Source organism: Geobacter sulfurreducens PCA, assembly GCF_000007985.2.
Lineage (GTDB): Bacteria > Desulfobacterota > Desulfuromonadia > Geobacterales > Geobacteraceae > Geobacter > Geobacter sulfurreducens.
The window spans coordinates 3,649,886-3,707,556 of the sequence record NC_002939.5 but is presented as its reverse complement, the minus strand read 5'-3'; the positions used below and the strand labels follow the sequence as shown (position 1 = coordinate 3,707,556).

Sequence of the window (57,671 nt, the reverse complement as noted above, 5' to 3'; positions counted from 1 at the left end):
GCCCCAGACGGAGCAGGATCAGCACTGATCGCTCCAGCTTGGCGGCGCGAGTGGCGCAGAACAGGTCCACCAGGTAGTCGAGGGTCGCTGTTCGACGCAGCACCCCATAGACGAGCTCGGTCAGGAGCCCCCGGTCTGGTCCCTTCAGGGCGCCACCGGACAATTCCCTGTCGATGAGCGGTTCGGCGAAGGTTCGCTCCCGTTCAATGCGGACGAGGATATCAAAAGCCGAACGGCGCGGGTCGGCAGTGGATTGGTTCACGGATGCTCCCGGAGTCCAAGCTGGATTTCGCGCCGGTGTGCTGCGAAGCGCGGGTGAGGATTCATTATAGTCCAGCCGGCAACCCATCCGCAAGGAAACCGGTGGCCGAAGGCTGCCGGCGGGGCTCTGTTGCTAGCGGGCTGTTTTTACGGTACAAAGTAAAGGGTCGGCAGGCATGCCGCAATGGGGCGGCTGTACACTGCCAGGCCGGAGCCCGCGTGCGACGAGGTTTTCGCACCGCCGCCGAGGGATGGGGCGTGATTTCATACTTGGATGACGTATTTTTATTTGTGTGCGCAGGAATCGCGATTGCCCTTTCGGTGGGCTCTGCCGGTCATGCCCTTGTCATGAAGCGAGACCCCCGGTCAGCACTCGGGTGGATCGTTGTCTGCCTCACGGTCCCGCTGTTCGGTCCCATTTTCTACTGGAGCATGGGGGTAAACCGCATCTTCCGCCGGGCCCGCAAGTGGCAGGAAACAGGGCGCCGTCTGGCTGGGGGAGAGCACTTCCGCTCAGCCCAGGAGCATGAAAGTGCGCCGACTCCTCCGGCGGGGGCCGAATACCTCTCCGAGCTGCGCCATCTGGCCGATCGGGTGGTGGGAGCCCCTCTGGTCCAGGGAAACCGTATAATCCCCCTGGATGGTGGCGAAGGGGCGTACCCCGCCATGCTGGAAGCCATCGCCCATGCCCGATCCTCGGTCCACCTTTCTACCTATATCTTCGATTCCGACAGCACCGGCCGCCGGTTCATCACTACGCTGGCCGCCGCCGCGGCGCGTGGTGTCATCGTGCGGGTGATCGTCGACGGCGTCGGTGAAAAGTATTCATGGCCCCGTGCCAGGACTCTCATGGAGGGGACGGGAATCAGGGTTGAGCGGTTCCTGCCGTTGCGACAGGGGATCTACATGAATCTGCGCAACCACCGCAAAGTCTTGGTGGTGGACGGCCAGCTGGCATTTACGGGGGGGATGAATATCGGGGACCGGCATGTGGCTGAAAAGGCGGGTGACGCCGTGTCGCGGGATGTTCACTTCTCGGTGGCGGGTCCGGTGGTGGCGGGGCTTCAGCAGGTCTTCCTTGAGGATTGGCACTTCGTCACCGGCGAACTTCTTGATGACACCCGGTATTTCCCTCCGATCCAGCCGGCCGGTCATGCCCTGGCCCGTCCCATCGGCGACGGGCCCGACAAGGAATACCATACGCTCCATTGGATCATCATGGGAGCCCTGTCGTGCGCCACTCGGACGGTTCAGATCATGACACCGTACTTCATCCCCGACCGCTCACTTGTTTCGGCCCTGGTCACTACGGCGTTGCGGGGGGTGGAGGTCACCCTCGTTTTGCCTGAGAAGAACAATCTTCCCTTTGTCCACTGGGCCACCAGGGCCTATCTCTGGGAGCTTATCCAGCAGGGAATCAGAGTGTTTTACCAGCCGCCCCCTTTTGCCCACACCAAGCTTTTCATCGTCGACGGCCTCTGGAGCATGATCGGCTCGGCCAACCTGGATCCCCGCAGCCTTCGGCTCAACTTCGAGCTCAATCTGGAGGTTTACGATCGGGAGTTGGCCGGAACCCTTTCCCGTCACTTCGCCGTAACCGTTGCCCGCTCGCGACAGGTGAGCCTGACCGAGATGGACGGCCGCCCACTCCCTGAAAAAGTGCGGGACGCCACGGCCAAGCTCTTTTCTCCCTATCTGTAGTCCTGGCTACAACGGCTCGCGGTATCGGGTCGCTGTCATTTCCGGTAGCGCTCGATGGCAACGAGTGCCCTGTCCAGAGCTGCCGGGCAGTGGGCCTCGATGGTCCAGACGGCCTGGGGGGCGTGCCGGGCCATGAGGGAAAAGAAGAGATCAAAATCGATGGCCCCTTCGCCCAGCGGCAGATGGTCATCGCGGGTGCCGAAATTGTCGTGGATGTGGGCCTCCGCCACGAAGCGTCCCATGGCATCGAACCATTCCTCCATCCCCACCGTGTGAAACAGATTCCAGTGCCCCACGTCGAAGCAGTGGCAGAAGCGGGGATGGTCGATCTCTTCCAGCAGGGCTCGCAGGGTTGAAGGCTCCTCCTCGAAGATGTTTTCCACTGCGACTGTACAGCCAATGGGTTCGGTCCGCTCCAGCACTCTCCGCCACGTCTCAATACTGTGGGCGAGCCAGATATCCTGGTTCTCGCCGTAGCGCCAGCGGTCATAGCCGGGATGGAAGACGATCACGTCGGGCCTGAGGATTGCCGCGGCGTCAATCACCTGGTTGAGCCGATGACGGGTAGCCTCGCGGATGAGGCGTTCGGCCGAGCCTGGGTTCAGGTCCACGAAGGGAGCATGAATGGTGGAGCGCAGCCCGGTGGCGTTCAGGGTGTCGGCAACGGCTATCAGTTTTTCCGGGACAAGGGAGTCCAGGGCCTCACCCGAAAAGTGGACTTCGGGATTGATCCCACGGGCGGCGACGGCCGTCAGGTTGTCGGCCAGCATCGGGTAGGGGACATGGGCGTGGATGCGATCGGACATGGTCAGAGAGCTCTTTCTTTGAGTTTATTATGAGTGGTGTCGGCGCAGGAGTCACAAGCCGCCAGGAGATCCAGCGCGGCAATTGCCTCCGGCTTCCCCGGCCGATGACGCTGAGGTTAAGGTTCTTTGCGCCAAAGGATACTATCCGGTGTCGTAAATGGCAAGGGCGTAAGGGTGCTTTGTAACAGACCTTTCTTTTTTAAAACATGCTAACTCCTGCTTGACAATCCCTGTATACTGTATACAATAAGTCAGCCCCCGCCGGAGTGGACTTATGAAAAAACCGATGGAGAAGCACCTCACCCTCAGGGAAAAGATCCTCGAAACCATTCGCGATGCCATCATGACCGGCGCCCTCAAGCCGGGAGAAAAAGTGGCCGAGCCTGATCTCGCCGAACGGTTCGGCATCAGCCGCACACCGATCCGGGAGGCGTTCCGCCAGCTGGAGTCGGAGGGATATCTGACCGTGATCCCGCGCAAAGGAGCGGTTGTCACGTTTTTCTCTCCCCGTGATGTGGAGGAATTTTACGCCATCAAGAGCATTCTTGAGGGGTATGCGGCCCGCCGCGCCTGTGAGAAGCTCACGGACAAGGAAATCGAGAAGCTTCGAACCATCAACGAGAAATTGCGCCACCTGGCGGATGAGGGTGACGTACGCCACTTTTTCCGGATTCACAACGATTTTCATGAGCTGTTCCTTCGGGCGGCCGATAACGAGAAGCTCTCGGAGCTCGTCACCAACCTTGTCCGGAAGTTTCAGCGGCTTCGCTACGCCTCCCTCAGCCTGCCCGGTCGGATGCATATTTCCGTGAAGGAGCACGAACGGATCATTGAGGCATTTCAGTCCCGCAATGCCGACATGGCCGAAACCCTTGTCCGCAAGAACGCTGAGTACGGAGGCCGGGTCCTCATGCAGGAAACCGACGGCGCACCTCCTCTCAAACCTGCCGAACAGGCTGCTGCCCTGCAACTTGATATCTAGTGTCCCGCTTGGTTAGTTTCTTCTCGCACTCGAGGTCCTTTTAGCCGCAGCCGGCGCTGCGGCTCCTTGGCGTGGCCGGACTGGGTCTGTGTCGCCGCCACAATCACAATACCTCACAATTTTCCCCAAGGATTTACCAACCGAGACACCGGACGGGTTGACGATACCCCGTTCACCTTCCCTTCACCCGCCTTGACAGCCCTGAGTCAATCTGGTACTGAGGTCTAAGCTGGCTTTGCGCCGCCATTTTTGTGCCCGGGGAGACTACCGTGACCATCTTTAGCCGCATTCCCAAGGTTGACCGCATCCTTGAACAGGACGAAGTCAGGCGGTTGCTGGCAGACCATCCTCGACCCACGGTTCTCGCCGCCGTTCGCACCGCGCTCGATGCCTTGCGCGCCGAGGCCCGCGCAGGATCGCTACGTGAGCAAGACCTGGCAGACGGTGCGGTTGCCGGCCGAGTCGGTCGCGAGGTGGCCCGCAGCACGGCGTGCAGTCTTCGCCGGGTGGTGAACGGCACCGGCGTCGTCATTCACACGAACCTGGGGCGTTCTCCCCTGGCAGAGCGGGTGCGGCAACGTGTCGACGACACCGCCTACGGCTACTCCAACCTGGAATTCGATCTGGAGCGGGGCGAGAGGGGGAGCCGATACTCCCATGTGGAGAAGCTTCTTTGTGAACTGACCGGCGCAGAGGCCGCGCTCGTGGTCAACAACAACGCAGCGGCGGTCCTCCTGGCTCTGTCCGCCCTGGCCGGCGGAAAAGAGGTCATTGTCTCCCGGGGAGAACTGGTGGAGATCGGCGGGTCGTTCCGGATCCCGGACGTCATGCAGCAGGGCGGGGCCGTTCTCCGCGAGGTGGGAACCACCAACCGGACCCACTCACGCGACTACCGCCAGGCGGTAACTTCCGAGACGGGACTCTTGCTCAAGGTTCACTCCAGCAATTTCGCGGTGGTCGGTTTTACCGCAGAGGTGACGGCCCCGGAGATGGTCGCCATCGGCCGCGAATTGGGCCTGCCGGTCATGGCCGACATCGGCAGCGGCTGTCTCATTGATCTCTCCCGTTTCGGTATCCGGGGGGAGCCCACGGTGCAGGAATTCGTCTCCGTCGGGGTGGATGTGGTCACCTTCAGCGGCGATAAACTCCTGGGCGGTCCCCAGGCCGGGATCATCGTGGGGCGCAAGGCGTATGTGGATCCCTTGAAAAAGCATCCCCTGCTCCGGGCCATTCGTATCGACAAGCTGACCCTGGCGGCCCTTGAGGGAACCCTGCGCCTCTACCGGGATGAACGCCAGGCCCTGGCGGAGGTTCCAACCCTCCGGATGCTGACCGCCTCGGCCGAGGAACTGCGGCTCCGCGCCCGGCAGTTCATGCGCCGTCTGCGCCGCGGCGTCCCTTCTTCCGTGCGGCTTGCTTCCCTTGACGGCGTTTCCCAGGTGGGTGGGGGTGCCTATCCCCTCCTGGAGTTGCCCACGACCCTCATCGCTGTAGACGTGGACGGGGTGTCTCCCCAGGAGATGGAGGCGCGGCTCCGGCGCATGACCGTGCCGGTGGTCGGGCGCATCAACCGGGGACGTTTCCTGCTCGATGCGCGGACCCTCCTGGACGACGATGCCCCGGCGGTTATCTCCGCCCTGCGGGAACTGGCCAGCTGACGGGGCCGGGGGCAATCCTTCGCACTACTTTTGGCTGGTCTTTTAGCGATCCTTCGGTATAATCAGCTCATTCCGGCCCGACCGGCGCCGTTTTCCGCGCAGGCCGGGCCGTATTTGTGGCGACGTTCAGCACGGCGCCAAGAGGAGAAACCATGGCCGTTTTCGCCCTGGTCCCGGCCGCCGGCATGGGTAAGCGGATGGGGGCCTCCATCAACAAACAGTACCTCATCCTGGCGGGGAGACCGATCCTCGCCCATACCCTGAGTGTTTTCGAGGGGGCGTCCTTTGTTGACGGCATATTTGTCATCACTCCCGAGGACGAGATTCCCTTCTGCCGTGACCACGTGGTTGAGCGCTACGGCTTCACCAAGGTTCGCGGCATCGTTGCCGGCGGTGCGGAGCGCCAACATTCGGTCCTGAACGGGTTGCGGGCCATGGAGGGAACTGTGGCGGACGACGACGTGATCCTTATCCATGATGGGGTCCGCCCCTTTGTCAGTACGGACGTGCTGGCCCGGGCAACCGCGGTGGCCCGGGAGGACGACGGAGCCCTTGTTGCCGTGCCGGCCAAAGACACGGTGAAGACGGTTGAAGACGGCATCATCACCGGTACCCCTCCCCGGGAGACCCTCTGGCTCGCCCAGACGCCCCAGGCGTTTCGCTACGCCGTCATCCGCGCGGCTCACGAAATTGCCGACGCGGAACGCTTTCTCGGCACCGACGATGCCATGCTCGTGGAGCGCCTGGGCCGCAGCGTGCGGATCGTCGTGGGAGATTACCGCAACATCAAGATCACGACGCCCGAGGACATGGTCCTGGCCGAGGCGTTTCTGAAGGAGCTCGCGGCGTGAGCGGGCGACCGGCTCCGCGCGTTGCTAAAGAGAGGTGCATACCATGAGGATCGGCCACGGCTATGACGTCCACCGCCTGGTGGCGGGACGGAAACTGATCGTCGGCGGCGTCGACATTCCCCACGAACTGGGCCTGCTGGGGCATTCGGATGCCGATGTGCTGCTCCACGCCATCTCCGACGCCATTCTCGGTGCCCTGGCCCTGGGAGATATCGGCAAGCATTTTCCCGACACCGATCCCCGGTACAAGGGCGCCGACAGCCGGGCACTGCTCCGCCATGTCATGGAGCTGGCAACCCGGAAGGGATTCCACCTCGGCAACTTGGATGCCACGATCGTGGCCCAGCGTCCCAAGATGGCCCCCCATATCCCCCTCATGCGAGAACATATTGCCGCTGACCTGATGGCGGACCCCGATCGGGTGAACGTCAAGGCGACCACCACCGAAGAACTTGGGTTCGCGGGGCGTGGCGAGGGGATCGCCGCCTATGCGGTGGTGCTCATGGAAGAGAAATAGCAGCCCAAAGAATTGCGCGAGGACAGCCTAATGTCGACCACCGAACCAGCCCACGTCACCAACTTCCTGCGAACCATCGTCGAGGATGATCTCAAAAGCGGCAAGCACCGGACTATCGTCACCCGTTTCCCGCCCGAGCCCAATGGCTATCTCCACATCGGCCACGCCAAATCCATCTGCCTTAACTTCGGGCTGGCGCGGGATTTCGGCGGACGCTGCCATCTCCGCTTCGACGACACCAACCCGGTGAAAGAGGAGACCGAGTACATCGAGTCGATCAAGGAGAGCGTCCGCTGGCTCGGCTTCGAGTGGGGGGAGCATTGCTATTACGCCTCCGACTACTTCGAGCAGCTCTACCAGTGGGCCGAATCCCTCATCATACAGGGCAAGGCCTACGTAGACGACCTGACGGCCGATGAGATCCGCTCCTACCGCGGCACCCTCACCGAACCGGGCAAGGAGAGTCCCTCCCGCAGCCGCACTGCAGAGGAAAACCTTGATCTGTTCCGCCGGATGCGGGCCGGCGAGTTCCCGGATGGGGCAAAGGTGTTAAGGGCCAGGATCGACATGGCCTCTCCCAACATCAACCTGCGGGATCCGGTCATGTACCGGATTCTCCATGCCCCGCACCCCCATGCCGGCGACAAGTGGTGTATCTACCCGATGTATGACTACGCCCATGGCCAGTCGGACGCCATTGAGGGGATCACCCACTCTATCTGCACCCTGGAGTTCGAAGATCATAAGCCGCTTTACGAGTGGTTTCTGGACAACCTGCCGGTGCCGAACCGGCCGCGCCAGTACGAGTTCGCCCGCCTGAATCTCACCTATGCGGTCATGAGCAAGCGCAAGCTCCTCCAGTTGGTTAAGGACGGCGATGTGACCGGCTGGGATGACCCGCGCATGCCGACCATCATGGGCATCCGCCGCCGGGGCTTCACGCCCGAGGCGATTCGGAATTTCTGCGACACCATCGGCGTGGGACGCAGCGACAGCTGGATCGACATGAGCATTCTGGAAGAGAGCGTACGCCAGGATCTGAACGAGCGCGCGCCCCGGGTCATGGCGGTCTTGCGGCCCCTTCGGCTGGTGATCGAAAACTATCCCGAGGGGGCGACGGAGGATCTCACCATTGCCTATCACCCCCAGCGTCCCGACCTGGGGAGCCGGTCGGTCCCCTTTGGCCGGGAGCTTTTCATCGAGCGCGACGATTTCATGGAGGTCCCTCCCAAGGGGTTCAAGCGTCTTTCGCCGGGCGAAGAAATCCGCCTGCGGGGCGCGTACATCGTGAAATGCACCGGGGTGGAGCGTGATGGCGAGGGGAACGTGACCACGGTACGCTGCACCTATGATCCGGAGACCCGCAGCGGCCTTCCCGGCTCGGAGCGTAAGGTCAAGGGGGTCATTCACTGGGTCTCGGCGACCCATGCCGTGACTGCCGAGGTCAGGCTTTACGACCGGCTCTTCACCGTTCCCAACCCCTCGGGCGACGACTGGAAGGAGCTTCTCAATCCCCTGTCGGTGGAAATCGTTCGGGATTGCCGGCTGGAGCCCTCCCTGGCTCTGGCCCGACCTGAGGATCGCTTCCAGTTCGAGCGTCAGGGATACTTCTGCGCTGACCGCGTCGATTCGCAGCCCGGCGCGCCGGTCTTCAACCGGACCGTGACGCTGCGGGATTCGTGGGCCAAGAAGTAATACGTAGAATTAAGAATCTGAAAGGGCTTTCCATGGCATTGCGCGTCTACAACACGCTTTCGGGCACAAAGGAAGATTTCGTCACACTTGAGCCGGGCCGGGTGAAGATGTATGTCTGCGGCGTCACGGTCTACGATCATTGCCACATCGGCCACGCCCGGGCCAACGTGGTCTTCGACATGATCTACCGCTACCTCCGCCATGCAGGCTACGAGGTGACCTATGTCCGCAACTATACCGACGTAGACGACAAGATCATCAATCGGGCCAACAAGGAAGGGGTGCCGTTCAACGTCATCTCCGAGCGTTTCATTGCCGAGTTCGACCGGGATATGGCGGCTCTGGGGCTCGATCTGCCGACCTATCAACCCAAGGCCACCGAGCACATCGCCGAGATGATCCAGGTCATCGAGCGTTTGGTGGCAAAGGGTTTTGCCTATGCCGCCGACGGAGACGTCTACTTCAGCGTTGAGGCCTTCGATCAGTACCTGAAGCTCTCCAAGCGCAATCTTGAGGAAATGCAGGCCGGCGCACGCATCGAGGTGGGAGAGAAAAAGCGTCACCCCATGGACTTTGCCCTCTGGAAAGGGTCGAAGCCGGGTGAGCCCTACTGGGATTCCCCCTGGGGCCAGGGACGTCCCGGCTGGCACATCGAGTGTTCAGCCATGAGCATGAAGTACCTGGGCGAGACGTTCGATATTCACGGCGGCGGCAAGGATCTGGTATTTCCTCACCACGAGAACGAGATCGCCCAGTCCGAGGCGGCCAACGGCAAGCCCTTTGCCCGCTACTGGATTCACAACGGCTTCGTGAACATCAATGCCGAGAAGATGAGCAAGTCCCTCGGCAACTTCTTCACCATCAAGGAAGTGCTGGAGAGCTATGACGCCGAGGTGCTCCGGTTCTTCCTCCTGTCGGCCCACTACCGTTCCCCCATTGATTTTTCGGATCAGAACCTGAAGGAGGCCGCAGCTGGTCTGGAACGGATCTACAATGCCCTGGCCGGCATCGACGAGGCAGTGGCCGCAGACGGCACGGGGGCGGGGCGGATCGACGAGGAGCTGGCCGAAAAGGCGGCCGGACTACCGACACGCTTCCGTGAGGCCATGGACGATGATTTTAACACAGCCCAGGCGTTGGGTTATGTCTTTGATCTGGTGCGGGCGGTCAACCGGGTGCTCGCAGAGGGTGAGATCGACCGGGCCGTACTTGCGAGCGCGCGGGAGGCAATCGATCGGGTGGGAGCGGTGCTTGGCCTGTTCACCTCGGAGCCGGGCGCATTCGTGGAACGGCTCAAAAGCCGCAAGGCGGCGGCTCTACCCATTGAAGCCGCTGAGATCGAGCGCCTGATCGAGGAGCGAAATGCAGCCCGCAAGGCCCGGGATTTTCGTCGTGCCGACGAGATTCGCGATACCTTGGCGGCCCAGGGGATTTTGCTCCTCGACTCAGCCCAGGGAACAACCTGGAAGGTGAAATAGATGAGCTGAAACAAAAAAGCGAATCGCCGCGGATTGATTCCGCCCGGTTCGCTTCATGTGCCGACGATGTGCGGGGCACCCCTGGTGAGGGGTGCCCCATTTTTTTGTGAAAATCAGGCGGCCTTCTGGTCTCCGGGTTGAGACTGTTCGAGTTGGACGGAGAAAAGCTCCATAGCCTCCCTCATGATGTCCGACACGCTCTTGTGAGTGGCTTCCATGATTGCCTGCAGGCGATCACGCTCTTCGTCGCTGATCCTCATGGAGATAACGTTGTACCGCGGATTTTCTCTCATTCTTCCCATGTCTGGTATCCTCCGTGTATTGATTGGCATCGTTGATATCGATTTTGCGTAGTTACTATGCCATATACATGCCAGATCCGAAGGATGGAGAAAAAAATTATAACCTGTCGAAATCATTATTAAGTTAAATATAAAAATTATCTAATAAAAATCTTCGTATACATCCTTGTGTCACGGTTGGCACAGGCTTGGCCAAAAGTGCACACTATTGTCTGTCCCCCTGCGGCATATCCCGCACCTCTTTGTCTTTGAGGCGATACTTGTCGAGCAGGCGGTAAAAGGTTCGGCGGGGAATGTTGGCGAGCCGCGCGGCACGGCTCACATTGCCGTTTGCCTCGGCCAGATAGCGCTGGATCAGCTTCTTCTCGAGCTTGACCACATGCCTTTCGCGCTCCGCGCGGAAGGAAGCCCGGATATCCAGGTCGGCGGTCGGGCTTCCTGCCAGATTTTCCGAAAGGGCCAGGGGGAGGTTCTCCAGGTGGATAACATCGTCGTGGGCAAGAACCGCAGCCCGTTCGATGACGTTCTGCATCTCGCGGATATTGCCGGGCCAAGGGTACTTGGTGAGGGCGATGACGGCCCGCTCTTCGATGGCTGAGAGCCGTTTGTTCAGTTTGGTGCTGGCTTTTTCCATGAAGTGGTGCGCCAGGATCGGAATCGACTCCACCCGGTTGCGCAGAGGCGGCATGGTAATGGTGAAAACGTTGAGGCGATAATACAGATCCTCGCGGAACCAGCCCTCCCGTACTCCTTCTTCGAGGTTCCGGTTGGTTGCGGCAATGAGGCGTACGTCGACCTTGCGGGCGGTCGTACCCCCAACGGGACGCACCTCGCCCATGTCGAGGACACGCAGGAGCTCTGCCTGCAATTTCGGCGTGATATCGCCGATTTCATCCAGGAAAATGGTGCCGCCGTCGGCGGCCTCGAACAGCCCCTTTTTCTCGGCGATGGCACCGGTGAAGGCCCCCCGCTTGTGTCCGAAGAGTTCGCTCTCCAGAAGGGAGTCGGTGATAGTGGTGCAGTTCACGGTCACCAGGGGCTTATCGTTGCGCTTGCTGAAGCGATGAATGGCTCGGGCGGTGAGTTCCTTGCCGGTTCCCGACTCGCCCCGGATCAGAACCGTCGTCGGCGTCGGCCCCACTTGCTTGATGAGATCAAGTACTTCCAAGGTCTTGCGGTCGTTGCCGACGATGAACTCGTCAGTATACTCGCGGTCGAGTTCTCGACGGGCGAGCTCGTACTTCTGGATCAGGCGACCACGATCCTCTTCCAGTTGCTGGAGGTTGTAGGGAAGGCACATCTCGATCTCGGCCAAGCCCTGGTAGACCGCCACGGCATACTCGCGGCAGGTGCGATAGCCGCAGGCGCGGCAATTGAGTTCGTCCTTGACCGAGTACTTGCTGGTGGCTTGCAGTATTTTCTTGATATCATTTGTTTTTGGCGACTCGAGGCGCGCGTGCTTGCTGGCAAAAGAGCGGTCCAGGCCGGTCTGCTCACGGGAGGAGAGATAGTGCGGAGCCGTCTCGTAGGGGATGTCCTGCTTGTAATGGTTAATGATCAGGTTGCGGCGGTAGAATTCGGTCAGTTCGCTATTGCGGCCGGGACCGCCGATGCACCCGTCATAGCAGAAGCGCAGATCGGCAAAGCGGGGGGCGATCCTGCCTGCAGCCAAGTCTCTGATGATGCCCATGACGTTTACTTCGCCGCAGGCGGAGACTATTTCAGTGTCAAGGGGGTCCGCCGACATGGAGAACGACCGGAAGGTTCCCTCGTTGATGGGGAAAAGTCGTCCCACCGTGGGCGCAAGCCCGTCGAAGGGAAGCGCATCGAGGGCCGGGAGGGAAATCTGCCGGCTGCGGAAGATGCCCTCCAGTTCCCGATAGGTGAGAACAATGTCGATGGCTCCCCGCGTTTCGGTCATCTGGGTTTCGAACTTTGCGGCAATGCAGGAGCTGATGTAGACCACCTTGGTCTTGGGGCCCAGAACTTCCTTGAGATAGCGGCCCATGGCGATCATGGGAGAAACGACGGGCACCAGGTTTCTGAGCAGTTTCGGGTAGTGTCGCTCGATCAGGTCAACGATGGCCGGGCAGTGGGATGAAATGTAGGTCCGGTCATTATCGCCGGTAATACGGGCGTAATCGTCAGCGATCAGTTCAGCACCGTAGGCCCCTTCGTGGACTTCACGGAAGCCGATCCGCTTGAGGCCGGCCACAAGCTGGCCCGGTGCAACATTGTGAAAAAAGGCTGGAAATGATGATCCGAGCACGGCGATTACCTTGTCTTCCGAGGTGAGAAGACTCTCGGTAACACCCACTTTGTCGGCCACCATCTTTGCCCGTTGGGGGCAATTGCTCAGACAGTTGCCGCAGCCGATGCAGCGGTCAAAGATAATTTCGGTGTAGCGTTTTTCAACCTTGATTGCCTTGACCGGGCAGCTCCTGACGCAGCAGTAGCACTTGCGGCACTTTTCCTTGTCGGTAATTATCGGCTCCATGTCGCCTCCTGTACATGTGAACCATACACTATTGAGGGGGTGGTGTGCAATAAGTGACACATAAAGTATACGCTGTGCCAGATGTGGCGCAGTGGGTTGGCGGCAAAAAAACACCCTAGCGACTAGGAGGGAAAGTCGACTAGGGCATAATGAGGATCTCTCGACCCTCGCAACTCTTTTTCTAAGTAAACTATAGCGCGATCATCCAGCCTCTGCAAGTAAATAGGAGAAGATAATTTACTGTATTTGAAGAGCTTTTCATGTGTAGTCTCTTGTGGGCCGGCGTACCTTTGCCGACCGGTCCGGCCCGATTGCGACCCCCCTGCGATTGTGGTATAACCTCCACAACCCCCGTGGAGGGGAATCCCATCCCCGAAGGAGAACCGACCATGGACCTGAGCCTGGACGAGCATAAACTCATCATCGAATTCCGGCGGCTGTCGGACAGCGGCAGAAAGAGCCTGCTAGATCACGCCGCCGTGCTTGTGCGGCAGGAACTGGACAGGAGCGAGCCGGACAACCCTGCCCCCGAGAACCGCTGTTCCGTACCCCAGAGCGAGAAGCGCCCTGAAGCGGCCAAGGAGCCGATTTTCACGGAATAGATATCCACCATTGCGTGCCGTTCGACGAGAGTCTGACGGCGCGCCGTTCTCACCGCCGTTTCGAGCCCACTACGCCATGCATATGCCCCGTACCCTGGTCAGGATCATAGTCGTTTTCCTCGTCACGTTTTTTCTTCAGTCCATCGCTCGGGCCGGGGATTCCCGGCTTTCCGTACCTCCTCTCGCGAAACCGCCCCTGGGTGAGCGGTGGTTCGGTATCTTCCTGGGGGGGGAACGGACCGGTTTCGGCCGGCAGGTGACAACCTCGGTGGACGACGGCTACGAGATGATAGTGGAAGGGAGCGTCAGGATGGTTGTCCTCGGCTTCTCGCGCGAGGCGGCTTCCCGCGAGGTCTATCGGGTGGGACGTGACCTCGCCCTCCGCTCCTTCCGGGTGGAGCAGGTGCTTGACGGTACTCCCCAGCGACTGGAGGGTGAAGCGACGCCGGCGGGAGTGAAGGTACGGCTCGAACGGGGAGGCAGCCGGAAGGAGAAGCTCCTCAAGACCAAGGGGGCAGTATACCCGCCGCCGGCCCTGAACCTCTATCCGCTCATGAAGGGGGCCGTTGCGGGGAAGCGCTACAAGGTAACCATGCTCGATGTGGAGGGCGTTTCCCTGAAAAGCGTCGCCATCACCGTGCAGGGGGCGGATACTGCGGCAGGCGGGATACAGGCCATCCACATGGTGAACGACCTCTACCCCATGGTCGACAATGAAGTCTGGGTGGACCGGGATGGGAACACCCTCCGCGAGTCGGTGCGTGACGGCCTGGTGGAGACCGTGGCCGAGGCCGGCGACGCAGGGCGGCGATTCCTGGCCGAAGCCACCCTGGCCCGGCGTGACATGATCCTCGACTTCAGTCTTGTCCGGTTGAATCCTCCCCTTGAGCGGGTCCGGGAACTCAAGAGCCTCGTGATCACTCTTGAGGGAATCCCCCGGGAGATGTCGCTACCCGATGGGGGAGGGCAGAGCGTGCGGCGTCTGGGCGACGGAAGCGTGCAGGTCACGGTGGAGCCGGTGGTGCCGTCCGCTACGGCGGGTGGAGATAGCGCACCTGCGGTTGCTGGAGCTGCCCTGGCCCCCTGGTTGGCCCCTACCGACCTCCTGCCGGCGGATCATCCCGAGATCGTGGCTACGGCCCGGCGGGTTATCGGGGATGATGTCTCCGCCCGGGGCCGGCTGGTAAAACTGGTGAGCTGGGTGAGCAGCTACGTGAAAGACAGTGTCACTGATGCCCCATCTCCCCTCGACACGCTTGCCTCGCGAACGGGAAACTGCCAGTCGCATGCACGCCTTTTCGTCTCCCTGGCCCGTGCTGTGGGCATTCCCGCCCGTTTCGTATCAGGGCTTGTCTCCCTGGACGGAAAGGGCCTGCTCTATCACAGTTGGGCTGAGGTTTTTGTGGATGGCGCCTGGCAGCAGGTTGACCCCACTTTTGATCAGGTTCCTGCCGATGCCTCGCATGTGAAACTGGTTGAGGGGGAAAGCCCCGACCGGCTGGCGGCCATTGCCGCCGTGGTCGGCAGGATCAAGGCCCGGGTGGTTGAGATGAGGTAGGAAATTCCTTGGCGTAGCGCCGCAGCAACTGCTCAATCCGCCGCTTTGCAGTCGCGGTGACCGGCCCGACGGCCACGAGGTTGAGGGCTGCCGGAGCAAAAAGCCGCCGTGCGACGGCCTGCAGGGTGCCCTCATCCACGGCCTCAACCTCGGCCCGTTCCTCGTCGATCCCCTTGACCATTCCCATTAGTTCGCCCCACCCGTAACGCACCTGCATTTCAAAGGTGGAATCTTCGCTGTAGGCAAGGTCGAAGAAATATCCCTGCCGAACCCGGCGCAGCTCCTCGGCGCCAACCGGCTCCGCCGCGAGTTTCCGGGTCTCCCCAAGGACTTCCTCCACGGCAGTGAGCAGATTTTCCGGTGCAGTGGACAGTTCGATGGAAAAGCAGCCGGTCTCATCGTAGGCGGCAACCTGAGCGTCCACGGAGTAGACGATGCCGAGCCGTTCCCGCAGGTTCAGGTGAAGGCGCGAACAGCCGCCTCCCGCCAGAACGCGCCGGAGGAGCCGGCTTGCCGCCAGCTGCGGGTCCGGGCGGGAGAATCCGCGAAAGGTTATCTGGAGATCCACCTGGCTGTCTGCGTCCTTCACAAAGAGGCAGCGGGGTTCGTCCTGGTTTGACGGCGGCGGCAGCCGGCCGGGGGCGGACGGTCCCGCCCAGGTGCCGAAAGCGTCGGCGACGGCCCCGAATACGTCGTCGGCCCTGACCCGTCCGGCGGCTACGACCACTGCGTTGGTGGGCACGTAGTAGCGGGTCATGTGACCCTTCAGGTCGGCCTCGGTGATAGCCGAGATGGTGTCGAGGTAGCCGATGGTCGGCATGCCGAGGGGGTGGTCGGGCCAGAGCATGCTGCTGGAGAGGTTGTCGGGGTTGATGTCGTCGCCGTGGTCGTTGATGTCTTCCAGGGCTTCCTCGGTGATGATCCGCTTTTCGATATCAATGCCCGGAAAGGTCGGCGTGAGGACCATGGCTGCCAACAGGCGCAGCCCTTCGGCCACGTGATCGGGGTGGACGCGGGAATAGTAGCTGGTGGATTCGGCGTCGGTCGCGGCATTTACGCAGCCGCCGATGGCCTCGAAAGCGGCTTCCAGCTCCAGGTTGGTCGGGTGCTCGGCGGTGCCCCGAAAGAGCATGTGCTCCAGGAAATGAGCGAGGCCGGCCGTGGCGCGGCTGTCGTCGCGACCGCCAACGCGTACGTAGACCGCGATCTCGGTACTGTGGAGGTGGGGCATTTCCACCGCCACCACACGCAGGCCGTTGGGGAGAGTTTTCCGGTGGGCGGTTGCTGTCATCGGGCCTCGGCGCTGATGGCCTGGATGGCGTCTAATACTACCCCGTCGTACTTGTCGCGGGAGAGGGCCATGGCCACGGGGGGAATGCGCAGCAACGACTTGACGAGGCCGAAGCGCATGTCGCGGGGGAGAATGTCGATGTAGCGGACGAGGTTTTCTTCCTGTTCTGGCGCCAGTGCCCCGTTGCCCGCAAGAGTGGTGACGATGTCGCTCATGGTGACTGCCTGCTGGTCGTCCCGCTGGGCCCTGAGCTTCTCAGCCACGTGGTCCCAGTGATTCAGCACCTCGCCGGCGGTTACGGGCCGGGCCGCATGGTCGGCACACCAGCGCAGAAAGGCGATGGCAGCCTCTTTGCCGATAATGCCGGCGTAGATCTCCATCTCCAGTTCCCGGGGAAAACGGCACTGCCGGCGCAGGATGCTCACCATTTCCCAGCCCCGCTCGGTGGGCTCGGCGACCATCTCCAGGGGGCTCCCCTGGCTGGCGAGCAGAGAGGTGTTGGCCGCCAGGAACCGGCGCACTCCCTGGTCCAGATCCCTGGCCGCGGCGTAGCGCGCCCAGCACTGGTAGTCGGTCTCCACGTAGAGCATCACCATCCGGTCGATGAGAGCCCGGTCGAGGGTGGCCACCTGGTAGGTGCCGTCAGGCGGGTTGATAGTTACCACAACCTTGTGCCGGGGGTGGAGAGTGTGGGTGTGGAGCGCACGGCGGTTTCCCTCGGAGGGGGGCTCCACGAACTGGAAGATGGCCTGGAGGGTGTCCTCCTGCTGGGCCCGGTTCAGTTCATCGCAGTGGATGACCGTGTCCGGAGCGTCGTCGTCGGGCCACCAGCAGGGGCGCGACCAGTACATGACGTCCTTTTCGCGATAGGGGATGCCCACCAGGTCCCCCACTTCCATCTGGCCAAGGCGAATAGGTTGATAACGGCGGCCGGTCTCCCGGCAGAGCTGTATGATGCCGGCGGTTTTGCCGACCCCCCGGTGGCCGACGATGCACGGCGTCAGGTCGGTCCTGGCGAGGATCTCTCGCAGGACCGCCTTCATTTGTTCGACATTCATGGCGTTGTCCAACCTCGTTGCGAATATGTTTCAACCATAGCATGATTTCAACGGGCAGGTCCATACCTCCTCCGGCACGTTCGGGGAACATCCTTGACTCAATCCGGGCGAAGTGCTATAACCTCCTCCCTTTGCAGGCGTCGGCAAAACGGACTAACGGCCAGTGGCCACGAGGATACCAACGATGAGCGGCAGACCGATTTCAGCAGGAGATATCATAGAGGCGCGCTGTACCAAGTGCCGGGCGGTGTACAATCATACCATCGTGGCCATGATCGGAACGCGGGTGGTGAGGGTCCAGTGCAATACCTGCGGCGGCCAGCACAACTACCATTCGCCCCAGGAAGAGAAAAAAACCGTTGAACGGTCGTCAGCACGCCGGCCGGCCGGGGAGAAGTCGCGCCGGGCTTCGGCCGTGGCGGGTCCTTCGGAATGGGAGCACGCCATGGAGGGGCGCGATTCGGCCTCAGCGGTCCCCTATGCCATGGATGCGTCTTTCCGGGTCGATGCGCTGGTGAATCACCCGACGTTCGGCATCGGCATCGTGACGGCAGTCATCAAGCCGAATAAGGTCGAAATCCTGTTCCGGGACGGGAAGAAGCTGTTGCGCTGCAGTCTCTGACTCACGTCCCCTCGGGCGGAGAGGCTGTCCGCATCTCTGCCGGAGAGCACTGCTCGGGCGGGAGGGTAAAAAAGAACGTCGCCCCCCGATCCGGTTCCGCCTCGGCCCAGATGTCCCCCCCGTGTCGATGGACGATCCGCTGCACGGTAGCAAGCCCGATGCCGGTCCCCTCGAATTCCGCCGGCGAATGGAGACGCTGGAAGGCTCCGAAGAGCTTATCGGCAAAGGCCATGTCGAACCCCACGCCATTGTCGCGCACCAGGAACACCTCACGGCCGTTCCGACGCACCACATCAACCTCAATAACCGCATATTCCCGCTTCGAGCTGTACTTCCAGGCATTGCCGATGAGATTCTGAAGCACGAGCAGGAGCAGCCGTCGGTCGCCCCAAGCGGTCATTCCCTCCGTGATCCGCACCTCGACATTCCGGTCGTCATCACCCTCGCGCAGGTCCTCGATCACACCTCGTGACAGCTCCGTCAGATCGACCCGTTCACACTCCATCTCCGCACGGGACACTCGCGACAGCTCCAGCAGATCGTCGATGAGCTGTCCCATACGGTGGCTTGCCGCCTGAAGGCGTTGCAGGAAATGCTGCGCCTGCTCGTCCAGCAGCGGCAGGTACTCATCCAGAAGAATCCTGCTGTAGCTGTTGATGTGCCGCAGGGGAGCCCTCAGGTCATGGGAAACCGAGTAGCAGAACGACTCTAACTCCCGGTTGGAACTCTCCAGCTGGGCGGTCCGCTCCCGGACCCGCTCCTCCAGGGCGACGTTGAGCCTGAGGATTTCCTCCTGTGCTTCCTTCAGATGGGTGATGTCGTTGCCGATGCTCAGAATCTCCCGAAGGTTGCCCCGTTCGTCCGCCAGGGGCTTGTTGGCCCAGCTGATCCATACGCGTTCACCGTTGCGCATGACATTCTCGTTGACGTTGTGGGTGTAGCTGTCGGGGTTCTCGCAGATTTCCCCGATCATGGCTGCCAGATCCCTGCCCGTAGATTCCCGTTCCGGGGTGATGGTCCCCACCACGCTTTTACCCACCAGCTCTATGGCCGGGTACCCGAAAAAGCTCTCGGCGAACTCGTTCAGGTAGGTTATGTTCCCGCTCGTATCGAAACGCAGGATGATGCTGTTGGCGTTCTGCACCAGCTGGCGGTACTCCTGCTCGGAGGTGCGGAGTCTGCGCTCCAGGAGGGTACGCTGGCGCAGCATGATAACGAGCAGAGCAATGATCCCGCACAGCACCAGGAAGGCTGAGGCGGCGATGGCCAGTTCGCGGCGATAGGTATGCAGGGGGCGGTTAGGCTCGTTGACGATTTCGCTCCCGGCGGGCAACTTGACGTGGCTGATGCCGAAGCGTTTCAACTCGCTGTAGTCGAAGCGGAGAACCGGCGGGACCGCGTGACTTATCCCGATGGATTCGGGCAGTTCACCCTTGACGATGCGCAACGCGATCCGTCCGGCGGCCTCTCCCTGCTGTTGGCCGGACAGCAGGCTGCCGCCGACGATGCCCTTGCCCAGCTGGAAGGTCCAGAGACCGTAGATGGGGACCTTGGTCCGGTCATGCACAAACCTCAGGACCTCCTCATAGCTGAAGGATCGGCCCTGGCGATCCCGGTTGAAGGCCCCAAGGATGATCAGGCAGTTATTGCCCAGGCGTTCAACGGCCGTGGCAAGTTCCGTCATGGTCACATCCTGGATGATTGCGATGTCTGCCCGGTCGCGGTACCTGCCCTTGGCCTGCCGGACACTGTCGGCAATGGCCCGGCCGGTTTCGGTCGTGTCGCTGATGACCACCACCCGGCGTCGGTCGGGGTGGAGGGAGAGGGCGAGAGAGATGGTCCTGAGGGGATCGGCTTCCTCCACGACGCCGGCGATGTTGGACATGCCGGCCAGGGTGCTGTCGGAATATCCGTTCAGGCCGCAGAACACGATGGCCGCTCGGGGAAAGATCCCGGCACGGTGTTTCACGGCAAAGTCGAAGGCGGCGTTGTCGGTGGTGACGACCACCTGGAGGCCGGCGCCGGCAAACTTGTGGCGGAAGAGGTCCGCCAGGAGCCGCTCGTGAATTGGCCCACCGTAACGCTTGGCGTCAAGGTATTCCACAAACGGGTCCGCATCAGGGTCGGCCTCCCTGAAGGCAGCCATGATGCCGGCCGTCACTTCGCGGGTCCAGGTGAAGCCAGGATGGTACGAGTGCAGCACAAGGATCTTGCCGAGGAGGGAGCCGGGAGCGGAGGCATGGGCCGTCTGGGGCGAGAGGGCAAGGAGAAGTGTCAGGACCGCCAGGATCGATGCGAAAGAGCGCCACAGATGCGCCCACGACCGTTCGAGGCGTGTCCGAAGCAAAAGCAACCAGGGGAAGTGGCTGGCGGCCAAGGGATTCATCCGGTGTTCTCCGGGTAAGGCTGTAGCCCTACCTTGTTCGCGGTATCCCGCTCCGGAGGATGCGGCGACCGCGTTCAGGAGGCCGAAACGGCCGAATCACGGGAAGCGGAGCCGCTTCCGATTATCTTTGATGCCTTGCGTCGCGCCTTGTCGGCATACATGCGCTGGTCCGCCAGGCGCCAGCTTTGTCCGAGGGTGAGCGGTGCCGTGGCCGTGGCGGTGCCCAGCGAGAGGGCTAGTTCGGGAGAATCTCCGTCGGAGTTGAGCAGCGCTACGGTTTCCCGGACACGTTCCAGTGCCTCCAGCGCCGTTTCGTGGTCGGATCCCTCCATGATGACGGCGAACTCGTCGCCGCCGACCCGCGCCACCACGTCTTCGGACCGGAATGCCGCCCGCAGGGCCTGGGCCGCCTTGATGATGAGAGCATCGCCCGCCGTGTGGCCGAAGGTGTCGTTGACCGTTTTCAGATTGTCCACGTCAACCATCACCATGCTTACGGGGAAATGCCGTCCCCGGTCGATCCGCTGCATCTCCGCCTCGAAAAAGAGGCGGTTGTAGAGCCCGGTCAGGGAGTCGTGGTTGGAGAGGTGGACGAGCCGGTCTTCCTTCTCGATGAGCCGGTTGACGAGGCCGTTGAATGCCTCGGCCACCCGTTCGATCTCGTCCCCCGAACGGATCAGCACGTTGCGGTGGGCACCGCTGTCCTCGGCCTCGCGAATCTGGCACTCCAGCGCGAGGATCGGCAGTGTCAGCCGGCGCATGAGAAGCCAGATGGCCGCGACGCTCAAGAGTCCCCACGGGATGATGGCCGCCCATGCCGAACGCTCCGCCATGCGGAGCGGCGCATAGGCCTCGTCCTTCGGCAGGTCGGCCGCCAGGGTCCATGTCGTCTGGCTCAGCTTTTTCAGGGTACTCAGCATGGGGGTGCCGTCGCTGACCGTTTCGGCCGAGATGACGCCTCCTCGGGGCACGGAGGATGCGTGGTTCAGAACCTCCGAGCTGACGTTCTGCTGCAGGATATTTTCCCGTTGGGGATGCATGATCAGGACGCCGTCGTCGGCAAACAGGTAAAAGTGACCTCCCTTGCCGATGCGGGTTGAGGCAAGGGAGCCGATGAAATTCCCCTTGAGCAGATCCATGCTCCCCCCGAGAATGGCAACGAGGGTTCCGTTCGGCGTAAAGACCGGGGCAGTGAACATGACGGTGGGATGGTGGTGGGGCTGGCTCGACACGAAGGGCCTCGAGATGTAGGGGCGCTCCGAGATCCTGGTCTGCCGGATGTACTCGCGGGCGGAGAAGTCGAGGCCGGTTCGCTGCAACCCCTGATTAGTCTCGGCCATCAAGATTCCGGCGGGCGTGAACACGAACACGCCGTTGTCGAAGAATGCCGCCAGCAGGGGATAGCGATGAAGAAAGCGCCGGGCGCTCTCGGGGGACGTCACGTCGTCGGCAGTGGCCATGCGAGCGACATTTATGAGGGCGTCATGGCTGCCCTGGAGCTTTTCGTCAATTTCAGCGCCGATTCGAGCCAGCAGGGTCGCCTGGTGGGTATTCACCACGTCCCGCAGCGACCTTCCGAAGAACTCAAGTGTCAGGTAGACCGCAGTGGGAGCCGTGGTAAAGAAGACGAGGAGCACAAAGAGGGCTGTTTTGGTTTTCAGGCTTGCTCGTCTCATGTCGCGCCGCCGTGGGAAAAAGTAGTAACCAGTAGTATATCATTTCGTCACCGTGGTTTCATTGCTTGAGCTTTTTTGCATCCGAAGCGACTCCAGCCTGTGCCCTCCGGCAATAAACCGCTTTTCCCCCGCCGGTGATGGTGGTACTCTCCTCCCATTTCGCGGAGGATGGAGTGCATGGATACCCGCAACAGGATGATTCTTTTCAACGGCCTGGTGGTTAATGTGGAACAGATGGACGTCCGGATCGGCGCCAAAGGGTGGCACACGTTTCAGGTTGTGCGGCATCCGGGCGGGGTGGGAGTCCTTCCGCTCCACGAGGACGGAACGGTCACCCTGATCCGCCAGCTCCGGCCGGCCGTGGACGATATGCTGCTGGAGATCCCGGCGGGTCGGCTCGATCCGGGCGAGGAGCCTTCCGCCTGCGGCCGGCGCGAATTGACCGAGGAGACGGGACTTACGGCTGAGCGGCTCGAATCCCTCGGCACGATCCTGACCTCTCCGGGGGTCTTCGACGAGCGGATCCACCTGTTTCTCGCCGTCGGTCTTACCCAGGGGGAAGCGACCCCCGAGCAGTACGAGGAAATCGAAACCGTGCGCCTTCCCCTGGCCGATGCCCTGGCCCTGGCCGCCGAGTGCGGAATTCGGGATGGCAAGACCATTGCGGCCCTTCTGCGGGCCTCGGTGCGCCAGTCATGATCCTGACGGCGCGGGTGGGGGCCGACCAGGCCGGCGTACGGCTCGACGAGGGGGCGGCGCGGCTCTTTCCCCAGCTCTCCAAAACCCGGATCCGTACTATCATCGACTGGGGAGGATGCGCTGTGGGGGGGACCATGGTGCGGGTGGCGTCCCGCCGTCTTCAGGCTGGTGACGAAATCGTCCTCGGGGTAATGGAGCCGGAGCGTTACCGGGAGATTACCCTGGCACCCGAAGATATCTTGTTTGAAGACGGCGGCTATCTGGCCGTGAACAAGGCCTCCGGACTCAACTGCCAGCGGACTCCCTACCAGCTCAAGGGGACCGTTGAGTATGCCGTGACCCTCCACTTCCGGGCCTGTGGCAGCGCCGAGCCCGCACGAGTGATCCACCGCCTGGACCGGGGCACCTCGGGGGTTATGATCTTTCCCGCCTCCCGCCGGGCGGCAGCCCATATCTCGCGGGAACTGAAGGAAGGGAGGGTGGAAAAGGTCTACTGGGCGCTGGTAGCGGGCATGCCGCTGGCCGATTCCTGGCAGGTCGACGCACCCGTGGCCAAGGTGGGTACGTCCCGCTACGGGGTGGCGCCGGTCGGCAAGGCCGCCTTGACCGAGTTCCGGGTTGTGGCCCGGGGGAACGGCGCGACTCTGGTGGAAGCCCGTCCCCGCACCGGCCGCACCCACCAGATCCGCGTCCATCTGGCCCATGGGGGGCTTTCGATCATCGGCGATACGACTTACGGCGGTATCGCCGCGCCGCGGATGATGCTCCACTGTCGAACCATGACCTTTCGGGCTGAAGACGGCCGGCCGGTGAGCGCCACGGCCCCCCCTGACCGGGAGTTTACCGCCGCTTGCGAACAGCACGGAATCCAGTTCGGCGGCGCATGACGTATTGACTTGATTTTTCGTTTAAATCCGGAGATAAAGAGAACGAAATTACGTAACGGAGGGGTTTATGCTACGAAACATTTTTGTCACGATTGCTGCTGCCATGGTTCTCAGCCTTGCCGCCGCCCCACTCGGTGCAGTGGAGAAGGTTTCGACCACTACGGCTGCGGCGGCACAGAAGAAGGCGGGTCGCGGCTGCTGCATGAAGGAGGAGGCTCGGGATGGGCAGGGATGCTGCTGTTGCTGTTGTGATTGCGACGCCCCGGCGGATGGCTCCTGCTGCAAGAAAGGCGGCAAGGGCCGCGGCACGAAGCGCGGCTGCGCCAAGCAAGGCATGGGGCCGAAGGACTGCCCTGCCGCGTCCGGCCAGAAGGATGACGCCCCGGCCGATCGATGAGCGGTGGGCTGTTCTGACTGATTGAATGGGCAAGGAAACCCGGCGGGGGGATGACGGCATGTCATCCCCCCGTTGTCGCTTAACGGAACCAGCTTACCCGGACAAAGCTCTCCCCGTGGCTCCACCGGTAGTGGAGCTCTCCCCGGTGGGCCTTGAAGATCTCGCGGCCCAGCTTCTGGGCCAGTTTGTCCTCGGTGGTGGCGATGGTGAGGACGTTTTTGTCCTGACTGATTTCCATGATGCGTCCCAGGGGGTTCTTTACCCGGGACTTGGCCTCGATATTCTTGATTGAATTCAGGATGGCGTCTTCGTGCGCCAGGAGGTAGTCGCCGGCAAAGGTGACGATACCGCCGGGGTTGTTGTCGGCCATCCGCTGACAGGCGGGGCAGACCACCTTGGCGAGGCTGCCGGTTCCCGCCTCCTCCCCTGCAACGGCCCAGCGCTTGTTGCGGTAGAGCGCGCCGCATTTCTTGCACAGGGCGGCTTCATGTCCCTCTTTCGGCAGGTAGACGTCGGTACTGCGCGCGGTCCGCTGTCCCTGCTCCTCGACTACCGATTTGTGAGTAACCCGTGACATGTGCTCCATCTCCTTTCCCTGAGAGGATGCGGGAGTTCGGTAGTTCCTCGTTCTCCTTAACGTTCAGTATATCACCCGGTCCCCCGGTCTCAATCGGTTCCGTCCGCCACTGCGGCAACCACCCGGTTCCGCCCCCCTTCCTTTGCCCGGTAGAGGGCCCGGTCGGCGGCCTCGACCAGTTCCCGCCCGTCCTCGGCGTCGTCGGGGAAGGTGGCGATGCCGATGCTGACCGTGAGAGCGCCGCCGGGCTGGGTCTCCCGGAGCGGGAAGAGATGCTCTTCCACGGCCCGGCGCAGCTTCTCGGCGGCCAGCAGAGCCAGCTCCCTGGTGGTTTCGGGCATGATGACGACGAACTCCTCCCCCCCGTAGCGTGCCGCGATGTCCGAGGTCCTGATGCAGCCGCGGAACACGGCGGCAGCCTCCCTGAGGACCTCGTCGCCCCGGAGGTGGCCGTGGCAGTCGTTGTACTGCTTGAACCAATCGATGTCGATCATGGCCAGCGAGCAGTTGCGGCGGTAGCGGCGGGCGCGCTTCAGTTCGTGGTCGAGGCTGAGCCAGAACTGTCGGAGGTTGAAGAGCCCCGTGAGGGGATCGGTGAAGGCCTCGCTGGCGGCAATCTCATAGTTGCGCTTCAGGAAGTCGTAGCTGAGTTTTCGGGCAATGAGTCCCCGCGCCGCCATGAGGAGATCGCCCATTTCGGCGGGGAGAGCGAAAAATCCGTCGGCTCCCGCCTGGGCACACCGGGACCGAACTGATGCATCCCGGTGGGGCGCGGTGATGATCACCGGAATCTGGGAGCTCTGTTCATGGGCCTTAAGACGGGAGCAGACGTCGATTCCGTCGATTCCCGGCAAGTCGAGGGCGAGGATGCAGAGCGCCGGTGTCTGTGCGATCCCCTTGTCGAGGGCGTCCCGCCCGTCCACGGCGGTAATGATGTCACACCGCTCCTGTCGTAATGCATCGGCCAGCTCCCGGAGCCGTTCAGGGTCCTGGTCGGCCAGGATAACCCGGGGCGGTGGACCGACCCGTTCAGCGGGGCCTTGGCGGGGGAGCACGACCGTGAAGGTACTCCCGATGCCGGGGGTGCTCTCCACGGCTATAGTGCCGCCATGCAGCTCCACGAAACGTTTGACCAGGGTGAGCCCGATGCCGAGGCTGCCCGGCTCTGCCTGCCCCCGTTTTCCCATCTCGAAGCTCCGGAAGATCTGCTCAAGCTCCTTGCTGCCGATACCTCTCCCTTGGTCAGAAACCGTGATCCGGAGCTCTTCGCCTCTCCCGCGCCGTTTTACGGGGTCGATGGCGACGTCCACCCGTCCTCCCCGGTCCGAGAACTTGAGGGCATTGGTCAGCAACTCTTCGATGATGAAGGTGAATTTCCCCTTGTCGGCAGTGATGGTGCATCCGTCTTCGCCGCAGCAGGCATGGAGCTCCACCCCCCGCTTTCCGGCCGCTCCCCGCAGGCTGTCCATGACGTGGTCCAGCACTTCGCGCACCGGGAACTTCCGGGGCAGGAACAGGGCCATCCCCAGCTCGTCGTTGCAGAGGGAGAGGACCCTTTCCAGCAGCCGCTGAAGCCTCTTGCCCCGGGCAATAATCGTGTCGAGGCAGATCCGCTGCTCGCGGGTGACCGGCCCCATGGCCCCTTCCCGCAGACACTGGGCGAAATCCACAATATGGTTGAGAGGGCGCTGGAACTCCCGCGACATGTGGGACAGAAAGTCGGTCTTTACCTGATCGGCGAGGAAGAGGCGCTCGTTGACGCGCTCCAGTTCCTCGGTCCGCTCCATGAGCAGGCGGCGCAGGAGGTCGAGCTCCCGCGAACTGACGATCGTGCGCCGGCGCGTCACGGTCACTGCCTCAGGAAAGGGGCCAGCGAGTGGTATGGGGGTCGAAGGAGGATTCCCCGGCCGCTACCCGCGCGAAGGAACGAAGGAGTGCGCGTGCCGGTGCGCCGTCTCCGCCGGCTATCTTGAGGGGGAGGCAGAGGAGTTCGTAGTGCCCCGGCTCGACATCGGCGAGATTCAGCCCCTCCAGGATGAGGATGCCGGCGTCCAGAAGGATCTGGTGGACCTCAGCCTCGTTGCCGAAGGGGCCGATGGAGAGGTAATCGATCCCCACCAGGCGCGTCCCCACCTCCGCCAGATAGCGGGCGCCGTCGGGAGTAAGCGAAGCATAACTGTCGAGGAAGCCGGCGTGGCTCCAGAGGCGGGAGTTGGCGGTCTTGAGGATGATCCGCTCTTCTCCCTTTACCGGCAGATGGGCCAGCTCCCGGCGTCCGATGGCGATCACATCGTGCAGCTCGATCACCCGGGCTTTGCCCGTCAGCAGATCAAGGGGCACCTGGTCCACGGAGGCGCCGTCGTCGCGCAGATGTCGCGGAACGTCGATGTGAGTGCCGGCGTGGGTCCCGAGGGTGATGCGCGAGACGTTGGCGCCGTCGCCCCGGGCCACGCGGGCCACTGGTTCGAGCGAGAAGGGCGGGTCTCCGGGGTAAACGGGGAGATCGGGGGAGAGAGAGACGGTGATGTCGATGATCTTCATGGGGACCTCCGCTGCGGTGGGGGCGGCGGGACCGCGAGGCCGGCCTGCGCCTTGCGGTCCCACGATACAGAGTATACCGCCAGCGGAGGAATTTTCGAGAGGGTCAGACGGCGGTGAGGGAGTCCCTGAGCCGTTCCAGTTCTTCCCGTGTGAAGTTATAGTGTTCGCCGCAGAATTCGCACCCGACAGAGGCCTCGCCCTGGTCGTGGATCAGGGAGGAGAGTTCGTCGCTCCCCAGGGAGAGGAGCACCCGTTCGATCCGTTCGCGGCTGCATGAGCAGACGAGTGCCGTGGCCCGTTTTTCAAGGATGTCGAAGGGGATGCCGTCGAAGAGGTACTCCAGAAGTCCTTCAGGGGTTGCCCCGGCCCGGAGCATTTCCGTTACCGGCGGCATGGAGGCGATTCGCTCCATGATCCGGTCGATGAGTTGGTCGTCGCCGGGGGGCAGCGCCTGGATCAGAAAGCCGCCGGCAGCGGCAACCGACCCGTCCTGCTCCACGTACACGCCGAGACCAACGGCTGAGGGGATCTGCTCCGATTCGGTCAGGTACCAGGCCAAGTCCTCGGCGATCTCGCTGGTATAGAGCATGACCGTGCCGGTGTAGGGCTCCTTGAGCCCCAGGTCCCGGCTGACGGTAAGAAATCCGGCCTTCCCCAGGGCTCCGGCCACGTCGAGTTTGCCGTCGTCCCTCAGAAGGCTCACCGCCGGATTCCTGACGAGCCCGCGCACGGCGCCGTTGGCGTCCGCTTCCACGATGATCTTTTTCAGGGGACCATTCCCCTCGAAGGTGAGGGCAATCCGTTGACCGGTCTTGAGAAGGGCCCCCATGAGGACGCCGCCGGTCAGGGCCCGCCCCAGGGCGGCCGAGGCCGTGGGCAGGGTACCGTGCCGGCGGCATGCGTCTCCCACCAGGTTGGTGGTTACGCAGGCGAGTGCTCGGATATTGCCTTCCCGGGTGATAATGCGGACAAGATAGTCAGTGATGACCGACTCAGTGCTGTTTCCCATTGCTCTATCCTTACAGACCGGTTTTTCCAGAACCTTTTTTTGACCACAAAGCACCCAGAGGAAAACCGGAGGAAAATTTCCCGGGCTTACTCTGTGATTTTCTCTGTGTCCCCTGTTTTGTGCCGGTTATTGGCTTTACACGAGGCCCATTACGAAGTTGAAGGGGCTGGTCCCCGGCAGTTCGCCGCCCCGGGCAAAGGTGTCGAGGATCGGTCGCCACTGCTCACGGGGCGCTTGGGACAGGTCCACGATGAAGGTGCCGCAGCCCGTCTCCTGGAGCTGTCCCCGGAATTGGGTGATGGAGAAGCGTGTGGCTGGGGTAATCGTGGTGAGGTCTCCCCGGATCGCCACGTCATACTCGTCGCCCCGGTCCGAGACGAGAGGGGCATCGTTTTTTACCCCGCGGATGGCGATGCGAGTGGTCATGGCCGGTACGCCGGCGTAGACCAGCACCCGCCGTTTCACCGGCACGGCGGCCCCCAGGAGCCGCGCCATGTTCTCGGCGTCATCCTCGATGTAGAGGGTGGCGGTTGTGACCCCCAGTTCGTGCCAGGCAAGGATCGCCTGGGTGTTGAGCGAGAACAGGCGATAGTCGGTGGCAAGCTCGGCGTCGCGTCCCTTCAGCAGGGCCGCGTGGGAGAGGTTGGATAGCTCGAAACGCCGGAATCCGTGGGCCAGGATGACATCCACCGCCTCCCGGTAGAAGGGGAGGTCGTCATCGAACATGATGAACGGCAGGTGCCAGGTGATCCGATCCGCGTCCCCTCGCAGCTTGCGGGCCGCAAGGGGCAGTTGGTGGATGTTGGCCCGGGAGACCGGCAGGGTGATGCCATCGACACCCGGCTGCCGCAGGAGGCTGGCGTCCCGCAGGTGCTCGATTCGCACGATGACTTCCGACCTCGGCTCCCGACGCGGCTGTGCCGCCGGAACGAGGGCCGCCAGTGCCCGTCGCCGGGCCTCCGCCTTGCGGATCCGGGCACCGGCCACGGCCTCCTCGGCCAGAAGCCGATAGAATTCCCGGCGGATTTCCTTGAGCTTTGCCGGCGGGATGAGAACGCGGGGGAAGCCGGGCGCGTCGAGGCCCCTCAGTTCGAAGGGGGTGTCGCCGGTGCGGGAGAACTGGGCCCTGAGCACGCCGGTCATGTCTTCGGTCCGGGCAGGTTCCAAAACACCCACGGGGAAGGCGGCCTCAACCCGCCCCCCGGCAGCCAGGCCGGTCACCTGAAGGGTCTCCCCGTCCAGGGCTAGCGACAGGTCGCAGGGGATGGCGCAGGGCTTGACCGCATCCAGGCGCTTGAGGCAGGCATTTTCACTCATGGTGAACGCGGTTTCGGACGAGACCTTGAAGACTGCATCCCCCACCTTGAATGGGAAAGGCGAGATCACGGAGACAATGCTTTTTTCCCGGACCGATTTCACCTTGCCCTGACCGGCAAAAAGTTCTTTCACCGTGAAGGCGCGGCCGGCCATGTCGCTTTTCGGCTGCACCCTGATCCGGTCCCCCACGAAGAGTGGGTCCTTGGTTTCGAAGGTGATTCTGTTGCCCTTCACCCCGGTGATCTCTCCCAGAAACCGGCCCGTGGCCCCGCGCAGGGTGGGGATGGCAATGTCGGTGGGGGTGCGGGAGCCCATGAAGCCCTTGGTCGGCACCCGGCCGAAGGAGAGCTTCAGAAGCTCCTTGGCGCGGCCGGTGGCCTCGGCGCGTTTCCGCTCCGGCGCGTCCAGCACCATCCGGTAGGCCTCCACCACGCTCGCCACGTACTCGGCCGACTTCATCCGTCCCTCGATCTTGAGCGACGCCACGCCGGCGGCGGCCAGGTCAGGGATCAGATCCACCGTGGAGAGGTCATTGGTGGAGAAGTAGTACCCATCCTTGCTCCGATAGCGATAGTGGCGGCGGCAGGGCTGGGCACAGCGCCCCCGGTTGCCGCTGTGCCCGCCGAGAAAGGACGAGAAGTAGCACTGCCCCGAGATGGCGAAGCAGAGCGCTCCATGGATGAAGCATTCGATTTCCACCGGCGTCGATCCGCAGATGCGGCGGATGTCGTCCAGGTGGAGCTCGCGGGCGAGCACGACCCGCTCGAAGCCCATCTCGCCCAGCACCTGGACCCCAGCCAGGTTGTGGATCGTCATCTGGGTGGATGCGTGGCGGGGAATGCCGGGAAAGTGGTCGCGGATCAGCCGTGCCACCCCCAGATCCTGGAGGATGACCCCGTCGGTGCCCATGGCCTCCAGGGCAGCGAGGGTCTCCACGAGCTGCGGCAGCTCCGCTTCCTTCACAAGGGTATTGATGGTGACGTAGACCTTGCGGCCCAGGCTGTGGGCATAGGTGGTCATCCGCTCCATCTGGGAGGTGCTGAAGTTCTTGGCCTTGGCCCGGGCGGAGAAATCGCGCAGACCGGCATAGACCGCGTCGGCGCCCTTTTCCATGGCGGCGAAGAATGCCTCAAGGGAGCCGGCAGGGGCGAGAAGTTCGGGTTTTTTCATTGGTTCGTTGGTGTTGAGCATCGGTTCAGACTACCCGATGCAAGGTTGCCGGGTCAAGGGCGAAGCTCCCCTCCCCGGGCCGGGAATTGTGTTGAGTTGGCCGGAGCGAAGTGATATAAGGTGCCGGTTGTTGAGTTCTGATTTTTCGACAGTTCTTGTCTTGGGCTGATATGGAACATCACAAGCACGATACATTCTTGGGGGGCATCGTCAAGGCCCTGGGCCTCGTCTTCGGCGACATCGGCACGAGTCCCATTTATACCCTGACGGTTATCTTTACCCTCACGCAACCCACGATCGATAACGTCTACGGCATTCTTTCCCTCATTTTCTGGACCATGACGATCCTCGTTTCCGCCGAGTATGCCTGGCTCGCCATGAGCCTGGGGCGCAAGGGGCAGGGGGGGGAGATCGTCCTGCGGGAAATAATCATGAAGCTGGTCAAGGCCGGGCGTCTGGTGGCCTTTGCCGGCTTTCTCTCCTTTGTGGGGGTGTCGCTGCTGCTGGGCGACGCGGTCATCACCCCGGCCATCAGTATCCTCTCCGCCGTGGAGGGTCTGCTTCTCATCCCCGGTTTGGAAGGGCTGTCTACAGGGGCTCTGGTTGCCATTGCCGCGGCCATCGCCATCGGCCTTTTCTCGGTCCAGCACAAGGGGACCGACCGGGTGGCCAGCGCGTTCGGGCCGATCATGGCCCTCTGGTTCGGAACCCTCGCCGTTACCGGTGCCGTCTCCGCCTTTTCCATGCCGCAGATCGTTGAGGCGATCAATCCCTTGCACGGCATCGCCTTTTTCCGCGACAACGGACTGGCCGGCTACTTCGTCCTCTCCGAGGTAATACTCTGCGCCACCGGCGGAGAGGCCCTCTACGCGGACATGGGGCATCTGGGGAAAAGGCCGATCGTCCGGGCGTGGCACTTCGTGTTCGTAGCCCTCTACCTTAACTACCTGGGCCAGGGGGTGTTCGCCATTGCCCATCCCGATGCGAAAAACCTCCTCTTCGGCATGGTACGGAGCCAGGCGCCGGCCCTCTACATCCCCTTCCTGATCCTCACCATCATGGCCACCATCATCGCCTCCCAGGCCATCATCAGCGGGGTCTTCTCCATCGTCTACCAGGGGATCACCACGCGGCTCCTCCCGCTGATGCGGGTCGACTACACGTCACGTCAGATCAAGTCACAGATCTACCTCGGCGCCGTCAACTGGTCGCTTATGGTAGCGGTCATCTTCATCATGCTGGTTTTCCGCAAGTCCGAGAACCTGGCCGCAGCCTACGGTATGGCGGTGACGGGCTCCATGACCATCACCGGCATCATGATGATCATCGTTTTCTCCCACACCACCAAGAAGTGGCGTGCCCTGGTGGCCCTGGTGGTGACTCTCATCGCAGCCGCCTACCACGTGTCCACTTTCTCCAAGCTGCCCCACGGCGCCTACTGGTCCATCATCCTGGCGTCAATCCCCTTTGTGACCATCATCATCTGGACCCGAGGCCAGCGCACCCTCTACCGCGCCCTGAAGCCCCTGGACCTGGAGACGTTCCTCATCTCCTACGAGCAGATCTACGCCAAGGGCCCCATCCGCGGGACCGGGCTCTTCTTCACCCGGGAGACCGACGTGGTCCCCCCCTACGTGGTCCACTGCATCATCCGGAGCAACATCATCTATGAGCGCAATGTGTTCATTTCCCTGATGATCAGCGACGAGCCCCTGGGCGTGGAAACTGAGCTGATCAGGGGAATCGGGCCGGGTCTCGACGCATTCCGGATTGAGGCGGGGTACATGGAGATGGTGGATATCGAACGGCTGCTGAAAGAGAATGGCATTCAGGAGAAGGTCATCTTCTACGGCGTCGAGGACATCAGTACCCGCAATCCGTTCTGGCGCTTCTTCTCGGTCCTCAAAAAACTCACTCCCAACTTCGTCCAGTTCCACAAACTGCCGGCCAGCCGACTCCAGGGCGTGGTGACGCGGGTGGAGATGTAGCCTCCCTACTTCACGCACCGCTCCCGCGCCGCCTTCACCATCGCCAGCACCCGCTCGTCCGCTCCTTCTTTCGGTGCGGACACCATGCGGACATAGGCCGTGAAGTCGACCCCCATCGGCAGGTTTTCAGCCAGGCAGGAGCAGACCTCCCGCATGCCCACGGCGGCAATGCAGGGTTCCTGTATCTCGCGGACCCGCACGTCCTTCTGCTGTTGCTTCTCGCGCAATTCCTTCAGCTCGCGAATCTGTTTTTCAAGTTGTTCGATACGGTTCTGGAGTTCGCCCCGGTTTTCGGCGGCGGGCTCGGCCGCGAATACGCCGGGTGCCGCCAGGCAGGTGAGGAGCAGGGCAAACGGCAGGATGCGCAGGGTCATGGGGTTTGGTCCTCCTGATGGTGAGAGTGGGTTCAGGCGCGGCCGTAGGTCTTGGCCAGGTCATTGTCGATGACGTAGATGCAGACTTCCTTGGCGCCGTTACGGGTGTAGCGGTACTTTGTTCCCAGGTTGTTGATGAGGAAGGTGACGTCGTCCCGGATCCGCTTGTCGTAGGTCTTGAACTCCTCCCGGCCGAAGTCCTTGATGGCGCGCCGGAAGTTCTCGTTCTCCAGGAACGGGTCCAGGGCCTTTTCCTTGAGATTGAAGACGTAGCGGTCGAAGAGATCGTGGTACAGGGCAGTATCCGTAATCTTTTTCCCTTCGAAGAGGATTTCCTGGGCCAGGGTGCGGGAAGCGTACTCCTTCTGGGTTGCCACCCGGAAGACGAGCCGCTTTTCCCGCTCGGCGCCTGCTCCCAAGAGCCGGTTTTCGATGGATTCCAGGTAGGTTTCGGTGATGTGGAGCTTGTCCCCCGTCCAGGTGCATGTCTCGTCCACCACCGGCTCGAAGTTGATGGCGAAGAGGTAGTTCTGCACGTCCCGTGAAATCTGTTCTTCGTTGAAGTAGTAGAGCGATTCCTTCACCTCCTGCAGGATGGTGAAGTTGTAGAGGCGCATGAGTGATTCGAGGAAGCCGGCGGGAAGCTGCTTCCCCAGCTCCGGCCGTACCTTGGTGAAGTAGGAGGTGAGGGTGGTCATGGTGATGAGCTTGTCCTTGCGGGCATAGGTGGAGTAGAAGTCGCCGAAGATCTTGATGGCATCCCGCCCGGAGAAGCCCCGATCCCCCTCCTGCTCGCTTTCGGCGATGATCATGCGCCGGCGCTTGGCAGTGAGCTTCTTGCGGTCTTCCTCCGTGAGCCACGCGGGGAAGTGCCCCGTGTAGATTTCCATCCTGAGGAGCTGGAGGTTGAAATCGCAGTACATGCTGTAGCGGTGGGGCTCCGGGATCCAGTCGTTCATGGCGTAGGAGCGTTCGTTCATGCGCGATGAAATGATGATCCGGGCGAAGTTGTGGAGCACCCGCGGCAGGAAGCTGTGGTCGATCTGCTTGCCGAAGATGTTGCGGTAGATCTCCACCTCGGTGTTCAGGTCGAGCACGTAGGGTATCTTTATGTACTGGATCCGGTCGAGGAACGACTGGTAGCTCTCGATGTTGCTCTTGTCCTCTGGGTTCATGAGGGCCAGGAAGAGGGAGTCTACATTCTCCTCCAGGTCGTCCACCTTGTGGACCCCTTCGCTCACGATGTTGTGGAGCTCGATGAGCCGGTCAGTATTGTGCCCCTTGATGTCCATGAGGGCATAGATGCCGTTGTTGGTCTTGGCGTACTGGGAGAAGAGATACTTTACCTGGTTGCTGTCCCGCAGCACGGCATTGATGCGGCTCTGGAGCATCTCGTTGGTGAAGACGTTCTGGCGCACCGGCTTGTCGCCGGGGTTGAAGACGCTGATCCCTTCGCCCATACGGCGGTTGATGTGATAGGGGCGAGCGTGGAGCATCCGGAGCACCGCCGCGGGGCTCTTGAGCCGGGCCAGGAGAGCCTGGTAAATGGAGCTGCAGACGGTGCAGCAGGTGCCGCGGAAGACCCAGTCGAATTCTTTTTCGGTGAAGAGGCGCCACTTCATCTCGTCGTTTTTGAAGAGGTCATCGAAGAACTGGCGCCGCAACTGCTTGGGAATGACGAGGACCGGGTTGTCGTGGGAGGGGCAGGGGATCTCCACGAAGTCGTCCCCCGCAGGCATGGCTCCTTCGGCCTCGAAGAGCTCTTCCTGGTTGAACTCGTATTCCTCCAGGAGTTTTGAAAGCTTGTCCAGAAAGACCGCGGTTTCATGGCGGGTGAAACCTCCCAGAGTCTGCCGGTCCAGGCGCCAGACCGCCTCGTGGCGGGCGCCCTCTGCCGTGTTGGCGTAGGTCTCGAACTTCATGAGCAGGTTGTTGAGGAAGGTGCTCTTGCCGCTGCCGGGCGGCCCCTCGAAGACATAAATCTTGTTCTGCTGAGCGCCCCGCTTCCAGGTTTCCACCAGGCTCACGAGGCGGTTGGCGAAGAGCCGGTCGGCGAAAAACGGGGTGTCGGACCCTTCCACGAAGAGCTTGCGGCAGTCATAGGAGACGTAGTGGATAGACTCGGGGTCGTCCGGAGTCTCGTCGATACCGACGCCGATATGGCTCATGACCATGTCGTGAAAGACCTGGAAGACGTTGCGGAGCACCAGTGCCGGGTTGGCCACGAGAATCCGCAGGAATTCCTCGAAGGGAACGGAACCCCGGTGGTCCCAGGCGTTGACGCTCCGGTCCATATGCTGGAGCGCGCGGGATATGGTGTCCATGGATTTCGTCATGGGGGCTGGTCCTTACAGGAGGGTCCGCGAAAGCTTCCGGTCCTCCATGGTGTAGACGTAGCGTCGCCAGTGGATTTTTTGCTGCCGCTCGGGGGGCTTCACGGCCTCGTCGGGCGGGGGGAGCCCCACTTCGCTCGTTTCGAGCTTCACCGGACCACCCCAGAGGTATTCGATCCCCATCAGGGTGTTCTCGATGAAGTCCTTCACCAGCGGCTTTCCCTCGAACCGGTGGTCCAGGTAGAGATACTTCCCCTCGCCCTTCGCTTCGTCCACTGCAATGACGGGGGGGTGGTAAAGGGACTCCGCGAGCATGGCCCGGTAGGCCTCGGCCGTGCGGCTCTTGACGTAATACTGCCAGGTCATCCGCTCCTTGTTGAGGCGTCTTCCCGCTACGAAGAGCTTGTGCCGGTTTACGAAATCCTGGTCCACGAAGGTGTTGATGAACGAGAAGTCGCACAGGTTCTCGCGGATGGCGAAGATGAAGGCCGTGCCTCCTCCGGTGCCGCGGTCGAACTCCTGCCGGGCATGAATGTCGGCCAGTTGCTGGAACTCCAGGGAGATGCGGCCCTTGTCGGCCTGCTCCTCGATGTGCTGGAAGAGCCGCATGCCGATGGCGTAGGGGTTGAGTCCCACCCGGTGCAGGCAGGTGACCCCCGAGTGAACCCGGGCGAAGTCCACCTCGTGCCCCCTGATCCGGTCATCGGTGAGGAAGAGCTTTTCATGCCAGTAGCTGGCCCACCCCTCGTTCATGATCTTGGTCCGCATCTGGGGCTGGAAGTAGACCGATGTGGAGCGGATTACCTCCAGCACGCTCTTCATCCAGCGGTGTTCCTCCCGGTTGAGGACGGGGGAGTGCTCCATGATGAACTGCATCAGGTCGGGCCGCCCGCGTCTTTCTTCCGACCGGCTTTTCAGGTAGAGAGCCTCGAACTCGGGGTACCTGGCCATGACCTCGGCGAAAAAGGTTTCCTCGCCCAGGTCGCCGAAGTCGCGCATGCAGCGGTTATACCGTTCGATTTCCTGTACGTACCCGGCGGTTTTGACCTTTTTCACCCTTTGGAGGAACACATCGAAGTAGTAGTCGAGCCGTCGCGGCAGCGGCGGGGTCTCTCCCCGGAACAGGGCGGAAAGTTCGCCGTAGTAGCCCACAAGGTTGTCGATGGAGCGGGCGAACTCTATCACATAGTCGAGTCGGCGGCCGTGCTCGGACCGTAGCCGGGCGATGAGACGCTTGTCGGCCAGGGCCTTGCCGGTCAGGTCATAGTCCCAGGTATGGCGGTAGTAGAGGTTGTTCTGGAAGAAGTCGATATGGGCCAGCACGTGGTAGAAGATCATCACGTTGAGCCAGTCCGGGTTGTTGTCGTTGTAGAACGAGATGGGCGGCCGGGTGTTGATGACCGTCTCGTAGGGGTTGTGGGGGTAGAGTTCGTACTTCCCCTTCTCCTTCAGCACCTCCACGTCATGGACCCAGTAATCGTACAGGGTGGGGATCATCACTTTGGGGTGGAGTTCCAGCATGTCCCGGTTGGTGACGATGTATTCGAGGGTTTCGTCGGAAAAGCGCAGCCCCGCCTCGCGTGCCCGCTCCTTGCACCCCTCCATGATCTTTTTCGTGTGCTGATCGATGAGTTGCATAACCCTGTCCGAAACACGCCTTGTCGGTTACTCCCGGAGCCTTGACCGTGCCCGGCTATCACGCCCCCCGAGAAGTTCCTTCCGTCACGAAATCAGTCTTTTGATCCCCTCGATGATCCTGGATTCTTCGGCGTCTTCACCCATCACATCCATGCGGAGCAGTTCCGGCTTTTCCTCCAGCAGCCCCGAGCGCTTCAGGTACCGCTCCACCTCGGTGTTGCCGCTCGAACCGTAGGTGTGCTCGGCAATGGTGACGCCGATCCGGTTGGCGTAGGCGAGCATCCGCCGGAGTTCAGGAATCGTCTCCTCGCCGTTGGTGTCCCAGTCGTCGCCGTCGGTGCCGTGGAACACGTAGATGTTGTAATCCCGGGCCAGGCTTTCCTTTTCCACGATCTCGTTCACCATCCGGTAAGCAGCGGCCACCCGCGTTCCTCCCGCTACCCGCAGGTTGTAGTAGGTGTAGAAGTCCGGTACCTCCCGGGCGTCGTTGTCGTGGAGAATGAACCGGGTTTCCACCTGCCGGGCGAACTGGTAGAGGAGCCAGCTGTAGATGAGCACGTGCTGGGAGCAGACCGCCTCCGTTGCCTTCCCCTCCATGGAGCCCGAGTAATCGCGGATGAAGAAGACCAGGGCCTGTGATTCGTACTCCAGCTCCCGGGAGAGGATGCGGTAAACGCGGTCCCGGGGGGAGATGACGAGCCGGGTGGGATCGATTTCAGCCACATCGGCCACGGTGCCCAGGGCGATGTTCGTTTCGAGAATCCGCCGCAGGGTCTGCTTTTTTTCAAGGATCTGGCCGAAGCCCCGATTCCGGTCGGTCAGGTCGTAGCTGTAGTGGGAGAGCGAACTTTTCTTGCCTTTCTCCTTCAGGTTGGGCAGGTCGAACCGCTCGGTCAGAATTCTCCCCAGGTCGTAGGCCGTGGACTCCAGTTCATGCCCTTCGCCCTCCCCGTGGCCGGCGGTGCCGCTTCCTCCTTCCTGCTGGGGCCGTACCGGCTGCTCGCCGATGATTTCCCCCTCGTCACCGTCGCCGGTGCCCCCCATGGATTCGTCTTCCTCGGTCTCTTCGGGCGCCCGGTCGTGGATCAGCTTCTCCTCCACCGTGGTGGGCACCACCACGATCTTTTCCTTGCCCCCCGCACCCGGCTTGATGAGCTTGCCGATCCGGATCTTGCGCGGGAGACCGTCCTCCTCACGCAGCCGGTCCCGCTCCAGGAGTTCGTCCAGGGAGCGGATGCGCGTCGTGTGGCTCACCTGGGGCTGGGCCATGGACTGGAGCTCCATCAGGTCGTGGGCGTCGTAGATGCCCGGTACGGGCGGGCCGGTCAGGGGCGGCTCCGGGAGTTCGTGCGTGCGGGTATCGTTCAGTTCCCGCAGGAACCGCTCCTCACGCTCGGGTGAAAGGCCTGAAGCCCCGAGTCTTTCCATGTGTCTCTGCAGGTCGGTTTTCATGGCTGACTAGGCTCTGCTAAATTTCGTCTTCCTGGGTGCAGAAGTACTCGATGGTCTTCTGGGCACAGGTCCGGCAGTAGCCCAGCTTCTTGAGCATGGTATCCACCATCCGGTCGTAGAGCTTCTGGTTTTCCTCGTTGGTCCGGTTGGCCAGGGCCCCGATCAGGCTGCCGGCACCGGCGATGTCGCTCTTGAGCCGCACGTCGGTCACCGCCTTGACCAGCTCCAGGTTGTCCATGAAGTCGTAGGAGGGCTCTACTGATATCTTCTGGCCGTAGATCTTCCGGATTGAGGTGCGGAAGCTCTCGCGCTGCTCGTCGGTTCGCAGCCCCAGCCGGTCTTCCACGTTGCGGATGTAGCGCTCATCGATCTTCAGGGCCTTCAGCTCGCCGGACTGGGGGTCCTTGTATTTCCACATCCGGTCGGGGCCCAGGTTCTCGGCGTCGATGCCGATGATCATGTTCACGTAGTTCATGACGTCCTTCTTGATGGCGTAGGGCTCATCCATGTAGGCGTTGAACATCTCGGTCATGATCCGTTCCCGGTAGAGCCCCTTGGCGATCTTCAGGTCGTCCAGGTACTTGCCCCGGTCGTTCTGGTCCGGGACATAGTCGAGGACCACCCGCTCCAGGGATTTGAACACGTCGTGGGCCACCATGCAGCGCCCTTCGTTGGTTTCGGAGCTCTCTACCAGGAGCTGGATTGACCGCCCCAGGTTTCGCTGGCCAAGTCCCTTCTGGCCGAATCTCTTGGTGATGTCCGCCTCCTGGTTGAGGGTGTCGACCACCTCGGCAAGGGTTTTGAGGCTCTTTTCGCCGGCTACCTCGCCGGCGGCCAGTTTCATGGTCTCGATGGGGGTGAGCTTTTCGGACCGGGGGAGCCGCGAAAGGGTCACCGCCACGCTTGCGGCGTAGTTCAGGTTCGGGTCTTGGTGGAGTTCCTCCTTGGTGAGGGTCGTCTTGGTTTCCCCGCCGATGGCGTAATCGGTCAGCTGCTCCTGCATGCGGTAATGGGTGTTGTGGGAGACGTAGCAGATGCGGCACCGGTCGATGATTGGGGCCTCCTCCTTCTCGGCCAGGAAGCGGTTGAACTCGGCGTTGTTGCTGGTGGCGATGATCAGGGTATCGATGGGCCAGCGGTAGCCGTCGATCTCGATGACCCGGTTCTGGATGACCCCCAGGTAGACTTGGACCAGATCCTTCTTGTTCTTGTAGATTTCGTCGGAGAAATGGATGCCGCCCCCCGCCACCCGGGCCAGGGCGCCGCGCCGCAGGTCGAAGCGGTAGGGGTTGGTCACGTCGGTGATGTGGAGCAACCGCTGGATCGATTCCTCTCCCAGCAGGTCCACCGCGCTGGAGGTGATCTTGTCCTTGGCCGCGTACTTGCCGGTAATGGTCCCCAGGGTCTCGATGAGCGGCACCGGAACCACCTGCACGAAATCGAGCATGGCCGCGGCATCACCGTCAGTGAAGCGCCGGATGTCGCTCCACATGTAGCCCGTGCAGGCCCCGAGCGGGCGGTAGTTGTCGAAGAGGCCCTCCAGCTCCCGGTCCGAGAAGCCGAATTCCCGGGCCAGCCACTCGCGGTTCTCGTCCCGGCTCTCGAAGAGGTTCATGGCCAGCACCATGGGGTCTTCGTAGGTCTGGGACTCGATTACGTCGATCTTGCCGTAGCTTCCCAGTTTTTCCATGCCGGAAAAACGGAAGGTGTATTTGCGGTTTTCATCCCGCGTCAGGTAATCGCGATAGCGCGCGCAGACGAACTCCACGAAAAAAGTCTTACCGTTGCCCGGCTCACCCACCAGCACAAAGGCCATCTCCTTGGATGATCCCCCCTCGGCCGCATCCTTCACAAAGGAGACGAAACTGTTGATTTCGTCATACATGCCGATAGGGTGCTTGCGGCCGGTGCGGAAAATGCGGAAATCATAGGTCATCCGGCCGTTGACGGTGACCTTGTCGATCCCCTGTTCCAGGATCATCCGGGCCACCCCCTGGAAGGCGTTCTCGAAGCGCCGCTTCCCTTCCTTTACGGCGGTCACGTGCTGTTTAAGGGTGCTCATGGCATTGGTCCTCATTCTCATCCCCCCGTCGTGGAGTCTTCGGAACGCGAATTTGGTCGTTTGACCCTTTCAGTATACACGGTTTTCGGGGTTGCACCATCAAGACAAAAACAGTCTTGTTGTGTAACTATCTTGAGTACATTTGGTTTTTAGAAGGCTGTGATGGGGGCGAGGCGGTGGGCACGTTTGGCGGGGTGGAGATGCCGGGCACGAAAAAAGGAGAAGGACCGAAGCCCTTCTCCTTTTTTATTGTGATACAGACCTGGACGGCAGGCTGATTACATCATGCCGCCCATGCCGCCCATGCCGCCGGGCATGGCAGGCATAGGAGCTTCTTCCTTCGGCTTGTCGGCGATCATGGCTTCGGTGGTGAGCATGAGTCCGGCGACAGAAGCCGCGTTCTGCAGGGCGGAACGGGACACCTTGGTCGGGTCGATGATCCCGGCGGCGAGCATGTCCACGTACTCGTCCTCGGCGGCGTTATAGCCGAAAGCATCCTTGCTGTTCTTCACCTTGTCGACCACGATGGAGCCGTCGACACCCGCGTTCTGGGCGATCTGGCGGATGGGCTCCTCCAGGGAGCGCTTGATGACGTTGACGCCGAACTGCTGCTCGGTAGGAAGGCTGAGGGCATCAAGGGAAGCAAGGGCGCGCAGGTAGGCAACGCCGCCTCCGGGGACGATCCCCTCGTCCACTGCGGCGCGGGTGGCGTGCAGGGCATCTTCGACGCGGGCTTTCTTCTCTTTCATCTCGGTCTCGGTGGCGGCACCGACCTTGATTACGGCAACCCCGCCCACGAGCTTGGCCAGGCGCTCCTGGAGCTTCTCGCGGTCGTAGTCGCTGGTGGTCTCCTCGATCTGGGCGCGGATCTGCTTGACGCGGCCCTGGATGTCGGCTTCCTTGCCGTCGCCGTCGATGATGGTGGTGTTGTCCTTGTCCACGGTGATCCGCTTGGCGCGGCCGAGCATGTCCATGGTGGTGTTTTCGAGCTTGTTGCCGATCTCCTCGGAGATGACCTGGCCGCCGGTGAGGATGGCGATATCTTCCAGCATGGCCTTGCGGCGGTCACCGAAGCCCGGGGCCTTGACGGCGCAGATGTTGAGCACGCCGCGCAGCTTGTTCACGACCAGGGTGGCAAGAGCCTCGCCCTCGATGTCTTCGGCGATGATCAGCAGCGGACGGCCGCTCTTGGCGGTCTGCTCCAGCACCGGGAGAAGGTCCTTCATGTTGGAGATCTTCTTGTCGTGGATCAGGATCATGGCGTTCTCAAGCGACGCCTCCATCCGCTCCGGATCGGTCACGAAGTAGGGGGAGAGGTAGCCGCGGTCGAACTGCATCCCCTCGACGGTCTCCAGGCTGGTTTCCATGGCCTTGGCTTCCTCGACAGTGATTACCCCTTCCTTGCCGACTTTTTCCATGGCCTGGGCGATGATGTCGCCGATGGTCTTGTCGTTGTTGGCGGAGATGGTGCCCACCTGGGCGATTTCCTTGTGATCCTTGATCGGCTTGGAGATGCTCTTGAGCTCGGCCACGATGGTCTCGACGGCCTTGTCGATGCCGCGCTTGATCTCCATGGGGTTGTGGCCGGCGGCCACCAGCTTGGAGCCCTGGCGATAGATGGCCTGGGCGAGGACCGTGGCGGTGGTGGTGCCGTCACCGGCAACGTCGGAGGTCTTGGAGGCGACTTCCTTCACGAGCTGGGCGCCCATGTTCTCGAACTTGTCCTCGAGCTCGATTTCCTTGGCCACGGTGACGCCGTCCTTGGTGATAAGGGGGGAGCCGAAGGCCTTCTCGATGACCACGTTGCGGCCTTTGGGGCCGAGGGTAACCTTCACCGCGTCGGCGAGGGTATTGACACCTTTCAGGATGGCGTTGCGCCCTTCCTGGTCGAACTTGATGATTCTGGCTGCCATATCTGTCTATCCTCCTTGGATTGGTTCACTCGGGTAGTGCTGTGCTGTCCGGCGTGGTGTCGGTTACTCGATCACGCCCAGGATGTCGTCCTCGCGCATGATGAGGAACTCCTGCCCCTCGATCTTGATGTCGGTGCCGGCATACTTGCCGAACAGAACCTTGTCACCTACCTTGAGATCAACGGGGATCACCTTGCCGTCCTCGGTCTTCTTGCCGTTACCGACGGCCACGATCTCGCCGCGCTGGGGCTTCTCCTTGGCTGTGTCGGGGATGAAGATGCCGCCGGCGGTCTTGGTCTCCTCCTCGATTCTTTTCACGAGGATACGGTCTTGCAACGGTCTGAGATTCATCTGCTTCTTCTCCTTTCTTCCATGATATGCTCGAGAGTTTTCATCGAAAAAAATTAGCACTCGATACGACTGAGTGCTAACACGTGGTAACTATAGTCACCCCGTCGTCAAAAATCAAGACCCCGGGGCAAAATTTTTTTGCGGAGCGGCTTCTCCGGGAGTGCCGCCGGCGGGCTCCTGATGCGTTATTGGCGGGAAGGTGACACGAAAAGACGCGGCCGGGAAGGAGGGCTGGCTTAGCGGCGCGGGGCAAGAATGACCGCGAAGCGGTCGGCGAGCTCGCGGGCGAGGGTGCGGGCCAGCCGGTCGCGCTCCCGCTCGACCGTTGACCGGTCGTGATCGAAGAAGGCCTCAAGGGGGACGAAGATCTCGGCTACCGGATCTTTTCTGCCCGGTTCGTGGAGGTAGGCTCGCGCCTTCACCCTGATGCTGGTGGCGCAGCACCCTGAATCCTCAACATAGCTCCAGATATCGCCGGAGATGTAGTGTTGGCGGTCGAGCCATGTCGGGTCCACCTCCTTGACCTCCTCCTTGAGGATGACAAAGGACGCAATACCGGTCTCCCCCCGCCGGCCGTTCAGGAGGTCGACGAAGTCGTTGAATGCAGTCTCGGAGAACAGCTCGGGGACCAGGGCCGACGCGAAGGGGACAACGTAAGCGGTCTCCACCCCGCCGGTGGGACGGAAGTCCGGGGAAACGGAGACGGCCGGCCGGGGCGTGCAGCCGAAGAACAGCCAGGAACAGGCAACGACGAGCAGCAGGACGGCGCGGATGCGGAGCGTGCCGGCGAACGTCACCATTTCCGTTTTGCCATCTCTTCCTGGTAGAACTTCTGGTACAGAATTTCGTAGTCCCGGCTGCCGGGAACCTTTGCCTGGGAGTAGGAGGCCAGCTTTCTGCGCACCGCGGCATCCACCTCACCGGCGACGGCGAAGAACGAGGCGATCCCCTCCTTGAGACAGTGCAGTGCCTGACGCTCGTCGGCGAAGTCAGCCAAGTCGTCCTTCCAGAGCCGGTCGTAGATGCGGTGTGCCAGGTGCGAGATGCGGTCTTCGGATATGCTCATGGGTACGCTCCGAACGGCAGGGATCAGAGAACCACGCCGCGGTCTTTCGCCAGCTTGTCCTTGATCATCTTGAGCATCCGGTGGCGGTCGATGCCTGCCCCGCTGCCCATGGAACGGAGGGTCTGCTCCAGAAGCCGTTCTGCCTCTTTTTCCAGTTCCTCCTCACCCTTGATGTCGGTGGCAACGGCGCGCCTGATGCCGTCGAGGATCTTGCCCCGCTCGGCTTTGAGGGTGATGAGGCCGGCGGCCGTGAGCCCCTCCAGGAGGCGCTCGGCCAGCCGGGCTATCTGTTCGTCCTTCAGTCGCACGGGCGTCTACCGCAGGCCTTTCAGGTAGTTGACCAGCGCGTCCTGCTCTTGCTTGGGCAGGCCCTTGAAAGACGGCATGGTGGTGGCAGGATTCATTTTCTTGGGGTTTGTCAGCTGTTCGCGCAGGAACGATTCATTCCGCGTTGCTCCCACTTTTGTCAGATCCGGGCCGAGGATTCCGCCCGCACCCTTCACTTTGTGGCACATGGCGCACTTCTCTGCGAAGAGTTTCTCTCCCGATGCGGCGGCGAAGGTTGGGACGGAGGAGGCGCAGAGCGCGCCGGCGGCGAGGATAACGGCAACGGCCTTGGTCACGGGCATTCTCCTTGGTCTGGAATCGAGTCAGCCCATTGTACCGGAACGCGTCGAAAAAGCAACCAGCCGTTAGGTGATATCCGCCGGCGCGACCGGCTCTTAGCCGTTGACCCCTGCGGGGGCGGTCTGGTATCGTAACACGATGCGTGAAAGCTGTTTCATTCGGGAACCGGGGGGGGATTCGTGCTGATTGTCATGAACCACAAGGCTGGACCGAAACAAATCGAGGCGGTAGTGAAGGCGGTGGAGCAGATGGGACTTACGGCGGCGCCCATTCCCGGCAGCGAACGGACAGCCATCGGCGTCCTCGGCAATCACGGGTATGTGGATGATACCACCATCCGGGATCTGCCCGGCGTTCAGGAGGTCATCCATGTCTCCAAACCCTATAAGCTCGTTTCCCGCGACTTCCACCCGCGCCATACGGTGGTGAAGGTGGGCGACGTGGCCATCGGCGAGGGGAAGCGCCCTGTAGTGGTGGCCGGCCCCTGCGCCGTGGAAGGGGAGGAGCAGATCGTCCGGACCGCGCGGGCGGTGAAAAAATACGGAGCTGATCTTCTGCGGGGGGGCGCCTTCAAACCCCGCACCGGTCCCCATACCTTCCAGGGGCTGCGGGAGGAAGGGCTGAAGCTTCTGGCCATTGCCCGCCGGGAGACGGGACTTCCCATCGTGACCGAGGTCATGAGTCCCGACACGGTGGGACTTGTGGCGGAATATGCCGACCTCCTCCAGGTTGGCGCGCGCAACATGCAAAACTTCGAACTGCTCAAGGAGTTGGGCCGAATCCGCAAGCCAGTGCTCCTCAAGCGGGGGATGAGTGCTACTCTGGAGGAATTTCTGGCCGCGGCCGAATACATTTTGGCTGAGGGCAACGGCCAGGTGATCCTCTGCGAGCGGGGGATCCGGACCTTCGAGACCGCCACCCGCAATACCCTCGACCTGGCGGTGGTGCCCCTCATCCGGGAGATGACCCATCTGCCGGTCATGGTTGACCCCTCCCACGCCACCGGAAAGCGGAGCCTCGTGGCGCCCATGGCCAAGGCGGCGCTGGTGGCAGGAGCCCACGGTGTCCTCGTGGAGGTCCACCCGGAGCCGGACAAGGCCCTCTCGGACGGCCCCCAGTCTCTCACTTTCCACGGCTTCGAGGCACTCATGGGCGAGATCCGGCGGCTCAACGAGTTCCTCGGCTTCTGATCCAGGGCGGCGCCGGCGGACATCTGCCGGCCCGTTTTTTCGCCGCCCCTGCCTTTCAAGGGGGTTACGCCACCCACCGGGTTTGTTTTGCCCTCCTCTTGTGCTATGCTTTCTCATGCCGTAAACGACCACCCATCAAGGAGTGCCTCATGCTCACCCGAGTTTTCACACTTCTGGCATTCGTGGCCATGCTGTCGCTGGCCAGCGGTTGCGCCATGCTGATGTCCTGGAAGGCTATTCCTCCGCCGGGCGGTTGCGATCAGTGCCATACCGTTCCCATCAGCGCAAACTGGCAGGTATCCTATCGCACCGTTGCCCTGACCGATGAGCGCGGCAGCGACCGCCCCTACTTCCAGACCGAGACGTACAACGTTCCCCCCACCGATCGTCCGCGGTCGAGCCTCGACATCCGCAAGGTGGACGAACTTCCCTGCTTCGAGTGCCACAAGTCTCCGAGTCCGGCCCATAAGGGACGGGTCGGCAAATTCCACCACTGACGCCTATGCCGAAGCCCATGGATACACTGTCACGCAAAACCAAGATCATCGCCACTCTGGGGCCCGTCAGCTCCTCGCCCGACATGATCCGGCAGCTGATGGACGCAGGAGTCGATGTCTTCCGGCTCAACTTTTCCCACGGCTCCAACGACCAGCGGCGGGAGGTAATCGCCGCCATCCGGCGTCTTTCCGCCGAACGGGGCAAGGAGATAGGCATTCTGGCCGATCTCCAGGGGCCCAAGATCAGGACCGGCAGGATGGAGAACGGTGCCATTCCGCTGGTGCGGGGCGACTCGCTCGACATTACCACCGATGAGGTCCTGGGGCGCCCCGGTCTCATTTCCACCATCTACCAGTCTCTCCCCCACGACGTGAAGCCCGGCTCACGCATCCTGCTGGACGACGGCCTTATCGAGTTGCGGGTCCAGTCCGTGTCCGGCGCCACGGTCCGTTGCACCGTGGTCCAGGGGGGCATGCTCAAGGATCTGAAAGGGATCAACCTCCCCGGCGTCAAGGTTTCTGCGCCGTCGCTGTCGGAGAAGGACCTCCGCGATCTGGATTTCTGCCTGGAGGTGGGGGTCGACTACATTGCCCTGTCCTTTGTCCGCACTGCCGCCGACGTGGAGGGGCTGAAGCGGATCCTCTTCGAACGGGACGTCCAGGTGCCGGTGGTGGCCAAGATCGAGAAGCCCGAGGCCCTGCGCAACTTCAAAAGCATCCTCAAGGTTGCCGATGCGGTCATGGTGGCCCGGGGCGATCTGGGGGTGGAAATCAGCCCGGAAAAGGTCCCCCTGTTCCAGAAAAAGATCATCCGGGCCTGCAACGAGGCCGGCAAACCGGTGATCACCGCCACCCAGATGCTTGAATCCATGATTAGCCATCCGCGCCCCACCCGGGCCGAGACCTCGGACGTGGCCAACGCCATCCTCGACGGAACCGATGCGGTCATGCTCTCGGGTGAGACCGCCTCGGGGCAGTTTCCCCTGGAAGCGGTGCGTACCATGGACAAGGTGGCCCTCGACGTTGAGCGCTTCGCTCAGGTGGAGGACGGCTCGGGGCCACGCCGCCACAGCGTCAGCATCGCCGAGGCGGTGGCCGAGGCCGCCTGCCACGCTGCCGTCATTCTGAAGGCGAAGGCCGTGGCCTGCATGACCCAGTCGGGGAGCACGGCTGCCCGCATCTCACGCTACCGGCCTCCGCTGCCGATCCTCGCCTTCACCGGTTCGGTGGACACCATGCGACGGCTGTCGCTCTACTGGGGAGTCAAGGCATACCCCATCGGCACCATGGCCGGCACCGACGAGCAGATAGTGGCCGTGGAGTCGACGCTCCTGTCCGGTGGCTACCGCAAGGGCGACGTGGTGGTCATCACCATGGGTGTGCCGGTGGAGGCCCGGGGGTCCACCAACCTCATGAAGGTCCACAAGCTGGGAACCGGCCAGTTCTTCGAGATATTTTGAGCCCGTCCCTGCGATTTGCCGCCGGTTGAAGGAGGAACGCTGATGCGCAAGGTGTTCGACGAGACCAAGATCAACCACATGGTGCTTGCCAACCGCCTCGTCCGCTCCGCCACCTGGGAGGGAATGTGCGGCGAGGACGGCTGTCCCTCGGAAAAGCTGGCGGGTTACTATGCCACCCTCGCCCGGGGCGGGGTGGGGCTCATCATCACCGGCTACGCCTTCGTTCGCCCTGACGGGAAACAACTTCCCGGGCAGATGGGTGTCCATGAGGGCTCCTTCGCCGCCGCCGCGCGGCAGGTAACCGGCGCCGTCCACCGGGAAGGGGGGAAAATCTGCCTCCAACTGGTTCACTGCGGGGGACAGGCGCCGTCCCGGGCCGCCGGCTGCCAGCCGGTGGCTCCCTCGGCAATCAAGGCGGTGCAGTATCCGGAACTGCCGCGGGAACTACCTATGGCCGAAGTGGTTGAGCTGGCGGGCCTGTTCGCCGACGGCGCCCGCCGCGCACGCGAGTGGGGCTTCGACGCGGTCCAGCTCCACGCCGCCCACGGCTACCTGATCAACCAGTTCCTTTCTCCTCTTACCAACCATCGGACCGATCACTACGGTGGCAACCTGGAAAGTCGAGCCCTGTTCCTTCTTGAGACCTGCCGTGCCGTGCGCCGGGCGGTGGGAAAAGAGTTCCCCGTCATGGTCAAGCTCAACGGCTCCGACAACCTGGCCGGCGGATTCGACCTGGACGAGGCGGTTCAAGTTGCCCGGATGCTCGATGAAGAAGGCATCGACGCCATCGAGGTGTCGGGCGGCACCCCCGCCTCGGGAGCCCGAACCGCAGTGCGTCAGGGGATCGAGACCCGGGAGCAGGAAGCCTACAACCTTCCGTCCGCCTATCGGATCAAGAATGCCGTCTCTTGCCCTGTCATGGTGGTGGGGGGATTCCGTTCCTTCGAGCTGGTGGAAGGGGTCATCCGCCGGGAAGAGGCCGACTACGTGGCCCTTTCCCGGCCCCTCATCCGCGAACCGCACCTTCCCCTCCGCTGGCAGCAGGGCGACGAGAGCCGGGCCCGCTGTATCTCATGCAACGGCTGTTTCAAGCCGGGGCTCAAGGAGGGGGGGATCTGCTGCGTGGTGGACAAGATGGAGCGGGAGAGCCGGGAGTTTTCTCTGTAACGGGAGGAATGCGACGTATTCCGTCATGGGTCCGGGAGAGGATTGCCCGGGCCTTGCCTTTTTTGAGGGGAACGATGGCGGAACCAACTCTGGCTGAAAAACTCGAAATCCTCGCCGACGGCGCCAAGTACGACGTTTCATGCGCCTCCAGCGGCAGCTCCCGCAAAGGCAAGGGTGGGATCGGAAACGCCGCCCAGTGCGGCATCTGCCACTCCTGGACCGCCGACGGCCGCTGCGTATCCCTCCTGAAGATCCTTCTCACCAACGTCTGCATCTATGACTGTGCCTACTGCGTGAACCGTCGCTCCAACGACATCCGGCGGGTGATGCTCACTCCCGCCGAGGTGGCGGAGCTCACCATCGGCTTTTACCGCCGCAATGCCATCGAAGGGCTCTTCCTCTCCACCGGGGTCATCAGGAATCCCGACTACACCATGGAGCTTCTCATCGAAGCGACCCGGCAGCTGCGCGAGGAGTACCGCTTCAACGGCTACATCCACGTAAAGGTGGTGCCCGGCGCGGACCTCGCCCTGGTGGAGCGACTCGGTCGCCATGCCGACCGGGTCAGTATCAACATGGAACTCCCGTCGCGCGAGAGCCTTGCACTCCTGGCGCCCGACAAAAGCAGGGAGTCGATCGTGGGGCCCATGAAGCGAGTGGGGGAGCTGATCGTCCAGACCCGGGAGGAGCGCAAGGTTTCCCGGAAGATGCCCCCCTTTGCCCCGGCCGGGCAGAGCACCCAGCTCATCGTCGGCGCATCGGGGGAGACTGACCTGCAGATCATTTCGCTGGCGGCGGGGCTTTACGGAAGGCTTTCCCTGAAGCGGGTCTACTACTCTGCCTTCATCTCCGTGAACCGGGACGAGCGCCTTCCCGCCGTGGTGGGCACCCCACCGCTCGCGCGGGAACACCGCCTCTACCAGGCCGACTGGCTCATGCGCTACTATGGCTTCGCCGCCGGCGAGCTCCTGGACGAAGAGCGCCCCAACCTGGATCTCTCGCTGGACCCCAAGGCTGGGTGGGCGCTCCGAAATCTTCACCTGTTCCCCGTCGAGGTGAATCGGGCCGACTACGAGGCGCTCCTTCGGGTGCCGGGAATCGGGGTCCGCTCGGCCCAGCGGATCGTCTTGGCGCGGCGGGGCAGCCATCTGTCCCTGGATGACCTGCCCAGGCTCGGGGTGGTGATGAAGCGCGCCCGCTACTTCATTACCGCCCGAGGGAGGTTCGCCGCCGATCTGACTCCCGATGCGGCAGGCCTCCGGCTGCGTCTCACCGAAAAACCACTTCGGCGCGAGCGCTGGAGCCAGCCGTCCCTGTTCGACGGTGGGGCCGGCATGGACATTCGGTCCACCATCACGGGTGAGTTGTGATCCTTCGTTACGACGGCACCTTTGCGGGCTTCCTCACGGCTGTTGCCTTGGCCCGGGAACGGGGAGTAGAGCCCGAGGCGATTATCGACCAACAACCGGAGCAGCAGGCGCTCTTCGCCGCGGTTGAGGAGGTGGCAACCGACCGGCAGCGTGCCGCGGCGTTCTACGGACTTTTGCGCCGAACCCTTACCCCAGGTGCTCTGCACACGTTCCGCCTTGCCTTCCGTGCCGCGGAACCGGGCAAAGAGCTGCTCCTTTTCCATTTTCTGCAACTGGGGGTTGTGGTGGGACAACAACTCGACGGGATGCTCGCCCACGAGCGGGTCGTGCCCGTGTGGAAACTTGCTCGGGCCGTGGGGCGCGAGGCGCACCGTTACAAAGGGCTTGTCCGTTTCCAGCATCTGGACGGCGATATCTGGTATGCCGCAATCGAGCCGGAACACCGCATCCTCCCCCTGGTGGCTCCCCATTTTGCCGACCGTTTCGCCGACCAGCGCTGGATCATTCACGATCCCCGCCGGGGCGAGGCCATTATCTTCGATCCGTCCCGCCGCACATGGACCGACGCGGAACTGGAGGTGACCGGCCCACTTCAGTTGTCCAACGGGGAGCGCCTGTTTCGCGATCTCTGGCAGCGCTATTTCGACCGGCTGGCCATCGAGGAGCGTCGTAACCCTGAATTGCAGCGGCAGCACCTTCCTCTCAAGCACCGTCGTCACCTGCCGGAGTTCGACCGGTGACGGCGTTGACGGTCATGGGTGGCATTTTTTGATAATCCTGATATGCTGATACAACTGCACAATGAATATCAACATGAGGGAGAGCACGCAGTGAAGATAACGCGGGAGGAACTGGCGGTACAGGTTGACGTGGCCCAGTGGAGCTGGTTGCGGGCTCATCTGGAGCGGGGCGGGCTCATCGTCGTGAACCGGGGGCTCGACCTTGTGGAGGTGGGTGTCAGCATTGCTTCCGACGATACCGCCGTGGTGGGAGACTGGATCCAGACCGGGCTCCTGGCCAAGCCCTCGGCCGAGCAGATCTCGGCCTGGGACGCCAATGAAGAGATCAGTTTTTCCGCCCTCATCATCAGTCCCTATGTCCTGATCCAGGAGCAGAAACAATGAACGATACGCCGCCGCCACCATCCTGTGCCCGTTGCAGCGCCGTCTGGCAGAAAAGCGGCACCACCAACTGCTGGAGCAACCCGGACAACCGGCCCGGCCGGCCTGCGGACTGCCCATCTTCGGCCCATGGCGACATCGTGGCCTCCAGCTTCGACGAATACCGCGGCGAGAGCGACGATGCCCGGCTTGCCCGGGTAGCGGCCCGGGTTGAAGGGCTCTGCTACCGGAAGATGACCGGAAGCGACGCCGTGGTGGCCCGTTGGACCCGGGTGGAAGACACCATAGCCCTGGCGAAGCTCATGGGCTGGAGCAAGGTGGGCATCGCCACCTGCATCGGGCTCCTGGATGAAACCCGGCAGCTGGCCACGATTCTGGAGGCCCAGGGACTGGAGCCGGTGAGCGTCTGCTGCAAGGCCGGCAGCATCGACAAGCTGGAACTGGGCCTGGACGAAAGCGACAAGGTCCGTCCCGGAACGTTCGAGCCCGCCTGTAATCCCGTTGCCCAGGCAGAGGTTCTGAACCGCTGCGGCACCCACATGAACATCATCGTCGGCCTCTGCGTGGGCCACGACATGCTGTTCACCAAGCATTCCGCGGCCCCGGTCACCACCTTGGTCTGCAAGGACCGGGTTACCGGCCACAACCCGGTGGCCGTGCTCTACGGCCAAAACTTCTACTTCAAACGTCTGCAGAAAATGCCGATCGACATCCCCGAGGGGGAGGAGTAGCTCTCCTTCCCCCGCCGTTATCCCGCCTCTTCACAGCATCTTCCGCAAATACTGTCCCGTGTAGGACCGTGTCACCTTGGCCACCTCCTCAGGTGTGCCGGTGGCGATCACCTCGCCGCCCCGGTCGCCCCCTTCGGGGCCCAGGTCGATGATGTAATCGGCGGTCTTGATGACGTCCAGGTTGTGCTCGATGATGACGATGGTATTTCCCCCCTCCACCAGTTTTCTTAGCACCTCCAGGAGCTTGGCGATGTCGTGGAAGTGAAGGCCGGTGGTGGGCTCGTCGAGGATGTAGATGGTTCGGCCGGTGGCCCGGCGCGCCAGTTCCTTGGCCAGTTTCACCCGCTGGGCCTCGCCGCCGGATAGGGTCGTGGCCGATTGGCCCAGGCGGATGTAGCCGAGCCCCACCTCCTCCAGGGTCTGGAGCTTTGCCTTGACCTTCGGGATGTTCTCCAGGAAGCGCAGGGCCTCCGAAACGGTCATGTCCAGGACCTGCGCGATGGATTTCCCCTTGTAGGTAACCTCCAGGGTCTCGCGGTTATAGCGGGCTCCCTTGCAGACCTCACACTGGACGTAGACATCGGGGAGAAAGTGCATCTCGATCTTGATGATCCCGTCCCCGGCGCAGGCCTCGCACCGTCCCCCCTTCACGTTGAACGAGTAGCGCCCCGGCTTATAGCCCCGCACCTTGGATTCGGGGAGTTGGGCGAAGAGATCCCGGATATCGGCGAAGACCCCGGTGTAGGTGGCGGGGTTCGAGCGCGGCGTGCGGCCGATGGGCGACTGGTCGATGTTGATGACCTTGTCCAGTTGTTCCAGTCCCCGGATGTCGCGTACTGCGCCGGCCCGCTCCCGGCTCCGGTAGAGCCGCTGGCCCAGGACTTTGTAGAGGGTGTCGATCACGAGTGTCGATTTGCCCGACCCGGACACCCCGGTGACGCAGGTCATGACACCGAGGGGGATGTCGACGGTGACATCCTTCAGGTTGTTTTCCGCGGCTCCCTCCACGGTGATGAAGCGCTTGGGCTTGCGCCGCTTTTTAGGCACGGCGATGGTGAGCTCTCCTGAGAGATAGCGGCCCGTGAGGGACTCGGGGTTCGCCATGATCTCCGCCGGGGTTCCCTGGGCCACCACGCGGCCCCCGTGCTCACCGGCGCCGGGCCCCATGTCGAGCACGTGGTCCGCCTCCAGGATCGTCTCCTCGTCGTGCTCCACCACCAGCACCGTGTTGCCGATGTCGCGCAGGTGCTTGAGGGTCTGCAACAGTCGGCCGTTGTCCCGCTGGTGCAGGCCGATGGAGGGCTCGTCCAGGATGTAGAGAACCCCCACGAGGCTGGAGCCGATCTGGGTGGCGAGCCGGATCCGCTGCCCTTCACCGCCGGAGAGGGTGCCCGAGGTCCGGTCCAGGGACAGGTAGTCGAGTCCCACGTTAACTAGGAAGTGGAGCCGCTCCCTGATTTCTTTCAGGATGCGGCGGGCGATCTCCTCCTCTTTCGGGGTGAGCGTGAGGGAGGCGAAAAACTCCAAGGCGTCCTTGATGGAGAGAGCGGTTACCTGACGGATGTCCCGCTCCGCCACCTTCACGTGAAGGGCCTCGCGCTTCAGGCGCGCCCCCTGGCAGGTGGGGCAGGGCATTACGTTCATGTAGCGCTCCAGCTCTTCCCGCACCTGCTCCGAGTCGCTTTCCCGGTAGCGCCGCTCCAGATTGGGGATGACCCCTTCGAATTCCTTGGTGTAGGTGTGACGCCGCCCACCGTCCTCTTCCCACCAGAACTCAACTTTTTCGCCTTTGGATCCGCGCAGGATCACCTCGCGCACCCGGGGAGAGAGCTCTTTGAAGGGGGTCCGGATGTCGAAGTCAAAGGCCTTGGCCAGGGCGTCCAGAGTCATGTGGTACCAGGCCGAGAGCCGTTTCTCCCATGGGGCGATGGCTCCTTCGCGGATGGAGAGTTCCGGGTTCGGCACGACCAGTTCCTCGTCGAAGTACATCCGCGTGCCGAGGCCGGTGCAGTCGGGGCAGGCGCCGTAGGGGTTGTTGAATGAGAACATCCGGGGGGTCATCTCGGGGTAGGAGATGCCGCAGTCGATGCAGGCCAGTGCCTCGGAGAAAAGGATGGTGTCGCCGTCCACGACCTGGACCTTTACCACCCCTTCCGCGTGGTTCAGGGCCGTTTCCAGGGAGTCGGCCAGGCGCCGCTCGATTCCCTCCTTGATAATGAGTCGATCCACCACGATATCGATATCGTGTTTCTTGTTTTTGTCGAGGTGAATCTCCTCGGCCAGCTCATGCTGCACGCCATCCACGATGACCCGGGCGAAGCCGTCCTTGCGCAACTGGGCCAGTTCCTTGCGGTACTCCCCCTTGCGACCCCGGACCATGGGCGAGAGAAGCTGAAGCCTGGTTCCGGCGGGCAAGGCCATGATCTGGTCCACCATCTGGGAGACAGTCTGGGAGGTGATCGGTTTGCCGCATTCATAGCAGTGGGGGTGGCCGACGCGGGCGAAGAGGAGCCGAAGGTAGTCGTAGATCTCGGTGACGGTTCCCACGGTGGAGCGGGGGTTGCGGCTGGTGGTCTTCTGTTCGATGGAGATGGCAGGGGAAAGCCCCTCAATGGATTCCACGTCGGGCTTCTCCATCTGCTCCAGAAACTGGCGGGCATAGGCCGAGAGGGATTCCACGTAGCGGCGCTGCCCTTCGGCATAGATGGTATCGAAGGCCAGGGTCGATTTTCCCGACCCGGAAATGCCGGTGATGACGACGAGCTTGTCCCGAGGGATCTCCACGTCGATGCACTTGAGGTTATGTTCGCACGCGCCTTTGACGATGATGGTGTCGTGTGCCATGGTGCTCCCGTGGGTAATGCATGCTGGCGCCGGAGGGCCGGACGCAAGAGCTCACTATACCACATAATCGAATTGCTGAGGGGCTTTCGCGCTGTCCCCGTCAATGGTGCAGTCCCAAAGAGATGATATATTGACTTGCAATACTTTATCTGTCAGTAATGTTCAGTGTAGATAAAGCCCGCCGCTGGTATATCAGGGAGATAATGTCATGGAAAGTGCGCGAAACGGGGCAGAGTCGCCCCTGGGAGGGCGCATCAGGAAACTTCGTCAGGCACGGGGCATGACCCAGAAGGCGTTTGCCGACTCCCTCGGCATCGTCCAGGGGTTTCTGAGCAGTATCGAACGGGGCAGAAAGGTCCCTTCAGACACGCTCGTCATTGCGCTCTGCCGGACTTACGGAGTCAACGTGACCTGGCTTCTCCAGGGAAAGGGCGCCATGAACGCCCCCCCTGACGGCGCGGGCGAGGGGGCAGGCGAGGGGACTCCGCTGCTGGAGAGCGTTCCCCAGGGATTTCCCGAGGATATTCCGGGGGATGTGGTGCAGGGTCGGATTGTCTTCCCCGGGATGCCGCAGGGGTGTTATGCGGTGCTCGCCTACGGCGATTTCATGGCTCCCACAATCCGCGACGGGGATATGGTTCTCTTCGACCCGGCACGGCCGGCAGCGCCGGGCGAGATCGTGCTCGTCACCAACCGGTGGGGAGAAGCCATTCTCCGCCGTTATCGCCTCAAGGCCGGCGAACTGTTGTTCTCCCCCGACAATGCCGCCTATTCCCCGTTCCATCCCGATCCCGACACCCGGATCATCGGCACGGTGGTGCAGGTCTGGCGGAACGTGAAGCTGTAGCCCGCAGTGCCCCGACCGCGGCCGGATGTACGGACTGGATGAGGTCCCACGGCCCCGGTGGGCCATGGTCGTCTGTGGCCACGCCATGCCGGGTTCCGGCGCATTGTTGCGGACAGGGGGCGGTGGGATAGGGGGGCGGTTGCCGCTGCGGGAGGAGCGAGCGGGGCGCGGACGGAGCCCCTGCAGTGCAACGGAAAGATCCAGCAGTAAGGTGAAACCGAGGTATTACCGGACAGGGCGCCGAACGACTCCCCGGGCTTTTTTCTTTTTCAGGCGCGCCCCGGCCTTGCGACGCTTTTCAGCCAAGTCCACCAGAATTTCGTGACTTCCACGGGGATCGTCCCCTTCGCCCGGCATCCGTTGCACGTAACTGCCGTCGGGCCGCATGTCCCAAGCGCTCCGCCGGTCTCCCAGTTGCACGTCGATCATGGTTCGGAGTTCCTTTCGCAGTTCCGGCGCTTCCACCGGCGCCAGGACTTCGACTCGGTACTCAAGATTGCGCTTCATGGCGTCTGCGGAACCGATGAAGTACTCCTCGTCGCCGCCGTTGCGGAAGTAGTAGATCCGGGCGTGTTCCAGGAATCTTCCCACCACGCTCACCACCCGCACCGATTCCGAGAGCCCCGGTACGCCCGGCCGGAGGCGGCAACTGTCACGGATAATGAGGTCGATCCGCACTCCCTGCCGTGCTGCCCGGTAGAGGGCTGCAACGATATCGGCGTCTTCCAGGGCGTTCATCTTGAATTGGATGAGCCCCGGGCTCTTTTCCGAGTGAAGTTCCGCTTCACGCTCGATCCTGGCCAGCAGCGCCCGCTTCAGGTGCTTCGGAGCGGGCAGCAGTTTCCGGTAGTTGCGCCGCGGGGTATAGCCGGTTGTGAGATAGTTGAAAAGCTCGGTGGCATCCTGGCCGATGGTTTCGTCGCTGGTGAGCAGTCCCAGGTCGGAGTAGACCCGGGCCGTTCCGGGATGGTAGTTGCCGGTTCCAATGTGAACGTAGCGCCGCAGCCCGTTGTAATCCTGCCGTACCACCAGGATCACCTTGCAGTGGGTCTTGAGTCCCACCACGCCGTAGGTGACATGGATTCCCGCCTCCTCCATCCGCTCCGCCAGCCTGATGTTGGCCGCCTCGTCGAAGCGGGCCTTGAGCTCCACCGCCACGGCCACCTGCTTGCCGTTGTTGGCCGCGTTCACCAGGCAGTCGATGATCCGGCTGTCGGAGGCGGTCCGGTAGAGGGTCATCTTGATGGCGCGCACCTTCGGGTCTTCGCTTGCCTCCATGAGAAAGCGCTCCACCGACGTGGCAAAGGAGTCGTAGGGGTGCTGCAAGAGGATGGCCCCGGCGTCGCGGAGCACGTGGAAAATGTTCCGGTCGGTCATGAGTCGGGGGTGGTCGACGGGATGGTGGGGAGGATCGCGCAGTTCCGGGTAGCCAAGGGCCGCGATCTCGAAGAGGTCGCGAAAGGCCAGCATCCCCTCGACATCGAAGACATCGTCGGCTTCGGTCAGCTCCAGCTCTGCGGCCAGCATCCCCCGGTGGACCGGGTCCATGTCCGCGCCCACCTCCAGCCGGACGATGGGGGCAAACCGGCGGTCCTGCAACTCCGACTCGATCAGGGACAGCAGATCGTCCGCCTGTTCTTCGTTACGTTCAGTGTTCGCGTTGCGGGTCACCCGGAAGAGTTCGCACGCCGTCACCTCCATCTCCGGAAAGAGCATGTCCAGGTTGTGGCGCATCACCTCTTCCAGGGGGACGAACCGGTCGTCGTCTCCCACGCGGATGAAGCGCGGGATGCCCGCTCCTACCGGCACCTTCACCCGGGCCAGGGACGTCTCGCGCTCTCGCGGATAGCGCAAGGTCACCAGGAGATTGAGGGAGAGGTTGGAGATGAAGGGGAACGGGTGAGCCGGGTCGATGGACTGGGGGGTCACCAGGGGGTAGATATTGCGCTGGTAGTGCTGCCGCAGCCCCTTACGTTCTTTCTCGCTCAGCTCGCTGTAGCCGAGAATCCGGATGCCCCCGTCCCGCAGGAGACCCAGCAGCTCCCCGAACACCCGCCGCTTGCGTTCGGCCAGATCCCGCACCACGGCGTAGCATTCGGCAA

At 62.3% G+C, this 57,671-nt stretch carries 49 protein-coding genes (2 of these 49 running past the window's edge); 23 read left to right on the top strand and 26 right to left on the bottom strand.

Going from position 1 to position 57,671, the window contains the following annotated elements; all coding sequences use genetic code 11:
* A protein-coding gene (rsmB, locus tag GS_RS16895; RefSeq protein WP_010943984.1) for a 16S rRNA (cytosine(967)-C(5))-methyltransferase RsmB crosses the window boundary here: on the bottom strand, nucleotides 1-262 show its 5' end (the start). It extends 1,085 nt beyond the left edge of the window; only the first 262 of its 1,347 coding nucleotides appear in the window; the start codon lies at nucleotides 260-262; the stop codon falls past the left edge of the window.
* A 257-nt stretch (nucleotides 263-519) separates the two neighbouring features.
* Here rsmB and cls point away from each other — a divergent pair, with 257 nt between their 5' ends.
* Nucleotides 520-1,962, top strand: coding sequence for a cardiolipin synthase (gene cls / locus GS_RS16890; protein WP_010943983.1), 1,443 nt, complete (start codon nucleotides 520-522; stop codon nucleotides 1,960-1,962).
* A gap of 35 nt (nucleotides 1,963-1,997) precedes the next feature.
* Here cls and GS_RS16885 read toward each other — a convergent pair whose 3' ends face one another.
* Complete coding sequence (locus GS_RS16885) at nucleotides 1,998-2,768, bottom strand: sugar phosphate isomerase/epimerase family protein (RefSeq protein ID WP_010943982.1); 771 nt, start codon at nucleotides 2,766-2,768, stop codon at nucleotides 1,998-2,000.
* 274 nt (nucleotides 2,769-3,042) lie between these two features.
* On the opposite strand from GS_RS16885, the gene GS_RS16880 reads away from it, so the two are divergent.
* From GS_RS16880 to cysS, 6 genes are all read left to right on the top strand, one after another.
* Nucleotides 3,043-3,750, top strand: coding sequence for a GntR family transcriptional regulator (locus GS_RS16880; protein WP_010943981.1), 708 nt, complete (start codon nucleotides 3,043-3,045; stop codon nucleotides 3,748-3,750).
* 269 nt (nucleotides 3,751-4,019) lie between these two features.
* Nucleotides 4,020-5,408 carry an L-seryl-tRNA(Sec) selenium transferase gene (selA, locus tag GS_RS16875; protein ID WP_010943980.1) on the top strand — a complete coding sequence of 463 codons (1,389 nt, stop codon included), beginning with the start codon at nucleotides 4,020-4,022 and terminating at the stop codon, nucleotides 5,406-5,408.
* A 152-nt stretch (nucleotides 5,409-5,560) separates the two neighbouring features.
* The gene (ispD, locus tag GS_RS16870) at nucleotides 5,561-6,259 is read left to right on the top strand and encodes a 2-C-methyl-D-erythritol 4-phosphate cytidylyltransferase (protein ID WP_010943979.1); all 699 of its coding nucleotides are present in this window, start codon (nucleotides 5,561-5,563) and stop codon (nucleotides 6,257-6,259) included.
* A gap of 43 nt (nucleotides 6,260-6,302) precedes the next feature.
* Nucleotides 6,303-6,776, top strand: coding sequence for a 2-C-methyl-D-erythritol 2,4-cyclodiphosphate synthase (gene ispF, locus GS_RS16865; protein WP_010943978.1), 474 nt, complete (start codon nucleotides 6,303-6,305; stop codon nucleotides 6,774-6,776).
* Nucleotides 6,777-6,806: 30 nt separating this feature from the next.
* Nucleotides 6,807-8,471 (top strand): glutamine--tRNA ligase/YqeY domain fusion protein, encoded by a 1,665-nt coding sequence (locus GS_RS16860; protein ID WP_010943977.1) that lies wholly within the window; start codon nucleotides 6,807-6,809, stop codon nucleotides 8,469-8,471.
* Nucleotides 8,472-8,503: 32 nt separating this feature from the next.
* Complete coding sequence (gene cysS, locus GS_RS16855; protein ID WP_010943976.1) at nucleotides 8,504-9,949, top strand: cysteine--tRNA ligase; 1,446 nt, start codon at nucleotides 8,504-8,506, stop codon at nucleotides 9,947-9,949.
* 113 nt (nucleotides 9,950-10,062) lie between these two features.
* On the opposite strand, the gene GS_RS16850 is transcribed toward cysS, so the two are convergent.
* Nucleotides 10,063-10,251, bottom strand: coding sequence for a hydrogenase expression protein HypE (locus tag GS_RS16850; RefSeq protein WP_010943975.1), 189 nt, complete (start codon nucleotides 10,249-10,251; stop codon nucleotides 10,063-10,065).
* Nucleotides 10,252-10,456: 205 nt separating this feature from the next.
* Complete coding sequence (locus GS_RS16845; protein WP_010943974.1) at nucleotides 10,457-12,748, bottom strand: sigma 54-interacting transcriptional regulator; 2,292 nt, start codon at nucleotides 12,746-12,748, stop codon at nucleotides 10,457-10,459.
* Between the two features lie 389 nt (nucleotides 12,749-13,137).
* Here GS_RS16845 and GS_RS16840 point away from each other — a divergent pair, with 389 nt between their 5' ends.
* Nucleotides 13,138-13,350: a hypothetical protein gene (locus GS_RS16840; RefSeq protein WP_010943973.1), complete on the top strand. Its 213-nt coding sequence runs from the start codon at nucleotides 13,138-13,140 to the stop codon at nucleotides 13,348-13,350.
* Between the two features lie 76 nt (nucleotides 13,351-13,426).
* Nucleotides 13,427-14,908 (top strand): transglutaminase-like domain-containing protein, encoded by a 1,482-nt coding sequence (locus GS_RS16835; protein ID WP_010943972.1) that lies wholly within the window; start codon nucleotides 13,427-13,429, stop codon nucleotides 14,906-14,908.
* Here GS_RS16835 and GS_RS16830 read toward each other — a convergent pair.
* Together GS_RS16830 and GS_RS16825 are read right to left on the bottom strand one after the other, a co-directional pair.
* Nucleotides 14,880-16,199 (bottom strand): M16 family metallopeptidase, encoded by a 1,320-nt coding sequence (locus GS_RS16830; protein WP_010943971.1) that lies wholly within the window; start codon nucleotides 16,197-16,199, stop codon nucleotides 14,880-14,882. The genes GS_RS16835 and GS_RS16830 overlap by 29 nt on opposite strands.
* Entirely contained in the window at nucleotides 16,196-17,257 is a 1,062-nt protein-coding gene (locus tag GS_RS16825; protein WP_010943970.1) for a hypothetical protein, read from the bottom strand. Before GS_RS16825 ends, GS_RS16830 begins: the two co-directional genes overlap by 4 nt.
* A gap of 184 nt (nucleotides 17,258-17,441) precedes the next feature.
* Between GS_RS16825 and GS_RS16820 the strand changes: the two genes are divergently transcribed.
* The gene (locus GS_RS16820) at nucleotides 17,442-17,879 is read left to right on the top strand and encodes a hypothetical protein (RefSeq protein WP_010943969.1); all 438 of its coding nucleotides are present in this window, start codon (nucleotides 17,442-17,444) and stop codon (nucleotides 17,877-17,879) included.
* Nucleotide 17,880: 1 nt separating this feature from the next.
* On the opposite strand, the gene GS_RS16815 is transcribed toward GS_RS16820, so the two are convergent.
* Both GS_RS16815 and GS_RS16810 read right to left on the bottom strand, forming a co-directional pair.
* Entirely contained in the window at nucleotides 17,881-20,265 is a 2,385-nt protein-coding gene (locus tag GS_RS16815) for an ATP-binding protein (protein WP_010943968.1), read from the bottom strand.
* A gap of 74 nt (nucleotides 20,266-20,339) precedes the next feature.
* Nucleotides 20,340-21,941 carry a sensor domain-containing diguanylate cyclase gene (locus GS_RS16810; protein ID WP_010943967.1) on the bottom strand — a complete coding sequence of 534 codons (1,602 nt, stop codon included), beginning with the start codon at nucleotides 21,939-21,941 and terminating at the stop codon, nucleotides 20,340-20,342.
* Nucleotides 21,942-22,118: 177 nt separating this feature from the next.
* Between GS_RS16810 and GS_RS16805 the strand changes: the two genes are divergently transcribed.
* The 3 genes from GS_RS16805 (at nucleotide 22,119) to GS_RS16795 (ending at nucleotide 23,924) form a co-directional block, all read left to right on the top strand.
* The gene (locus tag GS_RS16805) at nucleotides 22,119-22,640 is read left to right on the top strand and encodes an NUDIX hydrolase (RefSeq protein WP_010943966.1); all 522 of its coding nucleotides are present in this window, start codon (nucleotides 22,119-22,121) and stop codon (nucleotides 22,638-22,640) included.
* Nucleotides 22,637-23,527 carry an RluA family pseudouridine synthase gene (locus tag GS_RS16800; RefSeq protein WP_010943965.1) on the top strand — a complete coding sequence of 297 codons (891 nt, stop codon included), beginning with the start codon at nucleotides 22,637-22,639 and terminating at the stop codon, nucleotides 23,525-23,527. Before GS_RS16805 ends, GS_RS16800 begins: the two co-directional genes overlap by 4 nt.
* A gap of 67 nt (nucleotides 23,528-23,594) precedes the next feature.
* Complete coding sequence (locus tag GS_RS16795; RefSeq protein ID WP_010943964.1) at nucleotides 23,595-23,924, top strand: hypothetical protein; 330 nt, start codon at nucleotides 23,595-23,597, stop codon at nucleotides 23,922-23,924.
* A 79-nt stretch (nucleotides 23,925-24,003) separates the two neighbouring features.
* Here the strand turns inward: GS_RS16795 and GS_RS16790 are convergent, their stop codons facing one another.
* The 5 genes from GS_RS16790 to GS_RS16770 form a co-directional block, all read right to left on the bottom strand.
* The gene (locus GS_RS16790) at nucleotides 24,004-24,501 is read right to left on the bottom strand and encodes a BCAM0308 family protein (protein WP_010943963.1); all 498 of its coding nucleotides are present in this window, start codon (nucleotides 24,499-24,501) and stop codon (nucleotides 24,004-24,006) included.
* An 89-nt stretch (nucleotides 24,502-24,590) separates the two neighbouring features.
* On the bottom strand, nucleotides 24,591-26,348 hold the full coding sequence (locus tag GS_RS16785) for a sensor domain-containing diguanylate cyclase (protein ID WP_010943962.1): 1,758 nt from the start codon (nucleotides 26,346-26,348) through the stop codon (nucleotides 24,591-24,593).
* A 10-nt stretch (nucleotides 26,349-26,358) separates the two neighbouring features.
* Nucleotides 26,359-27,042: a cyclase family protein gene (locus GS_RS16780; protein ID WP_010943961.1), complete on the bottom strand. Its 684-nt coding sequence runs from the start codon at nucleotides 27,040-27,042 to the stop codon at nucleotides 26,359-26,361.
* Between the two features lie 103 nt (nucleotides 27,043-27,145).
* The gene (gene hslO / locus GS_RS16775; RefSeq protein ID WP_010943960.1) at nucleotides 27,146-28,051 is read right to left on the bottom strand and encodes an Hsp33 family molecular chaperone HslO; all 906 of its coding nucleotides are present in this window, start codon (nucleotides 28,049-28,051) and stop codon (nucleotides 27,146-27,148) included.
* 135 nt (nucleotides 28,052-28,186) lie between these two features.
* Nucleotides 28,187-30,559, bottom strand: coding sequence for a peptidase U32 family protein (locus GS_RS16770; RefSeq protein WP_010943959.1), 2,373 nt, complete (start codon nucleotides 30,557-30,559; stop codon nucleotides 28,187-28,189).
* A 149-nt stretch (nucleotides 30,560-30,708) separates the two neighbouring features.
* Between GS_RS16770 and GS_RS16765 the strand changes: the two genes are divergently transcribed.
* A complete protein-coding gene (locus tag GS_RS16765) occupies nucleotides 30,709-32,526 on the top strand; it encodes a KUP/HAK/KT family potassium transporter (protein WP_010943958.1) in 1,818 nt (605 codons plus the stop codon).
* A gap of 5 nt (nucleotides 32,527-32,531) precedes the next feature.
* On the opposite strand, the gene GS_RS16760 is transcribed toward GS_RS16765, so the two are convergent.
* From GS_RS16760 to GS_RS16710, 11 genes are all read right to left on the bottom strand, one after another.
* Entirely contained in the window at nucleotides 32,532-32,900 is a 369-nt protein-coding gene (locus GS_RS16760; RefSeq protein WP_010943957.1) for a hypothetical protein, read from the bottom strand.
* Between the two features lie 32 nt (nucleotides 32,901-32,932).
* Nucleotides 32,933-35,224 (bottom strand): serine protein kinase PrkA, encoded by a 2,292-nt coding sequence (locus tag GS_RS16755; protein WP_010943956.1) that lies wholly within the window; start codon nucleotides 35,222-35,224, stop codon nucleotides 32,933-32,935.
* A 24-nt stretch (nucleotides 35,225-35,248) separates the two neighbouring features.
* Complete coding sequence (locus GS_RS16750) at nucleotides 35,249-36,871, bottom strand: SpoVR family protein (protein ID WP_010943955.1); 1,623 nt, start codon at nucleotides 36,869-36,871, stop codon at nucleotides 35,249-35,251.
* Nucleotides 36,872-36,955: 84 nt separating this feature from the next.
* Nucleotides 36,956-38,323 (bottom strand): DUF444 family protein, encoded by a 1,368-nt coding sequence (locus GS_RS16745; RefSeq protein ID WP_010943954.1) that lies wholly within the window; start codon nucleotides 38,321-38,323, stop codon nucleotides 36,956-36,958.
* Between the two features lie 16 nt (nucleotides 38,324-38,339).
* Nucleotides 38,340-40,400: a serine/threonine protein kinase gene (locus GS_RS16740; RefSeq protein ID WP_010943953.1), complete on the bottom strand. Its 2,061-nt coding sequence runs from the start codon at nucleotides 40,398-40,400 to the stop codon at nucleotides 38,340-38,342.
* A gap of 263 nt (nucleotides 40,401-40,663) precedes the next feature.
* Nucleotides 40,664-42,298: a chaperonin GroEL gene (gene groL / locus GS_RS16735; RefSeq protein ID WP_010943952.1), complete on the bottom strand. Its 1,635-nt coding sequence runs from the start codon at nucleotides 42,296-42,298 to the stop codon at nucleotides 40,664-40,666.
* A gap of 63 nt (nucleotides 42,299-42,361) precedes the next feature.
* Nucleotides 42,362-42,649 (bottom strand): co-chaperone GroES, encoded by a 288-nt coding sequence (gene groES / locus GS_RS16730; RefSeq protein ID WP_010943951.1) that lies wholly within the window; start codon nucleotides 42,647-42,649, stop codon nucleotides 42,362-42,364.
* 236 nt (nucleotides 42,650-42,885) lie between these two features.
* Nucleotides 42,886-43,449 carry a lipoprotein gene (locus GS_RS16725; RefSeq protein ID WP_010943950.1) on the bottom strand — a complete coding sequence of 188 codons (564 nt, stop codon included), beginning with the start codon at nucleotides 43,447-43,449 and terminating at the stop codon, nucleotides 42,886-42,888.
* The gene (locus GS_RS17740; protein WP_010943949.1) at nucleotides 43,443-43,715 is read right to left on the bottom strand and encodes a DUF507 family protein; all 273 of its coding nucleotides are present in this window, start codon (nucleotides 43,713-43,715) and stop codon (nucleotides 43,443-43,445) included. The genes GS_RS16725 and GS_RS17740 overlap by 7 nt, the downstream gene beginning before the upstream one ends.
* A 23-nt stretch (nucleotides 43,716-43,738) precedes the next feature.
* Complete coding sequence (locus tag GS_RS17735; protein ID WP_010943948.1) at nucleotides 43,739-44,023, bottom strand: DUF507 family protein; 285 nt, start codon at nucleotides 44,021-44,023, stop codon at nucleotides 43,739-43,741.
* A gap of 6 nt (nucleotides 44,024-44,029) precedes the next feature.
* A complete protein-coding gene (locus tag GS_RS16710) occupies nucleotides 44,030-44,344 on the bottom strand; it encodes a c-type cytochrome (RefSeq protein WP_235044928.1) in 315 nt (104 codons plus the stop codon).
* 177 nt (nucleotides 44,345-44,521) lie between these two features.
* Between GS_RS16710 and aroF the strand changes: the two genes are divergently transcribed.
* The 8 genes from aroF to GS_RS16670 all read left to right on the top strand — a co-directional run bounded on the left by aroF (nucleotide 44,522) and on the right by GS_RS16670 (nucleotide 51,878).
* A complete protein-coding gene (gene aroF, locus GS_RS16705; RefSeq protein ID WP_010943946.1) occupies nucleotides 44,522-45,532 on the top strand; it encodes a 3-deoxy-7-phosphoheptulonate synthase in 1,011 nt (336 codons plus the stop codon).
* Nucleotides 45,533-45,681: 149 nt separating this feature from the next.
* Nucleotides 45,682-46,029, top strand: a complete 348-nt coding sequence (locus GS_RS16700) for a cytochrome c (protein WP_010943945.1) — start codon at nucleotides 45,682-45,684, stop codon at nucleotides 46,027-46,029.
* A 17-nt stretch (nucleotides 46,030-46,046) separates the two neighbouring features.
* The gene (pyk, locus tag GS_RS16695) at nucleotides 46,047-47,489 is read left to right on the top strand and encodes a pyruvate kinase (RefSeq protein ID WP_010943944.1); all 1,443 of its coding nucleotides are present in this window, start codon (nucleotides 46,047-46,049) and stop codon (nucleotides 47,487-47,489) included.
* A 42-nt stretch (nucleotides 47,490-47,531) separates the two neighbouring features.
* Entirely contained in the window at nucleotides 47,532-48,656 is a 1,125-nt protein-coding gene (locus GS_RS16690; RefSeq protein ID WP_010943943.1) for an NADH:flavin oxidoreductase, read from the top strand.
* 74 nt (nucleotides 48,657-48,730) lie between these two features.
* Nucleotides 48,731-50,026 carry a putative DNA modification/repair radical SAM protein gene (locus tag GS_RS16685; RefSeq protein WP_010943942.1) on the top strand — a complete coding sequence of 432 codons (1,296 nt, stop codon included), beginning with the start codon at nucleotides 48,731-48,733 and terminating at the stop codon, nucleotides 50,024-50,026.
* Nucleotides 50,023-50,766, top strand: a complete 744-nt coding sequence (locus GS_RS16680) for a TIGR03915 family putative DNA repair protein (RefSeq protein WP_010943941.1) — start codon at nucleotides 50,023-50,025, stop codon at nucleotides 50,764-50,766. The genes GS_RS16685 and GS_RS16680 overlap by 4 nt, the downstream gene beginning before the upstream one ends.
* A gap of 90 nt (nucleotides 50,767-50,856) precedes the next feature.
* Complete coding sequence (locus tag GS_RS16675) at nucleotides 50,857-51,150, top strand: DUF2288 domain-containing protein (protein WP_010943940.1); 294 nt, start codon at nucleotides 50,857-50,859, stop codon at nucleotides 51,148-51,150.
* Complete coding sequence (locus GS_RS16670) at nucleotides 51,147-51,878, top strand: DUF1847 domain-containing protein (protein ID WP_010943939.1); 732 nt, start codon at nucleotides 51,147-51,149, stop codon at nucleotides 51,876-51,878. The genes GS_RS16675 and GS_RS16670 overlap by 4 nt, the downstream gene beginning before the upstream one ends.
* A gap of 30 nt (nucleotides 51,879-51,908) precedes the next feature.
* Here GS_RS16670 and uvrA read toward each other — a convergent pair whose 3' ends face one another.
* Complete coding sequence (uvrA, locus tag GS_RS16665) at nucleotides 51,909-54,722, bottom strand: excinuclease ABC subunit UvrA (RefSeq protein WP_010943938.1); 2,814 nt, start codon at nucleotides 54,720-54,722, stop codon at nucleotides 51,909-51,911.
* 208 nt (nucleotides 54,723-54,930) lie between these two features.
* Between uvrA and GS_RS16660 the strand changes: the two genes are divergently transcribed.
* Nucleotides 54,931-55,569, top strand: coding sequence for a LexA family protein (locus GS_RS16660; protein ID WP_010943937.1), 639 nt, complete (start codon nucleotides 54,931-54,933; stop codon nucleotides 55,567-55,569).
* Between the two features lie 225 nt (nucleotides 55,570-55,794).
* On the opposite strand, the gene ppk1 is transcribed toward GS_RS16660, so the two are convergent.
* Nucleotides 55,795-57,671: the 3' portion of a polyphosphate kinase 1 gene (gene ppk1, locus GS_RS16655; RefSeq protein ID WP_010943936.1), read on the bottom strand. Its footprint extends 307 nt past the window's final position; 1,877 of the gene's 2,184 nt are visible here — the last part of the coding sequence; its start codon lies beyond the right edge, outside the window; it ends in the stop codon at nucleotides 55,795-55,797.

Coding starts and splice junctions, on each gene's coding strand:
- GS_RS16840 (WP_010943973.1), top strand. CDS start 13,138: ATGGACCTGAGCCTGGACGAGCATAAACTCATCATCGAATTCCGGCGG.
- groES (WP_010943951.1), bottom strand. CDS start 42,649: ATGAATCTCAGACCGTTGCAAGACCGTATCCTCGTGAAAAGAATCGAG.
- GS_RS16880 (WP_010943981.1), top strand. CDS start 3,043: ATGAAAAAACCGATGGAGAAGCACCTCACCCTCAGGGAAAAGATCCTC.
- GS_RS16800 (WP_010943965.1), top strand. CDS start 22,637: ATGATCCTGACGGCGCGGGTGGGGGCCGACCAGGCCGGCGTACGGCTC.
- ispF (WP_010943978.1), top strand. CDS start 6,303: ATGAGGATCGGCCACGGCTATGACGTCCACCGCCTGGTGGCGGGACGG.
- GS_RS16670 (WP_010943939.1), top strand. CDS start 51,147: ATGAACGATACGCCGCCGCCACCATCCTGTGCCCGTTGCAGCGCCGTC.
- GS_RS16660 (WP_010943937.1), top strand. CDS start 54,931: ATGGAAAGTGCGCGAAACGGGGCAGAGTCGCCCCTGGGAGGGCGCATC.
- GS_RS16750 (WP_010943955.1), bottom strand. CDS start 36,871: ATGCAACTCATCGATCAGCACACGAAAAAGATCATGGAGGGGTGCAAG.
- GS_RS16850 (WP_010943975.1), bottom strand. CDS start 10,251: ATGGGAAGAATGAGAGAAAATCCGCGGTACAACGTTATCTCCATGAGG.
- GS_RS16845 (WP_010943974.1), bottom strand. CDS start 12,748: ATGGAGCCGATAATTACCGACAAGGAAAAGTGCCGCAAGTGCTACTGC.
- GS_RS16745 (WP_010943954.1), bottom strand. CDS start 38,323: ATGAAAACCGACCTGCAGAGACACATGGAAAGACTCGGGGCTTCAGGC.
- GS_RS16700 (WP_010943945.1), top strand. CDS start 45,682: ATGCTCACCCGAGTTTTCACACTTCTGGCATTCGTGGCCATGCTGTCG.
- GS_RS17740 (WP_010943949.1), bottom strand. CDS start 43,715: ATGAGCATATCCGAAGACCGCATCTCGCACCTGGCACACCGCATCTAC.
- GS_RS16795 (WP_010943964.1), top strand. CDS start 23,595: ATGCTACGAAACATTTTTGTCACGATTGCTGCTGCCATGGTTCTCAGC.
- GS_RS16710 (WP_235044928.1), bottom strand. CDS start 44,344: ATGCCCGTGACCAAGGCCGTTGCCGTTATCCTCGCCGCCGGCGCGCTC.
- groL (WP_010943952.1), bottom strand. CDS start 42,298: ATGGCAGCCAGAATCATCAAGTTCGACCAGGAAGGGCGCAACGCCATC.
- GS_RS16860 (WP_010943977.1), top strand. CDS start 6,807: ATGTCGACCACCGAACCAGCCCACGTCACCAACTTCCTGCGAACCATC.
- GS_RS16805 (WP_010943966.1), top strand. CDS start 22,119: ATGGATACCCGCAACAGGATGATTCTTTTCAACGGCCTGGTGGTTAAT.
- GS_RS16815 (WP_010943968.1), bottom strand. CDS start 20,265: ATGAATCCCTTGGCCGCCAGCCACTTCCCCTGGTTGCTTTTGCTTCGG.
- hslO (WP_010943960.1), bottom strand. CDS start 28,051: ATGGGAAACAGCACTGAGTCGGTCATCACTGACTATCTTGTCCGCATT.
- cysS (WP_010943976.1), top strand. CDS start 8,504: ATGGCATTGCGCGTCTACAACACGCTTTCGGGCACAAAGGAAGATTTC.
- pyk (WP_010943944.1), top strand. CDS start 46,047: ATGGATACACTGTCACGCAAAACCAAGATCATCGCCACTCTGGGGCCC.
- uvrA (WP_010943938.1), bottom strand. CDS start 54,722: ATGGCACACGACACCATCATCGTCAAAGGCGCGTGCGAACATAACCTC.
- GS_RS16835 (WP_010943972.1), top strand. CDS start 13,427: ATGCATATGCCCCGTACCCTGGTCAGGATCATAGTCGTTTTCCTCGTC.
- GS_RS16765 (WP_010943958.1), top strand. CDS start 30,709: ATGGAACATCACAAGCACGATACATTCTTGGGGGGCATCGTCAAGGCC.
- GS_RS16885 (WP_010943982.1), bottom strand. CDS start 2,768: ATGTCCGATCGCATCCACGCCCATGTCCCCTACCCGATGCTGGCCGAC.
- GS_RS16830 (WP_010943971.1), bottom strand. CDS start 16,199: ATGACAGCAACCGCCCACCGGAAAACTCTCCCCAACGGCCTGCGTGTG.
- GS_RS16725 (WP_010943950.1), bottom strand. CDS start 43,449: ATGGTGACGTTCGCCGGCACGCTCCGCATCCGCGCCGTCCTGCTGCTC.
- ispD (WP_010943979.1), top strand. CDS start 5,561: ATGGCCGTTTTCGCCCTGGTCCCGGCCGCCGGCATGGGTAAGCGGATG.
- GS_RS16760 (WP_010943957.1), bottom strand. CDS start 32,900: ATGACCCTGCGCATCCTGCCGTTTGCCCTGCTCCTCACCTGCCTGGCG.
- GS_RS16690 (WP_010943943.1), top strand. CDS start 47,532: ATGCGCAAGGTGTTCGACGAGACCAAGATCAACCACATGGTGCTTGCC.
- GS_RS16820 (WP_010943969.1), top strand. CDS start 17,442: ATGAGCGGCAGACCGATTTCAGCAGGAGATATCATAGAGGCGCGCTGT.
- GS_RS16780 (WP_010943961.1), bottom strand. CDS start 27,042: ATGAAGATCATCGACATCACCGTCTCTCTCTCCCCCGATCTCCCCGTT.
- GS_RS16770 (WP_010943959.1), bottom strand. CDS start 30,559: ATGCTCAACACCAACGAACCAATGAAAAAACCCGAACTTCTCGCCCCT.
- GS_RS16810 (WP_010943967.1), bottom strand. CDS start 21,941: ATGAGACGAGCAAGCCTGAAAACCAAAACAGCCCTCTTTGTGCTCCTC.
- GS_RS16825 (WP_010943970.1), bottom strand. CDS start 17,257: ATGAATGTCGAACAAATGAAGGCGGTCCTGCGAGAGATCCTCGCCAGG.
- GS_RS16685 (WP_010943942.1), top strand. CDS start 48,731: ATGGCGGAACCAACTCTGGCTGAAAAACTCGAAATCCTCGCCGACGGC.
- GS_RS16790 (WP_010943963.1), bottom strand. CDS start 24,501: ATGTCACGGGTTACTCACAAATCGGTAGTCGAGGAGCAGGGACAGCGG.
- GS_RS16740 (WP_010943953.1), bottom strand. CDS start 40,400: ATGAGGACCAATGCCATGAGCACCCTTAAACAGCACGTGACCGCCGTA.
- GS_RS16755 (WP_010943956.1), bottom strand. CDS start 35,224: ATGGACACCATATCCCGCGCGCTCCAGCATATGGACCGGAGCGTCAAC.